The sequence below is a fragment of the Pseudomonas sp. Gutcm_11s genome (assembly GCF_028649395.1).
Taxonomy (GTDB): domain Bacteria; phylum Pseudomonadota; class Gammaproteobacteria; order Pseudomonadales; family Pseudomonadaceae; genus Aquipseudomonas.
This window is the reverse complement of the sequence record NZ_JAQSUW010000015.1, coordinates 109,716-163,858: the sequence shown is the minus strand read 5'-3', so window position 1 is coordinate 163,858 and position 54,143 is coordinate 109,716. Positions and strand designations below refer to the sequence as shown.

58 protein-coding genes and 1 riboswitch (1 of these 59 only partly in view) are annotated in these 54,143 nt (G+C 66.6%); of the genes, 30 read left to right on the top strand and 28 right to left on the bottom strand.

What is annotated here, in order from left to right:
• The first annotated feature begins 119 nt into the window (after window positions 1-119).
• Window positions 120-692: a flavin reductase family protein gene (locus PTT45_RS15745; RefSeq protein WP_273814494.1), complete on the top strand. Its 573-nt coding sequence runs from the start codon at window positions 120-122 to the stop codon at window positions 690-692.
• Between the two features lie 4 nt (window positions 693-696).
• On the opposite strand, the gene cobJ is transcribed toward PTT45_RS15745, so the two are convergent.
• The 4 genes from cobJ to cobG are packed head-to-tail and all read right to left on the bottom strand — an operon-like array spanning window position 697 to window position 5,027.
• Entirely contained in the window at window positions 697-2,364 is a 1,668-nt protein-coding gene (cobJ, locus tag PTT45_RS15740; RefSeq protein WP_443218199.1) for a precorrin-3B C(17)-methyltransferase, read from the bottom strand.
• Window positions 2,357-3,100 (bottom strand): precorrin-2 C(20)-methyltransferase, encoded by a 744-nt coding sequence (locus PTT45_RS15735; protein ID WP_273814493.1) that lies wholly within the window; start codon window positions 3,098-3,100, stop codon window positions 2,357-2,359. The genes cobJ and PTT45_RS15735 overlap by 8 nt, the downstream gene beginning before the upstream one ends.
• A complete protein-coding gene (locus PTT45_RS15730; protein ID WP_273814491.1) occupies window positions 3,100-3,726 on the bottom strand; it encodes a precorrin-8X methylmutase in 627 nt (208 codons plus the stop codon). Before PTT45_RS15730 ends, PTT45_RS15735 begins: the two co-directional genes overlap by 1 nt.
• On the bottom strand, window positions 3,723-5,027 hold the full coding sequence (gene cobG, locus PTT45_RS15725; RefSeq protein WP_443218198.1) for a precorrin-3B synthase: 1,305 nt from the start codon (window positions 5,025-5,027) through the stop codon (window positions 3,723-3,725). Before cobG ends, PTT45_RS15730 begins: the two co-directional genes overlap by 4 nt.
• Before the next feature lie 91 nt (window positions 5,028-5,118).
• Window positions 5,119-5,314: riboswitch (cobalamin riboswitch) on the bottom strand.
• Window positions 5,315-5,376: 62 nt separating this feature from the next.
• Here cobG and cbiE point away from each other — a divergent pair.
• From cbiE to PTT45_RS15710, 3 genes are read left to right on the top strand one after another with little or no spacing between them, the layout of a single operon-like run.
• Window positions 5,377-6,579, top strand: a complete 1,203-nt coding sequence (gene cbiE / locus PTT45_RS15720; protein ID WP_273814488.1) for a precorrin-6y C5,15-methyltransferase (decarboxylating) subunit CbiE — start codon at window positions 5,377-5,379, stop codon at window positions 6,577-6,579.
• Window positions 6,576-7,298: a cobalt-precorrin-6A reductase gene (locus PTT45_RS15715; protein ID WP_273814487.1), complete on the top strand. Its 723-nt coding sequence runs from the start codon at window positions 6,576-6,578 to the stop codon at window positions 7,296-7,298. Before cbiE ends, PTT45_RS15715 begins: the two co-directional genes overlap by 4 nt.
• Before the next feature lie 8 nt (window positions 7,299-7,306).
• A complete protein-coding gene (locus PTT45_RS15710) occupies window positions 7,307-8,020 on the top strand; it encodes a (2Fe-2S) ferredoxin domain-containing protein (RefSeq protein WP_273814486.1) in 714 nt (237 codons plus the stop codon).
• Between the two features lie 37 nt (window positions 8,021-8,057).
• Here PTT45_RS15710 and ttcA read toward each other — a convergent pair whose 3' ends face one another.
• Entirely contained in the window at window positions 8,058-8,885 is an 828-nt protein-coding gene (gene ttcA / locus PTT45_RS15705) for a tRNA 2-thiocytidine(32) synthetase TtcA (RefSeq protein WP_273814485.1), read from the bottom strand.
• An 87-nt stretch (window positions 8,886-8,972) separates the two neighbouring features.
• Between ttcA and PTT45_RS15700 the strand changes: the two genes are divergently transcribed.
• The 4 genes from PTT45_RS15700 to PTT45_RS15685 all read left to right on the top strand — a co-directional run bounded on the left by PTT45_RS15700 (window position 8,973) and on the right by PTT45_RS15685 (window position 11,686).
• Window positions 8,973-9,566 carry a DNA-J related domain-containing protein gene (locus tag PTT45_RS15700; RefSeq protein ID WP_273814484.1) on the top strand — a complete coding sequence of 198 codons (594 nt, stop codon included), beginning with the start codon at window positions 8,973-8,975 and terminating at the stop codon, window positions 9,564-9,566.
• A 165-nt stretch (window positions 9,567-9,731) separates the two neighbouring features.
• Entirely contained in the window at window positions 9,732-10,331 is a 600-nt protein-coding gene (locus PTT45_RS15695) for a Yip1 family protein (protein ID WP_273814483.1), read from the top strand.
• Window positions 10,332-10,468: 137 nt separating this feature from the next.
• Window positions 10,469-11,140 (top strand): Yip1 family protein, encoded by a 672-nt coding sequence (locus tag PTT45_RS15690; RefSeq protein WP_273814482.1) that lies wholly within the window; start codon window positions 10,469-10,471, stop codon window positions 11,138-11,140.
• A 51-nt stretch (window positions 11,141-11,191) separates the two neighbouring features.
• Window positions 11,192-11,686, top strand: a complete 495-nt coding sequence (locus tag PTT45_RS15685; RefSeq protein ID WP_273814480.1) for a SprT family zinc-dependent metalloprotease — start codon at window positions 11,192-11,194, stop codon at window positions 11,684-11,686.
• 3 nt (window positions 11,687-11,689) lie between these two features.
• Here PTT45_RS15685 and PTT45_RS15680 read toward each other — a convergent pair whose 3' ends face one another.
• From PTT45_RS15680 to PTT45_RS15670, 3 genes are all read right to left on the bottom strand, one after another.
• Window positions 11,690-12,865, bottom strand: a complete 1,176-nt coding sequence (locus tag PTT45_RS15680; RefSeq protein ID WP_273814479.1) for a CaiB/BaiF CoA transferase family protein — start codon at window positions 12,863-12,865, stop codon at window positions 11,690-11,692.
• A gap of 2 nt (window positions 12,866-12,867) precedes the next feature.
• Window positions 12,868-14,508, bottom strand: a complete 1,641-nt coding sequence (locus tag PTT45_RS15675) for an AMP-binding protein (RefSeq protein WP_273814477.1) — start codon at window positions 14,506-14,508, stop codon at window positions 12,868-12,870.
• 189 nt (window positions 14,509-14,697) lie between these two features.
• Window positions 14,698-15,621 (bottom strand): LysR family transcriptional regulator, encoded by a 924-nt coding sequence (locus PTT45_RS15670; protein ID WP_273814475.1) that lies wholly within the window; start codon window positions 15,619-15,621, stop codon window positions 14,698-14,700.
• A 148-nt stretch (window positions 15,622-15,769) separates the two neighbouring features.
• Here PTT45_RS15670 and PTT45_RS15665 point away from each other — a divergent pair, with 148 nt between their 5' ends.
• The 3 genes from PTT45_RS15665 to PTT45_RS15655 all read left to right on the top strand — a co-directional run bounded on the left by PTT45_RS15665 (window position 15,770) and on the right by PTT45_RS15655 (window position 19,326).
• Window positions 15,770-17,461 (top strand): amidohydrolase, encoded by a 1,692-nt coding sequence (locus tag PTT45_RS15665; protein WP_273814473.1) that lies wholly within the window; start codon window positions 15,770-15,772, stop codon window positions 17,459-17,461.
• Window positions 17,462-17,560: 99 nt separating this feature from the next.
• Entirely contained in the window at window positions 17,561-18,301 is a 741-nt protein-coding gene (locus PTT45_RS15660; RefSeq protein ID WP_273814472.1) for a TorF family putative porin, read from the top strand.
• 122 nt (window positions 18,302-18,423) lie between these two features.
• A complete protein-coding gene (locus PTT45_RS15655; protein WP_273814471.1) occupies window positions 18,424-19,326 on the top strand; it encodes a DMT family transporter in 903 nt (300 codons plus the stop codon).
• A gap of 53 nt (window positions 19,327-19,379) precedes the next feature.
• On the opposite strand, the gene cysK is transcribed toward PTT45_RS15655, so the two are convergent.
• The gene (cysK, locus tag PTT45_RS15650; RefSeq protein ID WP_273814470.1) at window positions 19,380-20,354 is read right to left on the bottom strand and encodes a cysteine synthase A; all 975 of its coding nucleotides are present in this window, start codon (window positions 20,352-20,354) and stop codon (window positions 19,380-19,382) included.
• A 132-nt stretch (window positions 20,355-20,486) separates the two neighbouring features.
• Here cysK and PTT45_RS15645 point away from each other — a divergent pair, with 132 nt between their 5' ends.
• Window positions 20,487-21,560 carry a DUF748 domain-containing protein gene (locus tag PTT45_RS15645; protein WP_273814469.1) on the top strand — a complete coding sequence of 358 codons (1,074 nt, stop codon included), beginning with the start codon at window positions 20,487-20,489 and terminating at the stop codon, window positions 21,558-21,560.
• Here the strand turns inward: PTT45_RS15645 and PTT45_RS15640 are convergent.
• Window positions 21,550-21,750, bottom strand: coding sequence for a helix-turn-helix transcriptional regulator (locus tag PTT45_RS15640; protein WP_273814468.1), 201 nt, complete (start codon window positions 21,748-21,750; stop codon window positions 21,550-21,552). The genes PTT45_RS15645 and PTT45_RS15640 overlap by 11 nt on opposite strands.
• A gap of 9 nt (window positions 21,751-21,759) precedes the next feature.
• On the bottom strand, window positions 21,760-22,149 hold the full coding sequence (locus PTT45_RS15635; RefSeq protein WP_273814466.1) for a hypothetical protein: 390 nt from the start codon (window positions 22,147-22,149) through the stop codon (window positions 21,760-21,762).
• 230 nt (window positions 22,150-22,379) lie between these two features.
• Here PTT45_RS15635 and PTT45_RS15630 point away from each other — a divergent pair, with 230 nt between their 5' ends.
• From PTT45_RS15630 to PTT45_RS15620, 3 genes are all read left to right on the top strand, one after another.
• Window positions 22,380-23,225: an AAA family ATPase gene (locus PTT45_RS15630; RefSeq protein ID WP_043311651.1), complete on the top strand. Its 846-nt coding sequence runs from the start codon at window positions 22,380-22,382 to the stop codon at window positions 23,223-23,225.
• A 71-nt stretch (window positions 23,226-23,296) separates the two neighbouring features.
• Window positions 23,297-24,475, top strand: coding sequence for a vWA domain-containing protein (locus tag PTT45_RS15625; protein ID WP_273814463.1), 1,179 nt, complete (start codon window positions 23,297-23,299; stop codon window positions 24,473-24,475).
• An 82-nt stretch (window positions 24,476-24,557) separates the two neighbouring features.
• Window positions 24,558-25,052 (top strand): PaaI family thioesterase, encoded by a 495-nt coding sequence (locus PTT45_RS15620; RefSeq protein ID WP_273814461.1) that lies wholly within the window; start codon window positions 24,558-24,560, stop codon window positions 25,050-25,052.
• Window positions 25,053-25,093: 41 nt separating this feature from the next.
• On the opposite strand, the gene PTT45_RS15615 is transcribed toward PTT45_RS15620, so the two are convergent.
• Genes PTT45_RS15615 through PTT45_RS15600 form a run of 4 tightly spaced genes read right to left on the bottom strand, consistent with a single transcriptional unit; the run spans window position 25,094 to window position 27,390 of the window.
• Complete coding sequence (locus PTT45_RS15615; protein WP_273814460.1) at window positions 25,094-25,627, bottom strand: DUF2937 family protein; 534 nt, start codon at window positions 25,625-25,627, stop codon at window positions 25,094-25,096.
• Between the two features lie 2 nt (window positions 25,628-25,629).
• Window positions 25,630-26,409, bottom strand: coding sequence for a class II glutamine amidotransferase (locus PTT45_RS15610; RefSeq protein ID WP_273814459.1), 780 nt, complete (start codon window positions 26,407-26,409; stop codon window positions 25,630-25,632).
• A gap of 3 nt (window positions 26,410-26,412) precedes the next feature.
• Window positions 26,413-26,856 carry an HIT family protein gene (locus PTT45_RS15605; RefSeq protein ID WP_273814458.1) on the bottom strand — a complete coding sequence of 148 codons (444 nt, stop codon included), beginning with the start codon at window positions 26,854-26,856 and terminating at the stop codon, window positions 26,413-26,415.
• Window positions 26,857-26,910: 54 nt separating this feature from the next.
• The gene (locus tag PTT45_RS15600; RefSeq protein ID WP_273814457.1) at window positions 26,911-27,390 is read right to left on the bottom strand and encodes an MFS transporter; all 480 of its coding nucleotides are present in this window, start codon (window positions 27,388-27,390) and stop codon (window positions 26,911-26,913) included.
• Window positions 27,391-27,481: 91 nt separating this feature from the next.
• On the opposite strand from PTT45_RS15600, the gene PTT45_RS15595 reads away from it, so the two are divergent.
• Entirely contained in the window at window positions 27,482-29,518 is a 2,037-nt protein-coding gene (locus PTT45_RS15595; RefSeq protein ID WP_273814456.1) for a S9 family peptidase, read from the top strand.
• Window positions 29,518-29,943, top strand: coding sequence for a hypothetical protein (locus PTT45_RS15590; RefSeq protein ID WP_273814455.1), 426 nt, complete (start codon window positions 29,518-29,520; stop codon window positions 29,941-29,943). The genes PTT45_RS15595 and PTT45_RS15590 overlap by 1 nt, the downstream gene beginning before the upstream one ends.
• Here the strand turns inward: PTT45_RS15590 and PTT45_RS15585 are convergent.
• Entirely contained in the window at window positions 29,927-30,217 is a 291-nt protein-coding gene (locus PTT45_RS15585; RefSeq protein ID WP_273814454.1) for a hypothetical protein, read from the bottom strand. The genes PTT45_RS15590 and PTT45_RS15585 overlap by 17 nt on opposite strands.
• Window positions 30,218-30,300: 83 nt before the next feature.
• On the opposite strand from PTT45_RS15585, the gene PTT45_RS15580 reads away from it, so the two are divergent.
• A complete protein-coding gene (locus PTT45_RS15580) occupies window positions 30,301-30,654 on the top strand; it encodes a YajD family HNH nuclease (protein ID WP_273814453.1) in 354 nt (117 codons plus the stop codon).
• A gap of 48 nt (window positions 30,655-30,702) precedes the next feature.
• Here PTT45_RS15580 and PTT45_RS15575 read toward each other — a convergent pair whose 3' ends face one another.
• From PTT45_RS15575 to PTT45_RS15545, 7 genes are all read right to left on the bottom strand, one after another.
• Window positions 30,703-31,245 carry a hypothetical protein gene (locus PTT45_RS15575; protein WP_273814452.1) on the bottom strand — a complete coding sequence of 181 codons (543 nt, stop codon included), beginning with the start codon at window positions 31,243-31,245 and terminating at the stop codon, window positions 30,703-30,705.
• Between the two features lie 95 nt (window positions 31,246-31,340).
• A complete protein-coding gene (locus tag PTT45_RS15570) occupies window positions 31,341-32,561 on the bottom strand; it encodes a hypothetical protein (RefSeq protein WP_273814451.1) in 1,221 nt (406 codons plus the stop codon).
• 59 nt (window positions 32,562-32,620) lie between these two features.
• On the bottom strand, window positions 32,621-33,070 hold the full coding sequence (locus PTT45_RS15565; protein ID WP_273814450.1) for a YcgN family cysteine cluster protein: 450 nt from the start codon (window positions 33,068-33,070) through the stop codon (window positions 32,621-32,623).
• A 69-nt stretch (window positions 33,071-33,139) separates the two neighbouring features.
• Window positions 33,140-34,048, bottom strand: coding sequence for a D-2-hydroxyacid dehydrogenase (locus PTT45_RS15560; RefSeq protein WP_273814449.1), 909 nt, complete (start codon window positions 34,046-34,048; stop codon window positions 33,140-33,142).
• Window positions 34,048-34,341 carry a YcgL domain-containing protein gene (locus tag PTT45_RS15555; protein WP_273814448.1) on the bottom strand — a complete coding sequence of 98 codons (294 nt, stop codon included), beginning with the start codon at window positions 34,339-34,341 and terminating at the stop codon, window positions 34,048-34,050. The genes PTT45_RS15560 and PTT45_RS15555 overlap by 1 nt, the downstream gene beginning before the upstream one ends.
• The gene (gene rnd / locus PTT45_RS15550; RefSeq protein WP_273814447.1) at window positions 34,338-35,453 is read right to left on the bottom strand and encodes a ribonuclease D; all 1,116 of its coding nucleotides are present in this window, start codon (window positions 35,451-35,453) and stop codon (window positions 34,338-34,340) included. Before rnd ends, PTT45_RS15555 begins: the two co-directional genes overlap by 4 nt.
• Before the next feature lie 94 nt (window positions 35,454-35,547).
• Window positions 35,548-36,291: an SDR family oxidoreductase gene (locus tag PTT45_RS15545; protein WP_273814446.1), complete on the bottom strand. Its 744-nt coding sequence runs from the start codon at window positions 36,289-36,291 to the stop codon at window positions 35,548-35,550.
• Window positions 36,292-36,425: 134 nt separating this feature from the next.
• Here PTT45_RS15545 and PTT45_RS15540 point away from each other — a divergent pair, with 134 nt between their 5' ends.
• Both PTT45_RS15540 and PTT45_RS15535 read left to right on the top strand, forming a co-directional pair.
• Complete coding sequence (locus tag PTT45_RS15540) at window positions 36,426-37,331, top strand: LysR family transcriptional regulator (protein WP_273814445.1); 906 nt, start codon at window positions 36,426-36,428, stop codon at window positions 37,329-37,331.
• A 42-nt stretch (window positions 37,332-37,373) separates the two neighbouring features.
• Complete coding sequence (locus PTT45_RS15535; RefSeq protein WP_273814444.1) at window positions 37,374-38,432, top strand: SMP-30/gluconolactonase/LRE family protein; 1,059 nt, start codon at window positions 37,374-37,376, stop codon at window positions 38,430-38,432.
• 46 nt (window positions 38,433-38,478) lie between these two features.
• Here the strand turns inward: PTT45_RS15535 and PTT45_RS15530 are convergent, their stop codons facing one another.
• The gene (locus PTT45_RS15530; protein ID WP_273814443.1) at window positions 38,479-39,270 is read right to left on the bottom strand and encodes a lysophospholipid acyltransferase family protein; all 792 of its coding nucleotides are present in this window, start codon (window positions 39,268-39,270) and stop codon (window positions 38,479-38,481) included.
• 118 nt (window positions 39,271-39,388) lie between these two features.
• Between PTT45_RS15530 and PTT45_RS15525 the strand changes: the two genes are divergently transcribed.
• Window positions 39,389-40,243: a sulfurtransferase gene (locus PTT45_RS15525; RefSeq protein ID WP_273814442.1), complete on the top strand. Its 855-nt coding sequence runs from the start codon at window positions 39,389-39,391 to the stop codon at window positions 40,241-40,243.
• Between the two features lie 3 nt (window positions 40,244-40,246).
• Here PTT45_RS15525 and PTT45_RS15520 read toward each other — a convergent pair whose 3' ends face one another.
• Entirely contained in the window at window positions 40,247-40,999 is a 753-nt protein-coding gene (locus PTT45_RS15520) for a helix-turn-helix transcriptional regulator (protein WP_273814441.1), read from the bottom strand.
• 173 nt (window positions 41,000-41,172) lie between these two features.
• On the opposite strand from PTT45_RS15520, the gene lon reads away from it, so the two are divergent.
• From lon to PTT45_RS15505, 3 genes are all read left to right on the top strand, one after another.
• Window positions 41,173-43,563, top strand: a complete 2,391-nt coding sequence (lon, locus tag PTT45_RS15515) for an endopeptidase La (RefSeq protein WP_273814440.1) — start codon at window positions 41,173-41,175, stop codon at window positions 43,561-43,563.
• Window positions 43,564-43,612: 49 nt separating this feature from the next.
• Complete coding sequence (locus PTT45_RS15510) at window positions 43,613-44,014, top strand: protease inhibitor I42 family protein (protein WP_273814439.1); 402 nt, start codon at window positions 43,613-43,615, stop codon at window positions 44,012-44,014.
• 379 nt (window positions 44,015-44,393) lie between these two features.
• Complete coding sequence (locus PTT45_RS15505; protein ID WP_273814438.1) at window positions 44,394-45,080, top strand: lysoplasmalogenase; 687 nt, start codon at window positions 44,394-44,396, stop codon at window positions 45,078-45,080.
• On the opposite strand, the gene PTT45_RS15500 is transcribed toward PTT45_RS15505, so the two are convergent.
• Window positions 45,035-46,726 (bottom strand): diguanylate cyclase, encoded by a 1,692-nt coding sequence (locus PTT45_RS15500; protein ID WP_273814437.1) that lies wholly within the window; start codon window positions 46,724-46,726, stop codon window positions 45,035-45,037. The two genes, PTT45_RS15505 and PTT45_RS15500, sit on opposite strands and share 46 nt — an antisense overlap.
• A gap of 177 nt (window positions 46,727-46,903) precedes the next feature.
• Between PTT45_RS15500 and PTT45_RS15495 the strand changes: the two genes are divergently transcribed.
• From PTT45_RS15495 to cmoB, 3 genes are all read left to right on the top strand, one after another.
• On the top strand, window positions 46,904-47,473 hold the full coding sequence (locus PTT45_RS15495) for a hypothetical protein (RefSeq protein ID WP_273814436.1): 570 nt from the start codon (window positions 46,904-46,906) through the stop codon (window positions 47,471-47,473).
• Window positions 47,474-47,538: 65 nt separating this feature from the next.
• Window positions 47,539-48,282 carry a carboxy-S-adenosyl-L-methionine synthase CmoA gene (gene cmoA / locus PTT45_RS15490; protein ID WP_273814434.1) on the top strand — a complete coding sequence of 248 codons (744 nt, stop codon included), beginning with the start codon at window positions 47,539-47,541 and terminating at the stop codon, window positions 48,280-48,282.
• On the top strand, window positions 48,279-49,250 hold the full coding sequence (gene cmoB / locus PTT45_RS15485; protein WP_273814432.1) for a tRNA 5-methoxyuridine(34)/uridine 5-oxyacetic acid(34) synthase CmoB: 972 nt from the start codon (window positions 48,279-48,281) through the stop codon (window positions 49,248-49,250). Before cmoA ends, cmoB begins: the two co-directional genes overlap by 4 nt.
• A gap of 3 nt (window positions 49,251-49,253) precedes the next feature.
• Here the strand turns inward: cmoB and PTT45_RS15480 are convergent, their stop codons facing one another.
• Window positions 49,254-50,222: a GlxA family transcriptional regulator gene (locus tag PTT45_RS15480; RefSeq protein WP_273814431.1), complete on the bottom strand. Its 969-nt coding sequence runs from the start codon at window positions 50,220-50,222 to the stop codon at window positions 49,254-49,256.
• Between the two features lie 107 nt (window positions 50,223-50,329).
• Here PTT45_RS15480 and PTT45_RS15475 point away from each other — a divergent pair, with 107 nt between their 5' ends.
• Both PTT45_RS15475 and PTT45_RS15470 read left to right on the top strand, forming a co-directional pair.
• Complete coding sequence (locus PTT45_RS15475) at window positions 50,330-50,716, top strand: PaaI family thioesterase (protein ID WP_273814430.1); 387 nt, start codon at window positions 50,330-50,332, stop codon at window positions 50,714-50,716.
• Window positions 50,713-51,486, top strand: coding sequence for an alpha/beta fold hydrolase (locus tag PTT45_RS15470; protein ID WP_273814429.1), 774 nt, complete (start codon window positions 50,713-50,715; stop codon window positions 51,484-51,486). Before PTT45_RS15475 ends, PTT45_RS15470 begins: the two co-directional genes overlap by 4 nt.
• Before the next feature lie 5 nt (window positions 51,487-51,491).
• On the opposite strand, the gene PTT45_RS15465 is transcribed toward PTT45_RS15470, so the two are convergent.
• On the bottom strand, window positions 51,492-52,325 hold the full coding sequence (locus PTT45_RS15465) for a CvfB family protein (RefSeq protein ID WP_273814428.1): 834 nt from the start codon (window positions 52,323-52,325) through the stop codon (window positions 51,492-51,494).
• 448 nt (window positions 52,326-52,773) lie between these two features.
• On the opposite strand from PTT45_RS15465, the gene PTT45_RS15460 reads away from it, so the two are divergent.
• Window positions 52,774-54,143 carry the 5' portion of an LTA synthase family protein gene (locus PTT45_RS15460; protein WP_273814426.1) on the top strand. It continues 835 nt past the right edge of the window, so 1,370 of the gene's 2,205 nt are visible here — the first part of the coding sequence; its start codon is at window positions 52,774-52,776; its stop codon lies off the right edge, out of view.

Below are 54,143 nucleotides of genomic sequence, written 5' to 3'. Positions count from 1 at the left end.
CGCGACTGGAAAAAGTGACCCGCCGTACAAGGCGGAACCTGTAGTCTCAGCCGAGGAAAGCGCTGATTCTCAGCAACCATATCGACGCCAACACCCCGCTGTCAGGAAACGCCACACAAATGAATCCCCACCAAAAGCAGGTAGACCTCGCCAAGGCCTACCGCCTCCTCAACCACGGCCCAACCGTCCTGGTCTCCGCCCGCCACGAAGGCGTCGACAACGTCATGGCCGCCGCCTGGTGCTGCGCCTTGGACTTCTCCCCACCCAAACTCACCGTGGTACTCGACAAAGCCACCCGCACCCGCGAACTGATCGAACGCAGCGGCCGCTTCGTCATCCAGATCCCCACCGCCGCCCAGTTGCAGCTGACCAACCAGGTCGGCAACCACAGCCTCAAAGACGCCCCGGACAAGCTGGCCAAGGCCGGCGTCGAACTGTTCAACATACCCGGCCACGACCTGCCCTTCGTGCAAGGCTGTTCGGCCTGGCTGGCCTGCGAGCTGATCGCCGAGCCACACAACCAGCAGGCCTACGACCTGTTCATCGGCGAAGTGGTCGGCGCCTGGGCCGACGACCGCGTGTTCCGCGACGGCCACTGGCACTTCGAGGACGCCGACCCGGCCTGGTGCAGCCTGCACCATGTGGCCGGCGGGCACTTCTATGCCATCGGTGACGCACTGAAGGCCGAGTAGGCCTTCAGTCCTGCGGATACCAGCGCGGCGTGTAGACCCACTCGCCGCCGCCCTGGCGCGAGAAGCGCCGGGTCTGGCTGGAGCCGATGATCACCAGGGTACGCATGTCTACCAGCTCTGGGGTCAGCTCGCCGAGGGTGAGCACGCGCAGGGCCTCGGCCGGACGGCCGATGTCGCGACCGAGCACCACCAGGGTCTGCGGCTCGCGGTGCTGGCGCAGCAGGTCGAGGGCGCGGCCGAGTTGCCAGGGGCGCGCCCTGGAGATCGGGTTGTAGAAGGCCATGGCCAGGTCGGCGGCAGCGGCGTGCTGCAGGCGCTTCTCGATCATCGCCCAGGGCTTGAGGTTGTCGGACAGGGAGATCAGGCAGAAGTCGTGGCCCAGCGGCGCCCCGGCCTTGGCGGCGGCGGCCAGGGCGGCGGAGATGCCGGGTAGCACTTCCAGCTCCACGCCTTGCCAGCGTGCATCACTGGAAGCCTCCAGCGCCTCCATCACCGCGGCGGCCATGGCGAACACGCCCGGGTCGCCGGACGACACCATCACTACGCGTCGACCCTGCGCGGCCAGCTCGAAGGCATGGGCGGCGCGCTGCAACTCTTCGCGATTGTCGCTGGCGTGCAGGCACTGGTTGGCGCGGTAGGGGCCGGCCATGGTCACGTAGGTCTCGTAGCCGAGCACGTCCTCGGCCTCATCCAGCGCGCGGCGCACTGCCGGGGCTAGCAGCTCGGCGCAGCCGGGGCCGATGCCGACCACGCTGAGGCGGCCACGCGGGCGGCCGATGGTGGCAGCGGTCTGCGGGCTGTCAGCCAGATACAGGCTCAGCCCCGGCGCCTCGTAGCAGGCCGGCGGCAGCGCCGTGTTCGACTCGATGAAACGCAATGGCACCTTCAGCTCAGCAGCCGCCTGCTCGGCAAACGGCAATGCACGTCCTTCGCCTTCGACCAGCAGCGCCGCCAGGGCCTCCTCGGCCAGACCTTTCTCGGCTAGCGCGGCGCGCAAACGAGCAGCCAGCTCGGCAGAGAATTCGGTGCAACGCACCAGCAGCCGGCGCGGATGGATCAACAGTGCATCGTCGCCGCTGGCGGCGGCCACATCGATACGCAGGCAGCGCTCGCCCTCGGCATGCAGCGGCAGGTTGGCCTGTTGCAGCCACGGAGCCTCGCCTTCGACGCGCAAACGAGCACCGCCGAGCAGGTCGCTGACCAGGCGCTTGCCCTGCTCCAGATCGGCCAGGGCGTAGCCCTCGGGCGGGTCGAGCAGGCAGGTGCCGAAGCGCAGCTCGCCGCTGGTAGTGATGGCCGGCGCCACCGCCAGCCAGTCGCCCAGCTCGCGGGCCAGGCGGTTGACCCCGGCCAGGCCGCCGAGCAGCGGCACCACGGCGCTGCCGTCCTCGGCCAGGGCCAGTACCGGTGGTTCGGCGCCCTTCTCCACCAATGCTGAAGCCAGGCTGCGGATGACGATGCCGGCGGCGCACAGGGCGATGATCGGCGTACCGGCGCGGTACAGGCCGCGCAGGTGTTCGGCGAATTCGCGGTAGCTCTCGTCGACCTCGTCCACCCGTCCGGCCAGGCCGTGGATGCGTGCCTGCGGATAGCGCTCGCGCACGCGGCGTGCGGTGGCCAGCGCCGAGGCGCCGAGGATGACGATGGCGGGTGCTCGATCCAACTCAGCCACGCCACTTCTCCCCCGGCACCAGGATCATGGAGAAGTACGGCGAGGCCAGCGGATCCACCTCGTCCAACGGCACGATGTGCTGGTTGTCCATGGTGGCGCGCTCCACATAGTGCGCGCGCTCGGCCAGGCCGAGGCGTTGCAGCACGCGGCGCACCTTGTCGAAGTTTCGACCGAGCTTCATCACCACCGCGGCCTCGGCAGTGCGCAGGCGCTGCTCCAGCTCCTCTTCCGGCAGCACGCCGGAGAGCACGCTCAAGCTCTGGTTGCGATAGACCAGCGGCGTACCCAGTACTGAGGCGCAGCCGAGCATCGAGCACACGCCGGGCACCACCTCGGCATCAAAACGCTCGGCCAGGCGGTCGTGGAGGTACATGTAGGAGCCGTAGAAGAACGGGTCGCCCTCGCAGATCACCGCCACGTCGCGACCGGCGTCCAGCTCGGCGGCGATCTGCACAGCGCAGGTGTCGTAGAAGTCGGCAATCACATCCTCGTAGGTCAGCGGCGGTTCCAGCTTCTCGGTGGTCACCGGATAGACCAGCGGCAGGCGGCGCTGCGCCTCGCTGAGGTGCTGTTCGATGATGCCGAAGGCGTTGCCGCCCTGGCCCTTGTTCGCCTTGGCCTTGGCCACGAAGTAGCCCACCACCGGCGCGGACTGCAGCAGGCGCAGGGCCTTGAGGGTAATCAGCTCCGGATCGCCGGGGCCGACGCCGAGGCCGAGCAGACGTCCCTTGCGCATCACTCCACCTCCGTGGCCAGAGCGTTGACCGCGGCGGCGGCCATGGCGCTGCCACCGCGGCGACCGTGCACGATGACGTAGGGCACGCCGCGGCTGTCGGCGGCGAGCATTTCCTTGGATTCGGCGGCGCCGATAAAGCCCACCGGCATGCCGAGGATCAGCGCCGGTTTGGGTGCGCCAGCGTCGAGCATTTCCAGCAGGTAGAACAGCGCGGTGGGCGCGTTGCCGATCACCACCACGCTGCCCTCCAGGTGCTCGCGCCAGTGCTCCAGCGCCGCCGCCGAGCGGGTGTTGCCGAGATCACGGGCCAGCTGCGGCACGTCCGCCTCGTTCAGGGTGCAGATCACCGGGTTGTTGGCCGGCAGGCGCGCGCGGGTGATGCCCTCGGCGACCATGCGGGCGTCGCAGAGGATCGGCGCGCCTTGGGCTAATGCCGCGCGGCCGGCGGCGCCGGCACCGGGCGAGAAGCGCAGGTCCTGCACCACGTCGACCATGCCGCAGGCGTGGATCAGGCGTACGGCGAGTTTCTCCAGGTCGGCCGGGATGGCGCTGAGGTCGGCCTCGGCACGGATGGTGGCGAAGGATTGGCGATAGATCTCCTGACCATCGCGGATGTATTCGATCATTCGGGTGTTCCTGCGGCGAGGTGCTCGCCGGCTTGGTCGATATCGAGGGACGCCGCCAGCAGGCGGCCGAATCCGGCCTGGCCCTGCTCGCGGCGATAGAGGTCGTAACGGCCACCGGGCTGGGCCAGCAGCGTGTAAGGGGCGATGTGGGCGGCGGCGCAGCTGCGAGGGCAACCGCACAGGTGCACCTGCGCCGGGCCGTGCGGGCCCAGATGATCGGCCAGACGCAGGGCATCGGCCTTGGTGTCCGCCGCACCCTTGGCGCAGCCGGCGGTGCCGCTGCAGGCGAGCATGCGGGCCAGCGGCGCGCAGGCATCCAGCAGCAGACCGATGTCGCTCACGGCTTGCGCCACGATGGACTGGCGATCAGTGGCGACATCCGGCAGCAGCACGCCCTGCCAGGGCGTGAGGCGCAGCTCGCCGCTGCCTTCGGCATCCGCCAGATCGGCCAGGGCCTGCAGCTGCTCGGCGTACAACCGCCCGAGCGGCGCCCCCGCTAGCAGCATCACCTGCCCTGGCTGACCCTGGGCATGCATACCTAGCGGCGTGCCTTCCAGCGCTGGGCTGGCGAAGCAAGGCGTCTCAGGCTGGAAGTCGAATGGCAGGCGGGCGAGGAAGGCTTGCGCCGGTAGCTCGGCCAACAGCTGGCGCAGGCGCGAATGCTCGCCGGCCAAGTCGAGGAACAGGTGCAACAGCGCTTCTACCAACTGCACTGCCTGATCCACCGCGACCACGCCCAGCGCACCGCCACGCGGGCAGCCGGCCAGGCCGAAAGCCATCTGCGTACCGCCGGGCAAGGCGCTGAGCCAGATATCGTGCGGATGCTCGAGCATCGCCAGGGATTCACCGCCATCCAGCTGCACGGCGAACTTGGGCGACAGGTCGCGGAACGCAGGCACATCCTGCAGCAGCGCCAGCAGTCGTTCGGCCAGCGGGCGGGTATCGAGATGGGCCGCCGGATCACGGCCGGCGGCGGGGCTGATCAGCACATTGCGCACATCGTCGGCATCGGCGTGACGCGGGCCGAGGCCGGCGTCGAGCAGCTGCTGCACCAGCGCGCCTTGGCACTCCTCGCGCACACCGCGAATCTGCAGGTTGCTGCGGTTGGTCAGCTCCAGCACACCACTGGCATGGGTTCGCGCAGTCGCGACCACGGCGCGGGCCTGAGCGCTGGTGAGCAGGCCGCCGGGCAGTTTTACCCGGCAGATGCCGCCATCTTTCGCCGGCACGACGCGCCACAGCCCCGGGCAGGCAGACGGCCGGGGAACATGTGCAGCAGCAATAGAGGGATCGGGCTTCAAACGGTCACCGACAACGAACGACGCGGCGACCGAACCAGTGAAATCCGCACAGGGATTTCTTGGCATCGGTACACCCCGCCCGATGTTGGCACTCGCGACTGCGTCGTCGGCAGGTCTCCTGGCTGACAGGTCCTCATCGCTGCACGGCCTTCCCGATTGCTCAGTGGCATGTGTGTGAAGCGACTCGCTGCTTACAGTTGCGGGGGCAGCCACGGCTTGTACCGTGTTCCCTCTTAGGCCCGCTGGCTCCCCTGGAGGGGCCGGGCACCGACGAAGGCGCTATTATGCCCGCTTTTAGCGGCACCGGGCCAAGCCCGCGCGTCGCCCGCAAGGCATCGAGGAGACACAGATGACGGCCTGGCTGACGGTAGTGGGCATCGGCGAAGACGGTTATGCCGGCCTGGGCAAGACGGCGCGTCGCGCGCTGCTGGCGGCCGAGTGCATCGTCGGTGCGCCGCGCCAGCTCGACCTGCTGCCGCCGTGCATCCGCGCCCCACGCCAGAACTGGCCGAGCCCCTTCAGCCTGGAGCCGGTGCTACAGCGACGCGGCACACCGACCTGCGTGCTGGCCAGCGGTGACCCTATGCTGTTTAGTGTCGGCGCCAGCCTGGCGCGCCAGGTGAGCGAAGGCGAAATGCTGGTGCTGCCGGCGCCCTCCTCCTATTCCCTGGCCGCCGCGCGCCTGGGCTGGCCGCTGCAGGACGTGACCCTGCTGTCGGTGGTGGCGCGTCCTCTGCCCACCGTCGCCCGCCATCTGCATGACGGCCAGCGCCTGCTGATCCTGTGCAACGACGGCGATAGCCCCGCCGCCATCGCCGCCCTGCTGCGCGAGCGTGGCTTTGGCGCCAGCCGCCTGAGCGTGCTGGAGCACCTGGGCGGCCCACTGGAGCGGCGTATCGATGGCCTGGCCGCGAGCTGGAATGTGGAAGCAGTCGCCGCGCTGAATCTGCTGGCCGTGGAATGCCAGGCCGACACTGGTGTGCAAGCGCTGCCGCTGACCATCGGCCTGCCCGACGACGCCTACCGCCACGACGGCCAGCTGACCAAACGCGACGTACGCGCCATCACCCTAGCCCGCCTGGCGCCACGCCCCGGCGAGCTGCTGTGGGATGTCGGCGCCGGCTGCGGTTCGATCGGCATCGAGTGGCTGCGCAGCCACCCGAGTTGCCGCGCCATCGCCATCGAGGCCAACGCGGATCGCCAGCAACTGATCGCGCATAACCGCGACGCCCTCGGCGTGCCGCAGCTGCAGCTAGTGGCTGGCGAAGCGCCGGACGCGCTAGCCGGCCTCGACTTCCCCGACGCCATCTTTATCGGTGGCGGCGTCACCGTGCCCGGCGTGCTGGAGCTGTGCTGGCAGGCGCTGAAACCCGGCGGCCGGCTGATCGCCAATGCCGTGACCCTGCAGAGCGAGGCCATGCTGGTGGCCTTCCGCGAACAGCACGGTGGCGAGCTGACCCGCATCGCCGTGGCCCAGGCCCAGCCGCTGGGCGATTTCGACACCTGGCGCAGCGCCCTGCCGATTACCCTGCTGCAAGTACACAAGCCGTGACCCGAGTTCTGCTGCTCGGCGGTGTCGGCGACGCACTGCGTCTGGCCCGTCGTCTGGGGCCCGAGCACCTGTACAGCCTGGCCGGGCTGGGCAAGGTGCCGGAGGACCTGAACTGCCAGGTGCGCGTCGGCGGCTTCGGCGGTGCCGAGGGCCTGGCCGACTTTATCCGCGCCGAGGGCTTCGACCTGCTGCTGGACGTCACCCACCCCTACGCCGCCCGGATCAGCGCCAATGCCGCCGCGGCCGCGCGCCTGGCCGGCGTGCCCTGCTGGGCGCTGCGGCGTCCCGGCTGGCAGCCACAAGCCGGTGACGACTGGCGCGAGGTGGCCGACTGGACCGCACTGGTCTCGGCGCTGGAACCCTTCGGCAAACCCTTCTTCACCCTCGGCCGCGAGCCGCTGGCGCATCTCGACGAGATTCCCGCGCATCAGTACTGGACCCTGCGCCTGCTCGATGCCCAGCCCGAACATCCACGTGCACGCTGCATCGCCGCGCGCGGCCCTTTCACCCTCGAAGATGAACGCACGCTATTCGCCGCTGAGGGCTTCGATGTGCTGGTGAGCAAGAACAGTGGCGGCAATGCCACCGAGGCCAAACTGCAGGTCGCCCGCGAGCGCGGTCTGCCGGTATTGCTGCTGCAACGCCCGCAACTGCCCGAGGTGGAGCGCAGCTTCGCCAACCCCGATGACCTGTGGCAGGCGCTGCAGCCGCTGCTTTGAGAACTCCGATGAAGACCGAAACCTACGCCCGCGTGCTGTTCGCCGGCCCCGATCTCGACCATGGCAGCTTCGCCGAACTGACCCGCCGCCAGCTCACCGAACAGTTCGGCGCCACGGTGCTGGGCGATCTGTTCGATACCGGCGCCGGTTATGACGCGCTCTGGGAGCAGGTACGTGACTGCCTGAGCAGCGCAGAGCTGCCGCTATTGATCGTCGATCTCGACCCACTCGGCGATAGCCCGCAGCTGGACTGGCTGCGCGGCGAACTGCAGGCACTGGCCGGCGAACGCGCCGACCGGCTGCTCGTCGGTGCCGGCAATGCCGAGGATGTGGCGGCCCTGGCCGAGCTGATCCAGCAGCCGGACAAGCACCTGGGCTGCGTGGACGTACCGCAGCTGCCGGAGTCTCACTCTTGGTCGTGCATCCCGCCGCACCGCTATCGCGTGCTGCTGTGCAACGGCCCGCGCTGCACCCGGCGTGGCGCCCTGCCCTTGTGGAAACTGTTGCGCGAGGAGCTGAAAGCGGCCGGCCGACTGGAGACCGAGGATGGCGTGCATATCACCCGCACCCAGTGCCAGTTCCCCTGCGACCAGGGCCCGACCCTGAGTGTCTACCCGAGTGGCGAGTGGTACCGCATACGCGACGCGGCCGAGGTGAAGCGCCTGGTGCAGGAGCGCTTCGTCGAGGAACGCGCGGTGCCCGAACTGATCATGCGCGGCTAGATAGCAAACCGGCCGCTCTGGGCGGCCGGTCGGGGAATCACAGGTTCATCACATCGAGGAAGCGCGGCGTGGCGCTGTCATCGATCTTCAGGGTCTTGAAGTCGAACAGCTCGCGGTCGGCCAGCTGCGAGGGCACCACGTTCTGCAGCGCGCGGAACATGATCTCGGTACGGCCGGGGCTCTTGCGCTCCCAGTCCACCAGCATTTCCTTGACCACCTGGCGCTGCAGGTTCTCCTGCGAACCGCACAGGTTGCACGGGATGATCGGGAATTCCTTCATCACCGAGTAGGCCTCGATGTCCTTCTCGTTGCAGTAGGCCAGCGGGCGGATCACCACGTTGCGGCCGTCGTCGGACAGCAGCTTGGGCGGCATGGCCTTCAGCGTGCCGCCGTAGAACATGTTGAGGAAGAAGGTCTCGAGGATGTCGTCGCGGTGGTGACCGAGGGCCATCTTGGTCGCGCCGATTTCGTCGGCGTAGGTGTACAGGGTGCCGCGACGCAGGCGCGAGCACAGCGAGCAGGTGGTCTTGCCCTCCGGGATCTTCTCCTTCACCACCGAGTAGGTGTCCTTCTCGATGATGTGGTACGGCACGCCGATGGATTCCAGGTAGGCCGGCAGCACGTGCTCGGGGAAGCCGGGCTGCTTCTGGTCCATGTTCACCGCGACGATCTCGAACTTGATCGGCGCCACCTTCTGCAGGTACAGCAGCACGTCGAGCATGGTGTAGCTGTCCTTGCCGCCGGACAGGCAGACCATCACCTTGTCGCCATCCTCGATCATGTTGAAATCGGCGATGGCCTCGCCGACCTGGCGACGCAGGCGCTTCTGCAGTTTGTTCTGGTTGACCGAAATGGTGCTGGGCATGGTGCGGGAGAATCCGGGGGTGAAGGCGAAAAGCTGGCTATTTTACGCACAAAGCTCGGCCGCGACAGCCCGTGTTAGGCTCGCCCGATGAACAACGACCTCGACCCGACCCTCGACCTGCCCGAACAGCTGCAGCAGTTGCTCCGCGCCGTACCCGCCGGAATCAGTGAATTCCAGCTGATCCAGCAGCTCAAGGCCCGCCGTTCCACGCATATCCCGCACCTGGGGCTGGCGGACCGGCTGGTGCTGTTTCGCACCCACTTCCTGCTGTTCAACGCCCTCTATTCGCTGCGCGAGCGCCTATGGGGCAAGCGCGAGGCGCATCTGCAGATCAGCCCGCTGTGCGTGCAGCTGCAACCCTGGCACCCGGGCAGCGCGGAGCTGGCCGAACACGACCCGCTGCGTGACTACTATCTCAATCTGCAAAATTTGCGCGATACCACCGAAGACGATGTGGAGAAGCTGCTGGCCAGCTTCTGGACCCGCATGCAGGGCGGCGAAGAGAAGCAGGCGGCCCTCAAGCTGTTCGAGCTGGATGCCACGCAACCGCTCAATCTCGCGCAGATCAAGCAGCGCTACCGCCAGTTGGTGAGCCTGCACCATCCGGACCGGGGCGGCAGCACCAGCCGCCTGCAGTCGATCAACCTGGCCATGGAAATACTTGAGCGCTATTACGGCTGACTCATAGAGAGCAATTCGCTCTAAAGCCACGGATTACGCGGGATACAGCCTTTCCTATACTGCGGCATACGGTCGCACTTAATTCGGCCTGCACCCGGCGCCGCTGTTCACGCACGCCGGGCGTTACGCTCGGGGCGATCGACAATAAAAAGAGGAGGTGTCTGCATGATCCACCATGTTTGGGGGCTCTTCACCCATCCCGACCAAGAGTGGCAGGAAATCCGTGGCGAAGAGGAAAGCGTCAGCCACATGTACCTGACCCATGTCCTGATTCTCGCTGCCATCCCCGCGCTCTGCGCCTATTTCGGTACCACCGAGGTGGGTTGGCGCATCGGCGATGGCGAGGCGGTCAAGCTCACGGCGGCCAGCGCCATGCAGATGACCATCATGTCCTACCTGGCAATGCTCGCTGGCGTGGCCGTCATGGGGGCCTTCATCCACTGGATGGCGCGCACCTACGACTCCAACCCGACCCTGACCCAATGCATCGTGTTCGCCGCCTATTGCGCGACCCCGCTGTTCGTCGGCGGTGTCGCGGCGCTCTATCCGAGCCTGTGGCTGGGCATGCTGATCGGCACGGCGGCGGTCTGCTACACGGTGTACCTGCTGTACTCCGGCATCCCCACCTTCATGGGCATCCCCCAGGACGAGGGCTTCATGTTCTCCAGCTCGGTACTGGCCGTGGGCCTGGTGGTGCTGGTGGCGATGATCGCCTGCTCGGTGATCCTCTGGGGCTTCGGCGTAGGGCCGGTCTACACCAACTGAGTCTGTATCGTCTGCACCAGGCCGCCTACGGGCGGCCTTTTCATTGCACGCACGTTCCTTCCAGCCGGAAAGTTGAACCCTGGCGACACCTGCGCAGTTCTAAGCCGTTATGGCCAACCCTGCAGAGGAACGCGCCCATGACGCCGCACTTCGTCAACCTGTTTACCCACCCGGACGCCGCCTGGCACGAGATCCGCCAGGAAGAGGAACAGCATCCCGCGCACTACCTGGGCCACCTGCTGCTGCTCGCGATGATTCCCGCCGTGAGCCTGTTCGTCGGTACCAGCGAGGTGGGTTGGAGCCTGGTCGAGGATGAGCGCGTGCGGCTCGCCGAGGGCAGCGCCCTGCTGCTGGCCCTCAACGTCTACCTCACCGCACTGGTCGGCACCCTGATCATGGGCGGCTTCATCCGCTGGATGTCGCGGACCTTCGATGCACGCCCCAGCCTGAACCAGTGCATCGGCTTCGCCGCCTACACCGCCACGCCGTTCTTCCTCGCCGGGCTCGTGGCCATCTACCCGAGCCGCTGGATCGCGGTACTGGCGCTGGGCCTGGCCTGTGCCTATTCGACCTTCCTGCTGTTCGTCGGCCTGCCCACCTTCATGCGCCTGCGCCAGCAGCAGGGCATGGTCTACGCCGGCTCGGTCTGGGCGGTCGCGGTGCTGGCGGTGGTGACGCTGCTGGTCTCGGCCATCCTGCACTGGCACTACTACATGGACCCGGTCTACGAGCGCACCGCGCCGGAACAGGGCTACTCGACCCGCGAGGAAAGGCCGACGGTGCAGGAGCAGCAACACAGCAACGACTGACTCGACCAGCGGTCGGTTTAGCTACGCGGGGCGATGCGGCATAATCGCCCCATGCCCGAACTGCTCCATGCCCGCGTCGAAGCCTGCTACCTGCAGGCCGAAGGCTTCTTCAAGCGCTCGTTCCCCCGTCCCGAGGTCAGCTTCAAGCTGCGCGGCCAAAAGGCCGGCGTAGCGCACCTGCACGAGAACCTGCTGCGCTTCAATCCCAAGCTGTACGCGGAGAACCGCGAGCACTTCCTCAAACAGACGGTGGCCCACGAGGTCGCCCACCTGGTGGCGCACCAGCTGTTCGGCGGGCGCATCCAGCCGCATGGCGAGGAGTGGCAGCTGATCATGCGTGGTGTCTACGAGCTGCCGCCGGATCGCTGCCACAACTACGACATCGGCCGGCGCAAGGTCACCCGCTACCTCTATCTGTGCCAGTGCCCGGAAGGCGAGTTCCCCTTCTCCGGCCAACGCCACCGCCTGGTCGCCCAGGGGCGGCGCTACTTCTGCCGGCGCTGCCGGGCGACCCTGGTATTCAGCGGCGAGCAGCGGGTCGAGTAATCCTCAGCCCAGCGCCTTGCTCGCCCTGAGCGCGGCAATCTCATCCTCGCCATAACCCAGCTCGCGCAGCACCTCGTTGCTGTGCGCGCCGACCGCTGCGCCGATATGCCGTGGTGGCTGCAGCCCCTGCGAGAAACGAATCGGGCAGGCGATCTGCCGCTGTGCGGCCTTGCCCTCGCGCGGGACCTCGGTGACCACGCCACGCGCCTTGAGCTGCGGATGCTCGACCGCTTCGGAGAGCTTCAGCACCGGTTCGACGCAGGCGTCCACCTCGGCGAAGCGATGCTGCCACTCGGCCAGGTCGTGTTTCTCCACCTCAATGGCGATCTCCTCCTTGAGGCGCTGCTGGTCCTTGGGCGACAACCCCAGAGCGGCCAGTTCCGGGCGGCCGAGAGCGGCGCAGAACTGCTGCATGAACTGCGGTTCCAGGCTGCCCACCGACAGCCAGCGACCATCGCGGGTGCGGTAGTAGTCGTAGAAGCTGCCGCCGTTGAGCACTTGGTTCTGCATGTCCGGCTCCACGCCGCCGGCCAGGTAGCCGGCGCCGGCCATGGCATGCAGGCTGAAGGCGCAGTCGGTCATGCTGATGTCCACGTGCTGACCGATGCCGCTGCTCTGCCGGGCGATCACTGCGGCAAGCAGACCGATCACCCCGTGCAGCGAGCCGCCAGCGATGTCCGCCACCTGCACGCCGAGCGGCAGCGGGCCGCTGTCGCTGCGTCCGGTGTAGCTGGCCAGGCCACTCAGGGCCAGGTAGTTGAGGTCATGGCCGGCGCGATCCTTGTACGGCCCGCTCTGCCCGTAGCCGGTGATCGAGACGTAGATCAGCCGCGGGTTGATCGCCTTGAGCGCCTCGTAGCCGAGGCCGAGCTTGTCCATCACGCCTGGGCGGAACTGCTCCAGCACGATGTCGTACTCGGCCACCAGGCGCCGCACCACCTCCAGCGCCTCGGGCTTCTTCAGGTCCAGCGCCAGGCAGCGCTTGTTGCGGTTGAGGTAGGCGTGGCTGGTGGAGACGCCATCCACATGCGGCGGCAGCACGCGCACCAGGTCGACACGGCTGGGCGACTCGACGCGCAGCACCTCGGCGCCCATATCGGCGAGCAGCAGCGAGGCGAACGGCCCCGGCAGCAGGGTGGAGAAGTCGAGGACTTTCAGCGAGGACAACGGGCCTTTCATGTTCAGTTTTCCCAGTGCAGAGAGGGTTCGGCCGGCAGCTCGGCGACCAGGTCGGCATACCGGGTCTCCAGCACGTTGCGGCGGATTTTCATGGTCGGGGTCATGCAGCCGTTGTCCACGGTCCAGCTGTCGCGCACCAGCAGCAGGTGGCTAAGGCGCTCGTGGGGCTGCAGTTCGGCGTTCAGGCCGTGCAGGGTCGCCTGCAGGTCGGCGGCGATGCGCTCGCGCGGCTCGGCGCGGGCGGCTGGCGACAGCTCGATCAGGGCCAGCGGCTGGTCGCGGTTGCTGCCCATCAGGCAGACCTGCTCGACCCAGGTGTTGCGGGCGATCTGCCCCTCGATGGGCGCCGGCGCCACGTACTTGCCCTTGCTGGTCTTGAAGATGTCCTTCACCCGGCCGGTGATGCGCAGGTAGCCGTCGGCATCCACCTCGCCCTTGTCGCCGGTGTGCAGCCAGCCACCGGCCAGCGCCTCGGCGCTCAGGGCCGGTTCACGGTAGTAGCCCTGCATCAGGGTCGGGCTGCGGAACTGCACCTCGCCGTTCTCCGCCAGGCGCATTTCGAGGAACGGCATGGGCCGGCCGACGCTGCCCAGGCGCACCTGGCCCGGACGGTTGAAGCAGCCGTAGGCAAAGTTCTCGGTCATGCCGTAGCCCTCGCAGAGGGTCATGCCCAGGCGTCGGTACCAGTCCAGCAGCGCCGGCGAGATCGAGGCCGCGCCCGAGACCAGGATGCGCGCCTTGCCCAGGCCGAGGCCCTGGCGGATCTTGCGTGCCACCAGCGTGCCGATGAAGGGCAGGCGCAACAGTCGGTCGAGGCGTTGTGCCGGCAGGCGCTCCAGCACGCCCTGCTGGAAGCGCGTCCATAGCCGCGGCACGGAGAAGAATACGGTCGGCCGCACCTGGCGCAGGTCGCTGGCGAAGGTCTCCAGGGATTCGACGAAGGCCACGCTGGCGCCGCTGTACAGGCTGTTCATCTGCACCAGGAAGCGCTCGGCGGCGTGCGACAGCGGCAGGTAGGAGAAGAAGCGGTCGTGCTGGCCGATCTTCATCTCCAGCACCGAGTTGGTCGCAGCGAAGGCCATGGCCCGCGCCGAGAGCATGGCGCCCTTGGGCTGGCCGGTGGTGCCGGAGGTATAGAGGATGCTCAGCAGCTCGTCGCCCTGCTGCTCGTGTGCCTGCTGCAGCGGCTCGTGCGCGGCCAGCAGCGCGTGCCACTGGTAATCGGCGCGCAGGGTCGGATAGGGCATGGCGATGCGCACCACCTGCGGGCCGATGCCGGTTTCCAGCTTTTCCGGCTCGTCCAGCTTGCCGAGGATGATCGCCTTGCAGCCGGCATGTTCCAGCACATAGGCCACGCTCTCGGCGGACTGCAGCGGGTACAGCGGCACGCTGACCAGCCCGGCGAACATGATCGCCAGGTCACTGACGAACCACTCCGCGCAGTTCTTCGCCAGCAGCGCCACGCGGTCGCCCGGCTGGCAACCCAGGGCCTGCAGTGCACTGGCCAGGCGCCGGGCCTGGTCGTCGACCTGGCGCCAGGTGACGTCGTGCCACACGCCGTCCACCGGCTGGCGCAGCCAGACCCGCTCGGGCGCCACCTCCAACCAGTGCTGGAATCGTTGCAGCGGCAGTTGTTCGGTCATGTCAGGTCCCTTGTTCTTGTTCTTGTCGAAGCGCGCGATGCCGGATCAGGCGTGCAAACACGCCAGTTCGCGTGCAGGAGCCTAGCCCTGCTTCGCGCGTCCGGCGCCCCTCATTCCCCAGGGGATCGACGCAGGTTAGGTCTGCCCTCCACTTCCTCTCAATGACCCAAGCGCTCGGTGCGATTGACCCTATCGGTCAACTTCCATGGTGCGGGCCAGGTAACCCTGCAGGTAATCGATGAAGGCCAGCACCTTGCCGCTGGCCCGTCGGTGGCTGGGATAGACGGCGAGGATGTTGTCGCCGAAGGCATCCGGGTCGATGCGGTAATCGGTCATCAGGCGTACCAGCCGGCCTTCATCCAGCAGGTCCATGGCGCTCCACTGCGGGGTGTGCAGCACACCGTGGCCGGCCAGGGCATTGGCCAGCAGCAGGTGGTAGTTGTCGCTCTCCATGCGTACCCGCTTGGGGTGCGGCAGGCGGATGCGCAGGTTGTCGCGGTCCACCCACCAGCCATCGCGGCCCAGGGCCGGGTGGGTGTACATCAGCCAGTCGTGCTCCTCGATGGTCTGCGGTGTCAGCGGCTGCGGGTTGCGCGCGACGTACTCGGGGCTGGCGCAGAGGAAGATGCGGTTGCGTCCGATAACCCTGGCGATCAGCCCGGGCAGGTCGCTGGGCCCCTCGCGCAGGGCCAGGTCATAGCCGGCCTCGACCAGGTCGACGAAGTCGTCGCTCAGGTCCACGTGCAGGCGAATCTGCGGGTATTCGGCGAGGAAGCCGGCACACACCCGCTCGAGAAAGGCCGGGCCGAAGGCCAGCGCCGCGGTCAGGCGCAGGCTGCCCTGCAGGCCGTTCTGCAGCTGGTCGATCTCCTCGCCGGCGTCGCGCAGGCGCTGCAGTACCTGGCGCGCGGTATCCAGGTACAGGCGCCCGGCCTCGGTCAGCACGATGCGCCGCGTGCTGCGCTCGAACAGCGCCGCGCCCAGCTCGCGCTCCAGATGGCCGACCGCCTTGGTCAGCGCCGAGGGCGTCTTGCCCAGCAACTCGGCGGCGCGGCTGAAACTGCCCTGCTCGGCGGCGGCGACGAACATGCTGAGGGCGCTGAACTTGTCCATGGTCTTTTTCCAATCAGGCAAAAGGTTTTTGCGCAAACAGGCCGTTCTGCCCATTCGCCTTGCTCGCTAGTCTCCCTGCCAACTCAATAAAAACAAGGGGTCTGCTGTGAAAAGAGCGTTGCTTGCAAGTGCATTGGCTTTTTCCTCGATGGAAGCCATGGCCGCCGCCGATCTGGTGCTGTTCAACGGCAAGGTGTTCACCGCCAACCAGGCCCAGCCACAGGTACAGGCCATCGCCGTGGAAGACGGCAAGATCCTGCGCGCCGGTAGCGACGCCGAGATCAAGGCCCTGGCCGATGCCTCCACCCTGCTCGTCGACCTCGCAGGCAAGACCCTGGTGCCCGGCCTGATCGACACCCACTCGCACGCCGTGTTCGGCGGCCTGGAGCTGGCCGCCGCCAACATGGAAGACGAGCTGGTCAGCGTCGACGAACTGGAGAAGCGCCTGCGCGGCTGGCAGGCCGACGGCCGAGCGGTGCACGGCGACGTGCTGCAGGTCGGCGGCATGAACTCCGGCGTCTGGTCCCAGGCCGAGGCCATGGGCCAGCGCTTCAACCATGGCGAGTGGGAAAAGCTGCCCATCGTCTTCGTCGGCAGCGACCACCACACCGCCTGGGCCAACGCCGCCATGCTCAAACGCGCCGGCATCGACAAGGCGCTGGTGGCCCGTCTGCCCAAGGGCGAGCGCGACACCATCGGCCTGCTGAAGAACGGCGAGCCCAGCGGCTTCCTGGTCGACGCCGGCTGGGATCGGGTCGCCAGCGTGCTGCCGGCCGTGAGCCCGGACGAGCTGCTGCGCGGCGCCGAAGCCGCGGTGCAACTGAACAACAGCCTGGGCATCACCGCCTGGATGGACCCGGCGTCCAACGCCGCGCCGGGCGAGGCGGTGTTCGACCTCAAGCCCACCGAGAAGAGCGTCGGCGTGCTGCCGGCCTACAAGGCCCTGGCCGAGAAAGGCGGCCTGAATGCCCACGTCGCCGCCCTGCTGGTGGCCAACCCCAAGAGCCGCCCGGCCGATCTGGAAGTGCTGGACAAGGTGCGTCAGCAGTTCGCCAACGTGCCCAACCTGAGCCTGCCGGGGATCAAGGTGTTCGCCGACGGCGTGCTGGAGTTCCCGGCGCAGAGCGCGGCGCTGATCGACCCGTACAGCAACTCGCTCAAGCAGGGCGAACTGCTGATCGACCCGGCGCACTTCGGCGAGCTGGTCAGCGCCGCCGACGCCCGCGGCTGGCTGGTGCACATCCACGCCATCGGCGACCGCGCCGTGCGTGAGTCGCTCAACGGCATCGAGCAGGCGCGCAAGGACCGGCAGAGTGGCGTGACCCACTCGATAACCCACCTGCAGCTGGTCAATCCCAAGGAGTTCGCGCGCTTCAAGCCGCTGGGCGTGATCGCCTCGATGCAGCTGCTGTGGGCCGCCGGTGACGAATACACTCTGGACCTGGTCAAGCCCTACGTCAGCGCCTTCGCCTTCCGCTACCAGTACCCGGCGCACTCGCTGCTGGCCAATGGTGCGACCATCGCCGGCGCCAGCGACTGGCCGGTGTCCACGCCCAACCCCTGGCTGGCCATCGCCCAGGCGTCGACCCGCGAGGGTGACAAGGGCGTGCTCAACGCCGACGAGCGCCTGGACCGCGAGACAATGTTCTACGCCTACACCATCAACGCCGCGCGAACCATCGGCCTGGAGCAGAGCATCGGCTCGCTGGAAGCCGGCAAGCAGGCCGACTTCGTGGTGGTCGACCGCGACGTGTTCAGCGTCGACGACAAGGCCCTCGGCGACACCCAGGTGCTGCAAACCTGGTTCGCCGGTCGCCAGGTCTACGCCCCCGCCCAATAACAACCAGTTCCACCGCTTCGCCCACTCCCGGCTTCGCCGGGGGCTGGCGAAGCCTTGCCGCCTATCTGCCAAAACAACCACAACATCGAGATAGCACCCATGAAACGCTCTACCGCCCTCCTCCTCGCCGGCCTGGCCCTGACACCCCTGAGCAGCCAGGCCGTGCCGATCAACGACGACTTCTTCGTCGACATCGACCTCACCCTGGCCAGCGACTACCGCACCCGCGGCATCTCGCAGACCCAGGGCGACCCCGCGCTGCAGGCCGGCGCCACCCTGGGCCACAGCAGCGGCCTGTATGCCGGCGTGTGGACCTCCAACGTCGACTTCGGCTACGGCCTCAAGACCCGCCAGGAAGTGGACTACTACGCCGGCTGGTACTGGCAGGCGACCGAGGCGGTCAGCCTCGACCTCGGCTACATCAAGTACGCCTACCCCAAGGAGAGCCAGTTCAACCAGAGCGAGGCCTACGCCATCCTCAACGCCTATGGCTTCAAGGCCGCGGCCTACTACTCCCGCGACCTGGGCAACTTCATCGGCGAGGATCAGGACACCCTCTACACCTGGGTCGGCTACGAGACCCAGCTGCCGCTGGAGATCGGCCTGGACCTGCGCTACGGGCGCATGGACCTGAAGGACCCGCTGTTCTGGTCGAACAGCGGCCAGTCCAGGGATTCCTACCGCGAGTGGGAGGTGAAACTGACCCGTGACTTCTTCGACGTCACCTGGGGCCTGAGCTACGTCGACACTGACCTGTCGGAAGCCGAGTGCTTCAGCAACTACGGCTTCACCGACGCCTGCACCGCCACCGTGGTGGCCAGCGTGAGCAAGACCTTCTGAGGTAATGCTGATCACTGTACCGGCCCGCACTCGCGCAACTGTACGGGCGATTTGAAAGCCATCTGCGGATTGCGCCGCCCAGCCGGCGGCGTAATCTGACGGCTCCTGTCTGGAGCCGTTTGATGAGACCCGCCGACCTGCTTCGCCTGCTGCTGCTTGCCGCCATCTGGGGTGCCAGCTTCCTGTTCATGCGCATCGCCGTACCCGTGCTGGGCAGCCTGCCCACCGCCTTCTTCCGCGCCAGCCTCGGCGCCCTCGGCCTGCTGGCCTTCCTCCTGCTGATGCGCCCGGTGTGGAACTACCAGGGCAAGTTCCGCGCCTGCCTGGTGCTGGGGGTGATCAACGCCGGCCTGCCATCGGTGATGTACTGCCTGGCCGCGCTGGTGCTGCCGGCCGGCTACTCGTCGATCTTCAACGCCACCACGCCGCTGATGGGCGTGCTGATCGGTGCGCTGTTCTTCAGCGAGGCGATGACCGCCAGCAAGGCCGCAGGCGTCGCCCTCGGTCTGCTCGGCGTGGCCGTGCTGACCCGCACCGGCCCGATCGACTTCGACCTGCCGCTGTTGCTGGGCGCCGCTGCCTGCCTGGTGGCCACCACCTGCTACGGCTTCGCCGGCTTCCTCACCCGCCGCTGGATCGGCCCGCTGGGCCTGGACAACCGCCTGGTTGCCTTCGCCAGCCTGGTCGGTGCCAGTGTGTTCCAGCTGCCGCTGTTCGCCGGCAGCCTGGTCTGGCAGCCGCCGACCAGCTGGGGCGGGCCCACCTTGTGGCTGTCGCTGGCCGCCCTCGGCCTGGTCTGCACCGCCTTCGCCTATGTCCTGTACTTCCGCCTGCTGGCCGACATCGGCCCGATCAAGGCCAGCACCACCACCTTCCTGATCCCGCCGTTCGGCGTGGTCTGGGGCGCCCTGTTGCTGGGCGAGCCGCTGACCTGGGACTACCTGCCGGGCTGCCTGCTGATCGGCGTGGCGCTGTGGCTGGTGGTGCGACCCAGCGCACCCGCCGCGACACCAGCCAAGGCCTGAAGCCAGAAACGAAAAAGCCGCCCGAGGGCGGCTTTTTCATGGGCGGCAGCTCGTTACTGCTGCAGCTCCTGATCACTGAACAGATCACTGAACAGCATGCTGGAGAGATAGCGCTCACCCGAGTCCGGCAGGATGACCACGATGGTCTTGCCCTGCATCTCCGGCTTCTCGGCCAGGCGCACGGCGGCCACCATGGCCGCGCCACAGGAGATGCCGCAGAGGATGCCCTCTTCCTGCATCAGACGCAGGGCCATGGCCTTGGACTCATCGTCGCCGACCTGCTCGACGCGGTCGACGATGGACAGATCGAGGTTCTTCGGCACGAAGCCGGCGCCGATGCCCTGGATCTTGTGCGGGCTGGGCTTGATCTCCTCGCCGGCCAGCGCCTGGCTGATCACCGGCGAGGCGATCGGCTCGACGGCCACCGAGAGGATCGGCTTGTGCCGGGTGTTCTTGATGTAGCGCGACACGCCGGTGATGGTGCCGCCGGTGCCGACCCCCGCCACCAGCACGTCGACCGCGCCGTCGGTGTCGTTCCAGATCTCCGGGCCGGTGGTCTTCTCGTGGATCGCCGGGTTGGCCGGATTGTCGAACTGCGCCGGCATGAAGTACTTGGCCGGGTCGGAAGCGAGAATCTCGCCAGCCTTCTCGATGGCGCCCTTCATGCCCTTGGCCGGCTCGGTCAGCACCAGTTCGGCGCCCAGGGCCTTGAGCACCTTGCGTCGCTCCAGGCTCATGGAGGCCGGCATGGTCAGCACCAGCTTGTAGCCGCGGGCGGCGGCGACGAAGGCCAGGCCGATGCCGGTGTTGCCCGAGGTCGGCTCGACCAGGGTCATGCCCGGCTTGAGTACGCCACGCGACTCGGCATCCCAGATCATGTTGGCGCCGATGCGGCACTTGACCGAATAGCCGGGGTTGCGCCCCTCGATCTTCGCCAGGATGGTCACGCCCTTGGGACCGAGGCGATTGATCTGCACCAGCGGCGTGTTACCGATGGACTGGGCATTGTCTGCAAAGATGCGGCTCATGATGGGGTGTCCTTGTCGATTCGCGAGCCAGACAGCCTACGGCCGCGTGCCGGGATCGTCCAGAGCACGCCGGTCGAACTCCGCGGGCCACCGGGCAGTCCATCGAAAACACCCGTTGCGACGAGCGCCCGCATGAAACGCCGCTACAGCCTGCCCTTTTCCATCCTGCTCGGCCTGGCCGTGTTGCTGGTCACGCTGCACCTGCTGCTGCCCTACCTGATCCGCGATTACCTCAACGACAAGCTGGCCGACATGGGCGACTACCGCGGCCAGATCAGCGACGTCGACCTGGCCTGGTGGCGCGGTGCCTACCGCATCAACGGCCTGCAGATCGTCAAGGCCGACGGCGAGGTGCCCGTGCCGCTGCTCGATGCGCCGTCGATCGACCTCGCCGTGAGCTGGCACTCGCTGTGGTACAGCCATGGTGTGGTGGCCCGGGTGATCTTCGAGCGCCCCGAGCTGAACTTCGTCGACGGCGGCGAGCGCGACGAAGACAGCCAGACCGGTGCCGGCGTCGACTGGCGCGCGCAGCTGGAGAAGCTGCTGCCGATCACCCTCGATGAAGTTCGCGTGGTCGACGGGCGCATCAGCTTCCGCAACTTCACCTCGCAGCCGCCGGTGGACCTGCAGGCCGACGATGTCGATGCCAGCCTGTACAACCTGACCAACGTCGCCGATGACAACGGCCAGCGCGTCGCGCGCTTCGAGGGCCACGCCCTGCTACTCGGCCACGCGCCACTGGAGGCCACGGCGGTGTTCGACCCGTTCGAGAACTTCCAGGACTTCGAATTCCGCGTGCGTGCCACCGATATCGAGCTGCGCCGGCTCAACGACTTCTCCTCGGCGTACGGCAAGTTCGACTTCAACGCCGGCAGCGGCGATGTGGTGATCGAGGCCAACGCCGAGAACGGCCAGCTGGATGGTTACATCAAGCCCTTGTTGCGCGACGTCGACGTGTTCAATTGGCAGCAGGACGTGGCGCGCGAGGACAAGAGCTTCTTCCGCTCGATCTGGGAAGCGCTGGTCGGCGGTAGCGAGACAGTGCTGAAGAACCAGCAGAAGAACCAGTTCGCCACCCGCGTGGAGCTATCGGGCAGCGTGCGCGACCAGGACGTCAGCCCCTTCCAGGCCTTCCTCGCCATCTTGCGCAACGGCTTCGTCCAGGCCTTCAACGCACGCTACGAGAACTCCCCGCCTAGCTCGTGAGCTGGTCGCTGAAGATGGCCTCGATGGGCAGTTCGAACAGCCGGCCGATGCGGAAGGCCAATGGCAGGCTGGGGTCGTACTTGCCGGTCTCGATGGCGTTGACGCTCTGCCGCGACACTTCCAGACGCTGCGCCAGCTCCGACTGGCTCCAGCCGCGCTCGCCACGCAACTCCTTCAGACGATTGTGCATGGCGACTCCTCAGGCGTAGCGCCAGCGCACCAGGGTCGAGGTCAGGGCATAGGCGGCCCAGAATGCCGGGAAGGCCATGATCAGCGGGAAGCGCGGCCAGCCGGCGTACTGCTCGAGGAAGCCCCAGGCACTGAGCAGGCCGACCACCACGCCGCCGGCCAGCAGCGCCGCGCGCGACATCAGGAAGCGCAGAAATTCGTCCGGCTCGCTGCGCATGTAGCGGTCGAACACGTACAGCGAGGCCAGCAACGGAATGGCCGGCGACGCGGCGGCGATCACCCGCAGGGCGTAGGGCAGGTTCTGCAGGTCCACGCCCCAGCTGATCAGGCAGACCAGCGCGGCATACACCAACATCAGCGAGGAACAGGAAATCACGTAGCGACGGGCGGCGGCGTTCATGGCGGGCTCCAAATCAATGTCAAGCAAACTTAACATTCGCCCGCGAAAAATGTAAAGCTCGCTTGTCACACAATCTGCATTCGCAACCGCCACCACCATGACCCGCCATTCAGTGACTGAATGCCGCGTCTGCGTTCACAGTTCACCGCCCCGCGCGTTATAGTCGGTCTCTACGTCACCCACCGAACCAGCCGGGAACGCTACTCGCGCGCCCGTTCGAGGATTTCCAGATGAAGTTCGAAGGCACCCAGTCCTACGTCGCCACCGCCGACCTCAAGCTCGCGGTCAACGCCGCCATCACCCTGCAGCGTCCACTGCTGGTCAAGGGCGAGCCAGGCACCGGCAAGACCATGCTGGCCGAGCAACTGTCCGCCGCCTTCGGCGCTAAGCTGATCACCTGGCACATCAAATCCACCACCAAGGCCCACCAGGGCCTGTACGAGTACGACGCGGTCAGCCGCCTGCGCGACTCGCAGCTGGATTCCGACAAGGTCCACGACGTTCGCAACTACATCAAGAAAGGCAAGCTGTGGGAGGCGTTCGAGTCCGAGGAGCGTGTGATCCTGCTGATCGACGAGATAGACAAGGCCGACATCGAGTTCCCCAACGACCTGCTGCAAGAACTCGACAAGATGGAGTTCTACGTTTACGAGACCGACGAGACGATCAAGGCCAAACAGCGCCCGATCATCATCATCACCTCGAACAACGAGAAGGAACTGCCGGACGCCTTCCTGCGCCGCTGCTTCTTCCACTACATCGCCTTCCCGGACCGCGACACCCTGAAGAAGATCGTCGACGTGCACTACCCGAACATCAGCGGCGAGCTGGTGGCCGAGGCGCTGGACGTGTTCTTCGACGTGCGCAAGGTGCCGGGCCTGAAGAAGAAGCCCTCCACCAGCGAACTGGTCGACTGGCTGAAGCTGCTGATGGCCGACAACATCGGCGAAGCCGTGCTGCGCGAGCGCGATCCGACCAAGGCCATCCCGCCGCTGGCCGGTGCCCTGGTGAAGAACGAGCAGGACGTACAGCTGCTCGAGCGCCTGGCCTTCATGGCGCGCCGCGCTTCGCGCTGATCACGCCGGTATAGGGCGGGTGCAGGCCAAGTGGCCGCCCCGCCCATCGATTCACCTGAGGGGCGCACATCATGCTGCTCAACCTGTTCAATGAAATGCGCGCGGCCAAGGTGCCGGTGTCGGTGCGCGAGCTGCTCGACCTGATCAACGCGCTCAAGCACAACGTCGTGTTCGCCGACATGGACGAGTTCTATTTCCTGTCGCGGGCGATCCTGGTCAAGGACGAGCGTCACTTCGACAAGTTCGACCGCGCCTTCGGGGCCTACTTCAAGGGCCTGGAAAACCTCAACGAGCACATCGAGGCGCTGATCCCCGAGGACTGGCTGCGCAAGGAATTCGAGCGCCACCTGACCGACGAGGAGCGCGCGCAGATCCAGTCCCTCGGCGGCCTGGACAAGCTGATCGAGGAGTTCAAGAAGCGCCTCGAGGAGCAGAAGGAACGCCACGAGGGCGGCAACAAGTGGATCGGCACCGGCGGCACCAGCCCGTTCGGCTCCGGCGGTTACAACCCCGAGGGCATCCGCGTCGGCGACGCCGGCAAGCGCCAGGGCAAGGCAGCCAAGGTCTGGGACCAGCGCGAGTACAAGAACCTCGACGACCAGGTCGAGCTGGGCACGCGCAACATCAAGGTAGCCCTGCGCCGCCTGCGCAAGTTCGCCCGCGAAGGCGCCGCCGAGGAATTCGACCTCTCCGGCACCATCGACCACACCGCCAAGGACGCCGGCCTGCTCAACATCCAGATGCGCCCGGAACGGCGCAACACGGTGAAGCTGCTCCTGCTGTTCGACATCGGCGGCTCGATGGACGCCCACGTCAAGGTGTGCGAAGAGCTGTTCTCCGCGTGCAAGACCGAGTTCAAGCACCTGGAGTACTTCTACTTCCACAACTTCGTCTACGAGAGCGTGTGGAAGAACAACCTGCGCCGCACCAGCGAGCGCTTCTCCACCAACGACCTGCTGCACAAGTACGGTCCGGACTGGAAGATCATCTTCGTCGGCGACGCCGCCATGGCGCCCTACGAGATCACCCAGGCCGGCGGCAGCGTCGAACACTGGAACGAGGAAGCCGGCTACATCTGGATGAAACGCTTCATGGAGAAGTACAAGAAGCTCATCTGGATCAACCCCTACCCCAAGGACGCCTGGAACTACACGGCCTCCACCAACATCGTCCGCGAGCTGATCAACGATCAGATGCACCCGCTGACGCTGCGCGGGCTGGAAGAAGGGATGAGGTTCCTCTCCAAGTGACACACGGACGGGCCCATCGGGCCCGTTCTGCTTTGTGGCGAAAGCCGCTAGGCTTGGCCGGTCTCATTCGGAACCGACCGTCATGCAAGACCTTCCCCTACAGGACGCCGCCGCACCGGACGGCGTCTGCTACGGCTGCGGCAGCCGCAACCCGCACGGCCTGCACGTCAAGAGCCGCTGGCACGAAGACGGCATCCACGTCGTCGCCGAACACCTGCCCGATCCCATGCACTGCGGCTGGCCAGAACTGGTCTATGGCGGGCTGATCGCCATGCTGGTGGACTGCCATTCCAACTGGACCGCCATGGCCTATCACTATCGCGCCGAGAGCCGCGAACCCGGCAGCCTGCCGCGCATCGAGTGCGTCACCGGCAGCCTCGGCATCAAGTTCATCAAGCCGACACCGATGGGCGTACCGCTGCAGCTGCGCGCGCGGGTCGAGGGTGACGTCGGACGCAAGACCCAGGTGATCTGCGAGGTCTACGCCGGCGAGGTGCTGACCGCCATCGGCGACTCGGTCTTCGTGCGCGTGGACACCGGCCAACTGGCGACCCAGGCCCACGCCAAGCCGGCCTGATCGGCGCCCAAGAAAAAGGCCCCTCGCGGGGCCTTTTTTCATCAGCGCCAGTGGCGCTTCTCGTAGGCAATGGTCTTGTGCTTGCGGCCGATACCGACGGTCCAGCCGACGCCCAGCGCCAGTAGTTCCGCGAGCCAGGCCAGCACCAGCCCCACACCAAGACCCCAGAAGATCGCCTGGGGCGCCAGCAGCACCTGGTAGGTGTAGGCGTCGTAGGTTTCCTGCAGCAGGGCCTGGTCGGCGTCGGTGCTCAGGTGCCAGATCTGCGCATACCAGGGACCCTGCATGGCCAGCCATTCGGCTTCCAGCAGCGTGTAGCGGCTCACCAGGTGCTCGACGCTGTCGGCGTCGCTGCGCATCACCTCGTCGGTACTGGCGCGATAGTGAGCCACCAGCGCGTTGAGGTCGCCATTGAAGAATTTCGCCGCGGTCTCGCGGAAGCCCAGCAGGCTCTGCTCCGACTCGGCGCGGTGGGCATCCACGCGCTTGGCGTAGTCAGCCACGAAGCCCGGCACCTGTACGCCGACCAGCAGGCCGAAGGCAAACACCAGCAGACGCAAGTAACCCCTGAACATCCTCATCCCCCCATCTGCCCGTGGGCCACGCGCTCGCCGCGCCGCCACAGGCTCCATTCGCCCGGCTGGAACAGGTTCCAGCGTTCGTTATCGGTCAGCGGCTCGGTGGCGATCACCGTGACCACGTCGTTCGGCGTGGTCTCCGACTGGAAGTCCACCGTCAGGTCCGCATCCTTCAACCGCGCCGGGCCGAAGGGCGCACGACGGGTGATCTGCGCCAGCTTGGTCGAGCAGAAGCAGAACAGCCAGTCGCCGTCGCTGAGCAGGCAATTGAACACGCCCTTGCCGCGATAGTCCTGGGCCGCCTGGATCAGCACCGGCAACAACACCTCAACCGGCACCGGCTCCGGGAAAGCACCGCGCACGCGGTTGAGCAGATCGCAGAAGGCCGCCTCGCTGTCGGTATCACCGACCGGACGGTAGAAGTCGAAGGTCGGTGCAAAGCCGGCCAGCTGGCCATTGTGGGCGAAGCACCAGTTGCGCCCCCACAGCTCGCGCACGAACGGGTGGGTGTTTGCCAGGCACACCCGGCCGACGTTGGCCTGGCGAATATGGCCGATCACCGTCTCGCTCTTGATCGGGTAGCGCTGCACCAGCTTGGCCACTTCCGAGCCGACGCTGGCTGCCGGGTCCTGGAACAGGCGCAGGCCGCGACCCTCGTAGAAGGCGATACCCCAGCCGTCACGGTGCGGGCCGGTGCCGCCGCCGCGCTGCATCAGGCCGGTGAAGCTGAAGACGATATCAGTGGGGACGTTGGCGCTCATGCCGAGTAGTTCGCACATGCCTCAGACCTCCGCCAGTGCCGCGCGCAGGCGCTCGGCCTCACGCTGCAGACGCGCTTCGATGCGCGCACGGCCGAAGGGCAGGAAGCGCGTTAGGATGCGCCAGCACAGCGCCGGCAGGTCCCCGCTACGACGCGGAATCAGGTGCAGATGCAGGTGCGGCACATGCTGGTTAGCTGCAGGGCCGTCGTTGAGCAGCAAGTTGATGCCCAGCACCGATGGATCGCTGCGATACAGCGCCTTGGCCATGCGCTCGGCCAGCGCCATCAGGGCATCGCGGGGCGCCGCCGGCAGGTCGGCGAGAAACGGCGCGTGGCCACGGGCGACCACCAGCAGGTGACTCGGCCGCAGCGGGAAGATATCCAGCAGCACCAGGAAATGCTCGTCTTCATGAATGATGTGCGACGGCAGCTGGCCGTCGGCAATGGCGCAGAACACGCAGTTCATCGGCACTCCTTGTCCCATTGCGGCCATGCTAACGCAGGACGCCGAGCGTGCAAGCTACAGACGCGGCTCGATGCGCAGACGGCGATCGCCGCGATCGTCCAGGCGGGTGTCGGCGTCGAAGCGCTCTTCGCGGTCCATCAGCTCGCGCAGGGTCGGTTCGTCTTCCTCGGCGACTGCTGTGGCCGGAGCCTGACGCCCGGCCCACCAGCGCTCGACCGGCCAGCGCAGGGCGGCGAAGGCCAGCCATACGCCGAGGGCGATCAGGCCGTAGATGGCCAGGTCGGCCACCGCGCGCCAGGCGTTGTTGCCGACCTTGAACAGCAGGTCCAGGGCGGTGATGGCAATGGCCGGGGCAAACAGTTCCTTGGCCGGATCGACGATGGTCGGGCTGAGCAGAAGCACCGCGACGATGACCCGCAGCGGCTCGCGCAGGAAGCGCCACATCCAGCCGGTCATGCGGAACCACACCAGCAGGCAGCCCAGGGCGGAGACCCCATACAGGGCCCAGGCGAGCAGATAGTCTTGTTCGGTCATGGTGTGTCGTGGCTTGGCCGGCAAAGGGGCGCTTATGATAGCGGCTTTTGCGGCCCCCGACCTCCCTGCGGTCGCCCGAACGAGAACGACCATGACCGACGCCCCTATCGCCCGCCGCGACGCCGGCTCCGACCCTTACCACTGGCTGGAACAGCGCGACACCGACGCAGTGCTCGACCACCTCAAGGCCGAGAACGCCTACCTGGAGGCACAGCTGGCCGACCGGGGCGAACTGCGCGAGGCGCTGTTCCAGGAGATCAAGGGGCGCATCCGCGAGACCGACCTGTCGCTGCCGGTGCCCTGGGGCCCATGGCTGTACTACCAGCGCACCACGGCCGGTGACGAATACCCGCGCCACTACCGCTGCCCGCGCCCGGCCGATGGCTCGCTGAGCGTGGACGAGAGCGCCGAACAACTGCTGCTCGACCCCAACGCCCTGGCCGGCGACGGCTACCTGTCGCTCGGCGCCTTCACCATCAGCCAGGACCACCGTCTGCTCGGTTACAGCCTGGATACCGCCGGCGACGAGATCTACCGCCTGTTCGTCAAGGACCTGGACAGCGGCAGCGTGAGCGAGCTGCCGTTCGACGACTGCGACGGCCAGATGACCTGGGCCAACGAGAACCGGACCCTGTTCTTCGTCACCCTCGACGACACCCACCGCCCCTGGCGCCTGTATCGCCACGCGCTCGGCGACGAAAGCGCCGACCTGGTGTTCGAGGAGGCCGACGGGCGCTTCTTCCTCAGCTGCTATCGCTCAAGCTCCGAGCGCCAGCTGATCCTCAGCCTCGGCAGCAAGACCACCAGCGAGGCCTGGGTGCTCGACGCCGACAAGCCACGCGGCGAGTTCGCCTGCGTGGCGCCGCGCCAGGAAGACCATGAGTACGACGTCGACCATGGCCTGCTGGACGGCCAATGGACCTGGTTCGTGCGCAGCAACCAGACCGGCATCAACTTCGCCCTGTATGTCGCAGACGAGGTGCAACCGGGCCGCCAGCACTGGCGCCAGCTGATCGCCCATGACGAGAAGCGCATGCTCGAAGGCGTCACCCTCAACCGTGACGCCTTCACCCTCAGCCTGCGCGAGGGCGGCCTGCCGATCATCGAGGTGCATCCGCAGGCCGCCGCGCCCTACCCCGTACAGCTGCCGGACGCCGCCTACAGCCTCTACGTGCAGGACAGCCTGGAGTTCCACAGCCCGGCGATCCGCCTGCGCTACGAAGCGCTCAACCGCCCGGCCCAGGTGCGCCAGCTGGAGCTGGCCAGCGGCGAGCAACAGGTGCTCAAGCAGACTCCCGTGGAAGGTCCGTTCGACGCCGATGCCTACGAGAGTCGGCGTGTCTGGGCGACGGCCGCCGATGGCACCCAGGTGCCGATCAGCCTGGTCGCGCGCAAGGACGTGCTCGCCGCAGGCACCCCTGCCCCACTCTATCTCTATGGCTACGGCGCCTACGGCGAGAGCCTCGACCCCTGGTTCAGTCACGCGCGCCTGTCGCTACTGGAGCGTGGCTTCGTCTTCGCCATCGCCCATGTGCGCGGCGGCGGTGAGCTGGGCGAAGCCTGGTACCGCGCCGGCAAGCTGGAGCACAAACAGAACACCTTCGGCGACTTCATCGCCTGCGCCGAGCGGCTGATCGCCGACGGCCTGACCACGTCCGCGCAGCTGGCCATCAGCGGCGGCAGCGCCGGCGGCCTGCTGATCGGCGCCGTGCTCAACCAGCGCCCGGAGCTGTTCGCCGCGGCCATCGCCGAGGTGCCCTTCGTCGACGTGCTCAACACCATGCAGAACCCCGACCTGCCGCTGACGGTGACCGAGTACGACGAATGGGGCGACCCGAACCAGCCCGAAGTCTTCGAGCGCATCAAGGGCTACGCGCCCTACGAGAACATCAGCGCCCAGGCCTATCCGGCGATCCTCGCCGTCGCCGGCTACAACGACAGCCGCGTGCAGTACTGGGAAGCCGCCAAGTGGGTGGCCAAGCTGCGCGCCACCCGCAGCGACAACAACCTGCTGCTGCTCAAGACCGACCTCGGCGCCGGCCACGGCGGCATGAGCGGCCGCTACCAGGCGCTGAAGGACGTGGCGCTGGAGTACGCCTTCCTGTTCAAGGTGCTGGGAGTAGCCTGATGCAGAACCTGCTCTACCGCTGGCTGTTGTTGGTCGGCTTGGGCCATGTGGTGCTCGGCGTGGTCCTGGCCTTCGCCGCCCACCTGCCGATCACCGACGCGTACTTCGACTACCTGTACGCCAGCGTCTCCAGCCTGCCACCGAGCGCCGAACTCCAGGGGCTGCTGCGCACCATGGTCGGCCTGTTCGGCCCGACCGTGGCCAGTTGGGGTCTGTTGTTCTGCGCCTTGGTAATGCTCTACCGGCAGCATGGCCATCGCCTGATCAAGCAGGCGCTGTTCGCTGCGCTGCTGGTCTGGTGCGTGCTGGACAGCGCCATTTCCAGCCATTTCGGCCTGATGCTGCACTTCTACCTCAATACCCTGGCAGCGCTGTCCATCGCCCTGCCGCTGCTGGCCCTGCGCCCGCTCAAGGCTTATCGATAGACTCGGCGGGATGTTTCTCCTGGCTACGGCGCTGAGTTTCCAGGGACGGCAGCGGCTGATCCCTGGGCACCGGCCGTGGGCTCGACAGCGGCATGCGCTGCTGCGGCTGCGCGGGGTTGACCAGCAGTGGCGGACTGTTGCGCGGCACAGGGGTGATGCTGCGCACCTGAGGTTGGCCGTAGGGTTGTGGCGTAGAAGTACCAGGCAGGCCCGAGGGCTGAGCCTGGGCAAGTGCGCTCAGGGCCAGGATCAACAACAGCGATAGACGACGCATAGGGCACTCCAGCGACGGCGGCTTTCGTCTTATTCTGGCAGTGTCGCCATTCGGCATCGCTCCAGCCGACCACAGGTATCTTCATGAACAAGCTCGACCAGATCCTCGCCGAAGCCCAGCGTCGGCGTGAAACCAGCTACCGCGAAAAAGCGCTGAGGATGTATCCGCACATCTGCGGGCGCTGCGGCCGTGAGTTCAGCGGCAAGCGCCTGAGCGAGCTGACCGTGCACCACCGCGACCACAACCATGACAACAACCCGGAAGACGGCTCCAACTGGGAGCTGCTGTGCCTGTACTGCCACGACAACGAGCACCAGCGCCAGGTCGACCTGCACTACCAGAAGGAAGAGGCCGCCGTCGCCGGCTCCGGCAGCAAGGTCACACACAAGGCGCTGGCCGGGCTGGAGGCTCTGCTCAAGGGCAAGTCCGAGGACTGAAAACACAAACGCCCGCTAAAGAGCGGGCGCCTGGTACAGCTTCCGGGATCAGAGGCTGTGATTCTTCTTGAACTGCGCGATGGTCGACTCGGGACGACCTTCTTCCTTCTGCAGGCCGTAGGTCACGGTCATGCCGTCCGGACCGCCACCGATGTCGGTGTAGCGGAAGATCGGCTCGCCCAGCTTGAGCATGTCCTGCATGTCGCCATAGCGCTTGAACACATAGACGCTACCGTCCTGACGCACTTCGCCATAGAACGGATGGCCCGGTACCTGGGCGACCTTGAAGAAGCGGTAGGCGGAAATCTTGTCCAGCGACTTGCCCTGGTCCTCGGCGCGCAGGGCGAGAATGACTTCCTGGCCGCCGGCCGGGTCTTTCTCTTCCAGAGTGCGCATGCTCGGCGCCTTGCCGGTGGCGACGTAGTCCTTGAACACCTGCAGGTCGTCGAACAGGATGACCTGGGTCTCGCTACGGACCTGGTACCAGTCCTCGTTGTTCAGCGGCTCCGGCTTGGAGGCCGACTGGGGAGCGGCGCAGGCCGCGAGAGTTGCGGCCATCAAGGCAGCGGACAAGGGTTTGAGTAGGGACATGGCGACTCCGTGTTGGCTGTTGTAATGGCCGAGCACGTTGCCGCAGTCCCATGACGCCGCGATGAATGCTGCGTGTCAGTTGCGTGACACTCGAATTAGCGCAGCAGTTTGCTGTCCAGCACTTCCGAATCGCGCCCCATGACGTTCTCGCTGATCTCGATGAAGTCCTTGGTGCTGGCCTTGTCCAGGCGCATCAGGCCGCGGGTGACGTCGTCCAGCGAGCGCTGGTTGTCGGTGTTCTTGCGGATCTCGCGATCCAGCTCCTGCAGCAGCAACACGGCGCGAGCGGTGACCGGGCCGGTGGAGTTCTCGGTGCGCAGGCTGCCGACCTTCTTGCTCCAGTTCATCAGCTTCTTGCGCACGGCCTGATAGCGGTCCTCGCTCATGCCACCGGCACGACGCATCAGCTCGATGGCGTAGTACTCGGCCAGGCCCTCGCTGATCCAGTCGCTCTTGTCGGTGTCGCGGATGCGGCTGAACACGTGGACCAGTTCGTGCACCAGCGAACTGGTGCCGTTCTCGCTGACCAGGGGACGGTCGGAGTGGAAAAAGATCGAGTTGGGCGCCGACAGGCCGCCGCGCCACATGGGATCGCCGGCGCCGACGATGAGCAGCTTGGCCGGGTCGCGCGGGAACACCGCCTGGGCCTCGGGCCAGATGAAGGTCAGCAGGGTGAGGATGTCCATGCGGCGCATGCCCTCACCCACCGGCGCCGACACGGTGACGTCGGTGTCGCCGAGCTGGGCGCGGCGGCTGCCGAGCTTGCCGGCTAGCATCCAGCCGGTGGGGCGGTCGAACTGGCGCGACGGGTTGTCGATGCGGAACTTGTTCTTGTCCACGCGCGGCCAGCCGGTCTCGACGCTCTTCCAGCCCTGCGGCAGCTCGAACTGCAGGCGAGCGACCAGCTCGACCTTGTCGTCCTTGTCCAGGCGCGCGCTGGGCACCAGGTCGTCGCCGCGCAGCAGGGCCCAGTCCTCGGTCATGCGTGCGTCGAACTTGCCGTTGTCGCGCGGGTGGTTGATGCGCACCTTGTAGCTCAGGGTGCTCTTGCCCTTGGCCGGCTTCCAGGTGCCGCGCTGCTCGCCGCCCGCTTCCCAGCTGCCATTGGTCTTGAAGTCGCTGTAGTAGCCTTTGTCGCCGAGGTTGAAGTCGAAGCTGCGGACCACCTCGCCCTTCTCCAGGGTCAGGCTGACTTCGGCCTGGTCGTCGCCGGGCACGAAGCGCACGAGGTAATCCAGGTCGACACGCTTGGCCGCCCACAGCGGCGAGCTAAGGCCAAGCAGAAGGGTTGCGGTCAGCAGCTTGCGGGCAGGCATCGAAAAGCTCCATGCAGATGGCTATGAATCGGGTTGGACACACGCCGAGGAGCAAACGCTCAACCGGCGCGGAAGATCAGATGATCCTCCCAGTCTTCCTCGGCCACGCTGCCTTCGGCGAGCATGCGCCCGGACTGGGAAATGCGTTCGTGATGCACGGCATCCGGGTCACCGCAGACCAGATGATGCCAGAGCGGCAGGTCCTTGCCCTCGCTGACCAGGCGGTAGCCACAGGTCGGGGGCAGCCACTTGAATTCGTCGGCCTGCGCCGGTGTGAGCTGGACGCAGTCCGGCACCTGGGCGCGGCGATTGGCGTAGTCGCTGCAGCGGCAGGTCTTCAGGTCCAGCAATTTGCAGGCGATGCGCGTGTAGTAGACGCTGCCGTCGTCCTCGTCTTCCAGCTTCTGCAGGCAGCACAGGCCGCAGCCGTCGCACAGCGACTCCCACTCGTCCTGGTCGAGTTGGGCGAGTGTCTTGCGTTTCCAGAAGGGTTGAACGAGCGCGGCCATGATGGAGAGTACAGCGGGTAAAGGCGCGGCAGTCTAGCCGCAGACGCCTCCGCGGCCAAGGGCTGCCCGTCAGTAGCCGCGAGCGAAGTCCACCTCGCCCCGCAACGGTTGACCATCGCGATAGCGCTGCAGGTTATCGAGGAACAACTCGGCCATCAGCGCCGGATCGGTAGGCGCCGAGCTGTGCCCGGTGAGCAACAGGCGCGGCGCATCCCAGAATGGATGGCCCGCTGGCAGCGGCTCCTCGCGGCACACATCGATCACCGCGCCGGCCAGGTGCCCGGCGCGCAACGCGTCGACCAGATCGGCCTCGACCACCGCCACCCCGCGACCGCAGTTGATGAACAGAGCGTCGGGGCGCATGCGCGCGAACAGCGCGGCATCGTAGAGGTCATGGGTCGCCGGCGTGTTGGGCAGCACGTTGACCAGGCAATCGGCCCAGGCCGCCTGCTCGGCCAATGCTTCCAGGCCATGTACCTCGGCGAAGTGGGCGATCGGCCGGGGCTGGCGGGCGATGCCACGCAGCTCCACGCCGAACGGCGCCAGCAGACGCGCGATGTCACTGCCGATATCGCCGGCGCCAACAACCAATACCTTGCAGCCGCGCAGGCTCGGCGGCGGCTGGTTGTCCCAGCGCTGCTCGACCTGGCTGGCCAGGCGCGCCAGCACCCGGCGGCGCTGACCCAGCAGGTAGGTCAGCACGTACTCGGCCATCGGCTGGCCGAAGATGCCGACCGCCCGGCTCAGGCGGTAATCGCGTGGCAGGTCGTTCGCCAGCAGCGGCGTGATGCCGGCCCAGGTGGACTGCAGCCAGTCGGGACGCAGCCCCTGACGCAACAACGGCGCCGCCAGGTCGGGCTCGCCCAGCCACACCGGGCAGCTCGCGGCCTGCGCCGGGTCCGTGCAGAGCTCGAGGTCAGCCGCCTGCAGCAGCGCGGCGTAGCGATCCTGGTCGTGTTCCAGCAGGAAGATGCGCATCACACCGGGTCGTTGCGGCGCAGCAGTTCTTCCGGCAGGTGCTCGATGTAGTCGTCCTCGGGTGGCGGCATCTGCAGGTGGTAGCCCTGCTTGTCGAGGTTCTCCAGCACCTGGGCGATGTCCTCGCGGGCCAGCTTCTTCTCCGGGGTGAGGATCATCTCGAAGCACAGCTGCGGCGCGCCGAATGCGGCCAGCAGGCCCTCAGGCACGCGCTTGAGGGCATCGGCCTTGAGCACGTAGAGGTACATCTCGTTCTTGCGCGGGCTCTTGTAGATGGAGCAGATCTTCTTCATTGCAATTCGTCCAGCAGGGCTTGGCCCATGAGTTCTCGGCGCCATCCGCGCAGGTTGTCCGGCAGCGTCCATGGACCATCGGGGAAGCCGCTCTTGAGCAGGGCTTCGAGGGATTTCTTGCGCAGCATCAGCTCGGGCGCCATCTGCAGGCGCTCGGCCTCGCGCTGGCCCACCGCACGCAGCTGTTTGATCAGCGCACCGGCCTCGATCGGCAGCGGCGCCGGCAGCGGCTCGGGCCACTGTTCCGGCGGCAAGGCGGCAGCCTCGCGGATCATGCGCAGGATGGTCTCGCCATCCTGGCGCACGGTGCGCGGGTGCATGTCTTCGATGCGCGCCAGGGCCACGGTGTTATCCGGCTGGAAACGCGCCAGCGGCCACAGCGAATGCTCGCGCAGGATGCGGTTGCGCGGCTGGTTGCGCGCCCGCGCCTGGCGTTCGCGCCAGGCACAGAGCACGCGCAGCACGGAGAGTTGCTGGCGCGACAGTTTCCAGCCGAGCTTGGAGTCCTGGTAGGCCTCGTCCGGGTCGATTTCGCGGCGCAGGTTGCTGACCAGTTCGGCGCCGTCCTCGAGAATCCAGGCCAGCTTGTCCGCCGACAGCTTCGGCAGCAGCGCCTGATACAGCTCGGCCAGATGCACGGCATCCTCGGCGGCGTAGCTGACCTGGGTCTCCGACAGCGGCCGCTGCAGCCAGTCGGAACGGGTCTCGCCCTTGGGCAGCTCGATGCCGAGCACTTCCTGCACCAGGCGCGAATAGCCCATGGAGAAGCCGATATTGAGGTAGCCGCCGGCCAGCTGGGTATCGAACAGCGGCGCAGGCAGCGCGCCGGTCAGGCGCAGGAAGACTTCCAGGTCCTCGCTGCAGGAGTGCAGCACCTTGGTCACGGCGCGGTCTTCCAGCAGCTCGGCGAACGGCGCCCAGTCCTTCACTTCCAGGGGGTCGATCAGGTAGGCCCGCTGGCCATCACCCACCTGCAGCAGGCCGGCGATGGGATAGAAGGTGTCGACCCGCATGAATTCGGTATCGAGGGCGACGTAGGGCAACTGCCGCCACTCGGCGCAATGACGCGCCAGACTGGCGTCGTCGAGGATCCATTGAATATCGATGGCCACGCGGCACTCCTTTGATAGTGCCGCGCAGTATATATGCCCGGCACGCTGGCCGGGCACTCGAGCGACCGGAGCAGGCCCGGTCGCTCGCAGCCAATCAGAACTCCTGCTGGGTCGGACGCAGCACCACTTCGCTGATGTCCACGTCTGCCGGCTGCTCGATGGCATAGGCGATGGCGCGGGCCACCGACTCGGCCGGGATGGCCTGCTTGTAGAACTCGTTGACGTTGCGCGACGAGGCCTCGTCGGAGCTGCCGTGCTTGAGTTCGGAATCCACCGCGCCGGGGGAGATGACGGTAACGCGGATGCTGCCACCAACCTCATGGCGCAGGCCTTCGCTGATCGCACGCACGGCGAACTTGGTACCGCTGTAGACGGTGCCACCCGGCGAGAACACCTTGATCCCGGCTACCGAGGCGATGTTGATGATCTGCCCGCTGGCCTGCTTCTGCATCTGCGGCAGCACGGCGGCGATGCCGTAGAGCACGCCCTTGATGTTGATGTCGATCATCCGATCCCACTCGTCGGTGCGGCCCTGCTCCATCGGCGCGATGGCCATCAGGCCCGAGTTGTTGACCATCACGTCGATGCGGCCGTATTGGGCGATGGCCGCATCGGCCAGGGCCTGGACCTGTTGCTGCACGGTCACGTCGGTGGTCACGGCGATGGCGTCGCCACCGGCTGCGCGGAGTTCCGCGACGATGCTTTCCAGGCGTTCGGTACGGCGCGCCGCCAGCACCACCTTGGCGCCGCGAGCGGCCAGGTGGCGTGCGGTGCTTTCGCCCAGGCCACTGCTGGCGCCAGTGATCACTACCACTTTGTCGCTGATGTTGTTGCTCATGTTCGGCACTCCCGATTCAGGTTCGAATTTGGCAGAAGGCTTCTGCGTGGCGGCGAGTATGGAAAAGCGCTTTAGTGAAGAGAATGGAATAGATAGGATTTAGAAATTCCAAAAACAGGAACAAAGGAGCCACCATGCTCAACCGCATGGAGCTATTGCGCATCTTCTGCTGCGCCGCCGAATCCGCCAGCTTCCGCGAGGCGGCCAGCCGCCTGGGCATCTCGCCGCAGGCCGTGACCCGCGCGGTGCAGGATTTGGAAAGCCAGTTCGGCGAGCAGCTGTTCCACCGCAGCACCCGCCAGGTGCGCATCACCGGCTTCGGCGAACGCCTGGCCAGCGAGGCACGCCCGGCGCTCGGCGGCGTCGACCAGCTGTTCCAGCGCCACAGCCGCGAACAGCGCCAGGACCTGGCCGGCACGGTACGCATCACCGCGCCGCATTCGATCGGCCGCGACATCCTGCTGCCGCTGCTGGCGCCGCTACTGCACGAGCATCCGCAGATCGAACTGGACCTGCGCCTGAGCGAGCTGATCGCCGATACGGTGGACGAGCGCATCGACATCGGCGTGCGCATCGGCTTCGTCCGCGACCGCAGCTACATCGCCCGGGTCATCGCGCCGATCCACCTGCAGGTGGTGGCAGCACCTGCCCTGCTGCAACGCTGCGGCGTGCCGAACGATGTGCAGGCGCTACAGGAGCTGCCGCTGTCCGCGCTGGTCGACCAGAACACCGGACGCATCTGGCCCTGGTATTTCGCCGGCCAGCAGCAATTCGTGCCCAGTCGCCCGGCCTTCACCACCGACGATCAACAGAGCGAGTGCGCCGCCGCCCTCGCCGGCCTGTGCATCGCCCAGCTGCCGGGCTACCTGATCGACCAGCATCTGGCCAGCGGCCGCCTGCAGGCACTGATGCCCGACATCGCGCCGGAGCCTTTCGAGCTGTTCATCTACCGCCCCCAACGCGGTCCGGTGGCGGCACGGGTGCGCCTGGTTTATGACCACCTATTCCAGCACTTGGGTGCTGCGCTATCGCCCCGCTGAACCGCTACACTGCGCCCACTTCTTCCACAGGGAATAACAAAAATGAAGAAACTCCTCGGCCTGCTGGTCCTGCTATTGGCCGGCGCCGCCAGCTACCTGGCCCTCACCCCAAGCCCCATCGAACCGCTGGCCTGGCAGCCGCAACAGGCGCCGCAGATGACCGGCGTGCTGGAGCCCAACGACACCCTGATGAAGGCCGAGCTGATGGGCCAGGGGCAGATCCACGGCCCGGAAGACACCGCGGTGGACGCCCAGGGCCGGGTCTATGCAGGCCTGCATGATGGCCGGGTAATCCGCATCACCGACGGCAAGGTCGAGACCTTCACCGCCACCGGCGGCCGCCCGCTGGGCATGGACTTCGACGCCAAGGGCAACCTGATCGTCGCCGACGCCTACAAGGGCCTGCTGCGCATCGACCCGACCGGCAAGATCGAGGTGCTGACCACCGCCGCCGATGGCGTGCCGTTCGCCTTCACCGACGACCTGGATATCGCCAGTGACGGGCGCATCTACTTCACCGACGCCTCCAGCAAGTTCCAGCAGCCAGACTACCTGCTCGACCTGCTCGAAGGCCGCCCCTATGGCCGCCTGATGGTCTTCGACCCGGCCAGCGGCAAGACCGAGGTGCTGCTCAAGGACCTGTACTTCGGCAACGGCGTGGCCCTGTCGCAGAACGAGGACTTCGTCCTGGTCAACGAGACCTATCGCTACCGCATCCAGCGCTACTGGCTGAAGGGTGACAAGGCCGGTACCCACGAGATCTTCGCCGACAACCTGCCGGGCATGCCGGACAACCTACAGGGCGACCGCGCCGGCACCTTCTGGGTGGCCCTGCCGACACCGCGCAAGAGCGACGCCGACTTTCTGCAGAACCAGCCGTGGATCAAGGCCCAGCTGGCCAAGCTGCCGCGCGCGCTGTGGCCGAAGCCGGCTTCCTACGGCCTGGCCATCGCCCTCAACGAACAGGGTGAGATCGTGCAGAGCCTGCACGACACCAGCGGCACCCATCTGCGCATGGTCACCTCGGTGAAGCCGGTGGGCGACTACCTGTATCTGGGTAGCCTGGACAATGACCGCATCGGCAAGCTGCAAATCCGTTGATAGCGGCCCCATGAAAAAGCCCGCCATTCGGCGGGCCTTTTTCGTTTCAGACCGGCTGTTCGGCCAACCTCACCGGCACCACACTCGGGGTTGGCGCCCCCAGCAGTTCCTGCATGCTCAAGCGGGTCTGCGCCATCAGCTCCGGCAACTGCTCGGGGCTATAGCGACTGGCGTCGATCGGCGCACCGATGTGCAATTGCACCGGCAAGCCCAGGTTGAAGCGCCAGGTACGCGCCGGCAGCACCTCGGAGATGCCGCGGAAGGCGATCGGGATGATGATCGCGTTGGTGCCCAGGGCCAGGTGGAAGCAGCCCTTCTTGAACGGCAGCAGCTGGCCATCCCTGGAGCGGGTGCCCTCCGGCGCCGCCCACAGGACGATGCCGCTCTCCATCATGCCGCGCGCCTTCTCCAGGTCCTTCACTGCCTGGTGGCGGTTGTGCCGGTCCACCGAGGGAAACTCGGCGGCGCGGATCGCCGAACCGAACACCGGAATGCCGAACAGCTCCTTCTTCGCCAGCATGCGGATCGAACCTGGCAGGGCGACGAAACTGGCCGGAATGTCGTAGTGGCTGGCATGGGTACTGAGCAGGATGTAGCGGCGGCCGTCATTGAAGTCCGGCATCACGCCATGCACGCTGAGGTTCATCCGTACCAGCCGCAGCAGCAGCCCCGACCAGCGCCGGGTGTAGCGATCCACGTCGGCACGACGCAAACGCCCGCACACACCGCGCAGCAGAATCAGGACGCAGTAATACAGGGTGACCAGCGCGGATCCGAGAACGACACCGACACGGCGGGCCAGGTTGGCACTCTCGATGGCAGGTTGCAGGCTGAGCATGGGGCTACCTCAAATGGCGAACCGCTGTATGAGCCGAAAAAGACGCTCGGGTTCGCTTCTGGTTATTCGTGGCTGTCCTTAAGATGCGCCTAGTCATGAATTCGACACAGGAGGTCCCATGCCCCTCGCCCAGCTGATCACCGCCGAACGCCTGCACACCAGTCTGGATCAGGCCAACCTGGTGATTCTCGATTGCCGCTTCGCCCTCGACGATCCGACCCACGGCACGCGCAGCTATGCCGAGGGGCATATTCCCGGCGCCCGCTTCGCCGACCTGGAGCACGACCTGTCGTCCGCCAAGATCAAGGGCGTGACCGGCCGTCATCCGCTGCCGCAACCCGACGCACTGATCGCCAGGCTGCGCGCCTGGGGCGTCGACAACGACTCCGACGTGGTGCTGTATGACGACGGCCCCGGCGCCTTCGCCGCCCGCGCCTGGTGGCTGCTGACCTGGCTGGGCAAGCGCGACGGCGTATGCATCCTCGACGGCGGCTTCAAGGCCTGGAAGGAAGCTGGCCTGCCACTGACCGATCAGCTGCCCGCCAACCAGCCCGGCGACTTCACTGGCCAGGCGGACACCGCGCTGCTGCTCAGCGCCGCACAACTGCAGCAACGCCTTGGCCGTGCCGAGATGACCCTGCTCGACGCCCGCGCCCTGCCGCGCTTCCGCGGCGAAGTGGAGCCGCTGGACCCGGTGGCCGGGCATATCCCGGGCGCCCAGTGCGCGGTGTTCACCGACAACCTCGGTGGCGACGGCCGCTTCCTGCCAGCCGAGCTGCTGCGCGCGCGCTTCGACGCCCTGCGCGGCGCGCGCCCGGTAGAGGAACTGGTGGCCTATTGCGGCTCGGGCGTCACCGCCTGCCACAACCTGTTCGCCATGAGCCTGGCCGGCTATCCGCTGGCGCCGCTGTACGCGGGCTCCTGGAGCGAATGGATCACCGACCCGGCACGCCCGGTGGCGACCGGCGACTGAGGCTTACTGCAGCCCGCGCAGGCGTTTGGGCGTGAGGCCCATGTAGCGACGCATCGCCGTGGTCAGCGCGCTCTGGCTGGAGAAGCCGCACTCCTCGGCGATCCGCACCAGCGGCAGCGGGCTTTCGCGCAGCATGCGCGCGGCGTTGTCGAGGCGGGTCTTGAGCAGGTACTGGTGCGGGGTCAGGCCCAGGCTGTCCTTGAACTGGGCGTGGAAATGGCTGGGGCTGAGGCAGGCCACCTGGGCCAGTTCGATCACCGTGATGCGCCGCGCCAGGTGCTCGCCGATGTAGGCATCCAGCCGTGCGATATCCAGGCCGGCCACCAGCTGCCGGCGACCTTCACCGAACAGGCGCAGGTGCAAGGCTCGCAGCAGCACCCCGCCGAGGGCACGAGCCAGGTGCTGGTCGCTGCCATAGCGGGCCAGCTCGGCGCCGGCATAGCTCAGCAGGTTCTGGAAATCGGCGTCCAGCGCCGGATAGCGCGGGCTCTCAAACAACTGGGCGAGCAATTCCAGGTCCTGCGGCGAGGTGTCCTGTTCGTCCAGATCGAGGATCAGCATGCGGTTGTCGCCCATGCCGGCGAACTCGTGCCCGGCATCGCCCGGCACCAGGCAGGCACGCATGCGGCAGACCTCGCCGCCACAGCCACTGACCTCGAATTCAGCGCGGCCCGACAACGACATCACCAGTTGATGGTGGTCATGAGCGTGGGCATGGGCCTGATCGTCGAGGCGGGCGAGACGGGCGTTGAGCATGATCCGGAGCTGCTGTCGGAAAGGGTTGCACTTTACCGGGTTGCACCCAATTTCGGCAGTATCACCGACAAACGGGAAAAGGTTGCACCTGTAGTCGTCAGGACAAATCGTTGAAATGCCGTCGGGGTCACCCCATCTAACTGCCTACCACCGATTGCCCTGCAAGGACCGTCATGAGCGACAGTTCCGACTACATCGAAGCCGAGATCACCCCGCAAGCCACTAGCCTGGCCCTCCCCGGGCAGTCGCTGCCGGACAAGCTGTACGTCCTGCCCATTCACAACCGTCCGTTCTTCCCGGCGCAGGTGCTACCGGTGATCGTCAGCGAAGAGCACTGGGCCGAGACCCTGGAGCTGGTGGCCAACACCGAACACAAGTGCATGGCGCTGTTCTACGTCGACCAGCCGGTGAGCGACCCGCGCCACTTCGACACCGATTCGCTCCCCGAACACGGCACCCTGGTGAAGATTCACCAGGCCAGCCGGGTGGACGGCAAGCTGCAATTCGTCGCCCAGGGCTTGGGACGGGTCAAGGTGCGCGGCTGGCTCAAGCGCCATCGCCCGCCCTACCTGGCCGAGGTGGAATATCCGCCGAGCGCCAACGACCAGCGCGACGAGGTCAAGGCCTATGGCATGGCGCTGATCAACGCGATCAAGGAGCTGCTGCCGCTCAACCCGCTGTACAGCGAGGAGCTGAAGAACTACCTGAATCGCTTCAGCCCCAACGACCCGTCGCCGCTGACCGATTTCGCCGCTGCCCTGACCACTGCCCCCGCCAGTGTGCTGCAGGAAGTGCTGGATACCGTGCCGATCCTCAAGCGCATGGAGAAGGTGCTGCCGCTGCTGCGCAAGGAAGTGGAAGTCGCACGCCTGCAGAACGAGCTGTCCGCCGAGGTCGACCGCAAGATCGGCGAGCACCAGCGCGAGTTCTTCCTCAAGGAACAGCTCAAGGTGATCCAGCAGGAGCTGGGCATCACCAAGGACGACCGTAGCGCCGACGCCGACGAATTCCACGCCCGCCTGGAGGGCAAGACCCTGCCACCGCAGGCGAAGAAACGCATCGACGAGGAGCTGGGCAAGCTGGCCATCCTCGAGACCGGCTCGCCCGAATACGCGGTGACCCGCAACTACCTGGACTGGGCGACCGCCCTGCCCTGGGGCGTGTTCGGCCAGGACAAGCTCGACCTCGGCCACGCCCGCCAGGTGCTCGACAAGCACCACGCCGGCATGGAGGACATCAAGGCGCGCATTACCGAGTTCCTCGCCGTCGGCGCCTTCAAGGGCGAGATCTCCGGCAGCATCGTATTGCTGGTCGGCCCGCCCGGCGTGGGCAAGACCAGCATCGGCAAGTCCATCGCCGAGTCCCTCGACCGGCCGTTCTACCGTTTCAGCGTGGGCGGCATGCGCGACGAGGCGGAGATCAAGGGCCACCGCCGCACCTACATCGGCGCCATGCCCGGCAAGCTGGTGCAGGCGCTCAAGGAAGCCGAGGTGATGAACCCGGTGATCATGCTCGACGAGATCGACAAAATGGGAGCCAGCTACCAGGGCGACCCGGCCTCGGCGCTGCTGGAGACCCTCGATCCGGAGCAGAACGTCGAGTTCCTCGACCATTACCTGGACCTGCGCCTGGACCTGTCCAAGGTGCTGTTCGTGTGCACCGCCAACACCCTCGACTCCATCCCCGGCCCGCTGCTCGACCGCATGGAGGTGATCCGCCTGTCCGGCTACATCGCCGAGGAGAAGCTGGCCATCGCCAAGCGCCACCTGTGGCCGCGCCAGCTGGACAAGGCCGGGGTGAAGAAAACTCAGCTGAGCATCAGCGATACCGCGCTCAAGGCGGTGATCGAGGGCTACGCCCGCGAGGCCGGCGTGCGCCAGCTGGAGAAACAGCTGGGCAAGCTGGTGCGCAAGGCGGTGGTCAAGCTGCTCGACGAACCCGGCACGCCGGTGAAGATCGGCCCCAAGGACCTGGAAGGCTACCTCGGCATGCCGCTGTTCCGTGGCGAGCAGGTGCTCTCCGGCACCGGCATCATCACCGGCCTGGCCTGGACCAGCATGGGCGGCGCCACCCTGCCGATCGAGGCCACGCGCATCCACACGCTCAACCGCGGCTTCAAACTCACCGGCCAGCTCGGCGAGGTGATGAAGGAGTCGGCGGAGATCGCCTACAGCTACGTCACCGCCAACCTGAAGAAGTACGGCGGCGATCCGGCCTTCTTCGACCAGGCCTTCGTCCACCTGCATGTACCGGATGGCGCCACGCCCAAGGACGGCCCCAGTGCCGGCATCAGCATGGCCAGCGCCCTGCTCTCCCTGGCGCGCAAGCAGGCACCGAAAAAAGGTGTGGCGATGACTGGCGAGCTGTCGTTGACCGGTCAGGTGATGCCGATCGGCGGCGTGCGTGAAAAGGTGATCGCCGCGCGGCGACAGAAGATCTTCGAGCTGATCCTGCCAGAGGCCAACCGAGGCGACTTCGCCGAGCTGCCGGACTACCTGAAAGCGGGAATCACCGTGCACTTCGCCAAACGCTACGCCGACGTGGCCAAGGTGCTGTTCGGCTGATCCGGCCGCCCGCTATGCTGTGCAGGTTTTCGATCGACAGGAGTCCGCCATGAACCGTGCCCACCGCCTGCTGCTGCCCTGCGGCCTCGCCCTGCTGGCCGCCTGCACCTCGCAGCCCAAGCCCAGCGTCAGCGTGGAGGAGAAGCAGCTGGGCAAATGCCCGATGCAGCTGCACGCCGGCCAGACCCTGACCGTGACGCTGCCAAGCAACCCCACCACCGGCTTCCGCTGGGTGGTGGCCGACGCTGCTCCCGGCGTGCTGCGCAGCCTCGGCCCGGAGGTCTACGTGACGCCGGAAGACGCCGGCCTGGTCGGCGCTGGCGGCCAGTCCAGCTGGCGCTACCAGGCCTTCCAGCCTGGCGAAGGGCGCCTGCTGATGCAGTACCGCCGCCCCTGGGAAGTCGAAGTGGCGCCGGCCAAGATTATTGACTGCAAGATCCAGGTACGCTGATCGGCATGCCAGGCCAGTTCATCCAGAGGCAACGGCTGCGCTTTTCTAACTGGTGGCATTCGCCCATCCGCAGACGAGATCGCGCGCTAGGAGCCGTGATCGGCGCTCTGGCTGGCTTCTGGATAGCCGGCCTAGGTTGCCTGGCGCTCGCCACACTACCCGCCTCGCTGGGCCAGCTCGCACTCTGGGCACTGGGCGGCCTAATGCTCGGCGCCACCTTCGGCTCCCGCTACCCTCGACTGGCAACCTGCCTGCTCCTGCCCTTCAGCCTCTTCGGCGTCAGCTCCTGACGCGATAAGCCAACCCGGCTGGCATACCTCGTACTGGCCTCGGCCAGCGCGATGACAATAATGGGCGCAAACAACAAGAGAGCTTTGCCATGCGCCCATTGCTTCTACTCGTCGCCCTCGCTGGCGTCGTCCTGTTCCTGCTCGGCCACCAACTCGAACTGCCCTGGCTGCGCCTGCTGAGCAAGCCGCTGCCGGTGATCTGCCTGCTGATCTGGCTGCATGAGGCGCCCGCAGGTGCCTATCGGCGCTGGATCGGCATAGGTCTGGTTCTCTCTCTGCTCGGTGACATGCTGCTGGAATGGCCGGCTGACCTATTCGTGTTCGGCCTGGGCGCCTTCCTGCTCGCCCACCTCGCCTACCTCGTGGCCTACCTGGGCGACACCCGGCGCCTGGCGCCCTTCGACCTGCTGATTGCCGCAGCGGCGGCTGGCGGCATGTTCTTCGTGCTGGCGAGTAGCGGGCTCGGCCAACTGCTGCTGCCGGTGGCGCTCTACAGCCTGGCCATCGGCGCCATGCTCTGGCGCGCCCTGGCGCGTGTCGGCCAGGTCGCCAGTCGCTCGGCCTGGCTGGCTGCTGCCGGCGCGGCGCTGTTCGTGCTGTCGGACAGCCTGATCGGCATCAACCGCTTCGTCGCGCCGTTCGACGGCGCACGCTACGCCATCATCCTCAGCTACTGGCTGGGCCAGTTCGGTATCGCCGCCTCGGCGGTGGTACTGGCCTCACGCGCACGTCAGGAAGAAGGTGCCTCCTCGGCACCATCCATCTCGCGGCTGTAGATGCACAGGCGGTTACGCCCAGTGCGTTTGGCCTGGTACAGCGCGGTATCGGCGGCGTGCAGCAGGCGATCCATCTCGCTGCCGTCTTCCGGGAACCAGGCCAGGCCCAGCGAGATGTTGATCGGCCCCAGCGGCTGGCCGCCATAGCGCACCTGCAGGCGGCTGACCGCCACGCGCAGCGCCTCGCAGCGGTCGATGGCGTCCTCGCGACCGATCTCCGGCATCACCAGGCAGAACTCCTCACCGCCGTAGCGGCAGGCCAGGTCGCTGGTGCGCACGTTGCGTTTCATCTCCAGCGCCAGGCTGCGCAGCACCATGTCCCCAGCCTCGTGACCGAAGGTGTCGTTGAAGCGCTTGAAGTGGTCGACATCGAGCAGCACCACCGCCACCGGCGACTGCTTGCGCGAGGCGCGTAGCAGTTCGCGACGCAGGGTCTCGTCGAGGAAGCGGCGGTTGTGCAGACCGGTCAGCGCATCCACCAGCGACTGCTGGCGCAAGCTCTCGCGCAGCGACAGGTTGGAGACGCCCAGCGACACCTGCTCGGCGAACGCCTCGGCCAGCTCGAGATCGGCCGAGCGTTCGCCGGCCAGGGTCAGCACGCCGAGCGGCTCGCCCTGCGCCATCAGCGGCACGCAGACGTAGCCGTGCGCGGCCATCGGCGTCCCCTCCAGATGCGGGCACAACAGGTCCCTGGCCGGGTCTGCCACCTGGTGGCTCTGGCCCCGGCGGATCGCCCAGCAGGAATGCGGCTCGAACAGCTCAGCGCCCTGCGCCCAGCCGCCCCAGTGGGCAACGTCCTCCAGGACGTCTCGCGAGGGATGGTAGAGGGTCAGGCTGCCGGTGTTCTGCGGAAAGAGCTGCTCGGCGAAGCGCCCGACGATGCTGTAGCACTCGTCGAAGCGGGTGATCGAGTGCAGTGCTCCGGCCATGCGGCTGAGCAGGGAAATCTCGCGATTACGCAGCTCCAGACGCTGCATGCCGGTGGACAGCTGCTCGCTGAGCAGACGCAGGTTCTCCCGCGCCTTCTTCCCTTCCCTGAGGGTGCGGAAGGTGAAGTGGAACAACAAGGCGATCACCGCCAGGTCGAGTATGGCGATCAATACCAGCAGCCCCATCACGATCTGCTGCTGCCACTCGCGACGCGACTCCAGCACCGACATGCGGCTCTTCAGCTCGCCCTGCATGTGGTCGACCTGCATGCGGATGCTGTCCATCAGGCGCTTGCCGCGGCCCTGGCTGATCAGCTCGCTGGCGGCCTGCATGCCCTGCTCGCGGCGCAGGCTGATGACACCGTCGAAATAGGTACGCTGCTCGGCCAGCACCGGCCGCAACGCCTCGAGCTGCCCCAATAGCTTCGGGTCATCGGCCAGGAGGATCTGCAATTCCTGCAGCAGCTCGTCGACCTCGGCATAGCCCTGGTAGAGCGGAGAGAGGAAATCCTCGCGACCGCTGATGACGAAGCCACGCTGGCCGGTCTCGCCATCCACCAGCGCCGACAGCAGCAGCTCGCTGCGCTCCAGCAGGTCTTCATCGCGCTCGTAGAGGGCGCTCGTTGCATCCATCCAGCGCCCGCCCATCAATGGCAGCAGCAGGTTGAGGCTGAGCATGAAGAGCGCCAGCAGGAAGCCGGCCTGAAGTCGCGTCACCGTTCGCATGTTCCAGCAATCCCTCTGTACTTCTCGTTCAATAAGAGTAACCGCTGCGCCGGGGTTAGCCACGATTTTCCAGCCATCGCCGACAACGACCATCTGTCTCATCCATGAGACGGCAGCCACTCGGCAAATCGTCTATAGAGAAAGGCGGGTCCATTGAAGGAGGCTGCCATGCAAGGCAATTCGTGGGTGCTGTTGACGCTATCCCTGCTCCTGCTTCCCGGCTGCGGCAGCCTGTTGCCCAGCGAGCGCGCCGAAGTGGCATCGCCCTTCAGTGACTACCTGGATGCGGAAATCCGCTACTCCCAGGCACAGCCCGGCAAGACCACCCGCTCAGAACTGTTCGCCCTGGGCTTCGACCCGCTGGCCGAGGGCAACGGCAAGATGCTCTCGTTCATCGATATCCGCCTGATGTTCGTCCAGCCCAACGTGCCCATCGCCTACCTGCCGGACGGCCTGGTGCAGTGCCTGGAAGCCAAGGACCGCTGCGTCGGCTATGCCTTCGACTTCAACAAGACCGACACCCAGCGCGTGGGCAGCTTCTGGGCCGACGTGTTCAACTTCCGCAAGCAGCGCGAGCTGCAGGGCTGGGCCTTCCGCGCCGTGTTCGTGATGGTCGACGACACCCTGGTGCACAAGGTCAGCAACGGCGAACCGAACATCCGACGCTACGAGGTCAAGCGCAATCCGCTGGGCCCGCTGCAGGGCGCCGGTGAGTTCTTTTCCGACCAGCTGAAGTGATGACGGTTGGGCCGCGGCGCTCTCTTGGCTAGAATGCCGGCCTTTTCCGCAGCCGACCGATCACCGTGAAACAGCAGCCCGACCGCCTCTTCGCCCAGCCCCTGGACCAGGTGCCGGACTTCGTCTTCAACGAGGACGTGGCCAAGGTCTTCCCGGACATGATCAAGCGTTCGGTGCCGGGCTACCCGACCATCGTCGAGAACCTCGGCGTGCTGGCCGCGCAGTTCGCCCAGCCGCACAGCGCCCTGTATGACCTGGGCTGCTCCCTCGGCGCCGTGACCCAGGCCCTGCGCCGCCACGTGAAGACCGACGACTGCCGGGTGATCGCCGTGGACAACTCGCATGCCATGGTCGAGCGCTGCTCGGAGTACCTGCACGCCCAGGACGCCATGTTCCAGGAGCTGCTGCCGGTCGAGGTGATCGAGGCCGACATCCTCGCCCTGGACTTCCAGCCCGCCTCGCTGGTGGCGCTGAACTTCACGCTGCAGTTCGTTGCCCCGGAGCAACGCCAGGAGTTGCTGGCCCGCATCCGCCAGGCCCTGCTGCCGGGCGGCGCGCTGATCCTCTCGGAGAAACTGCGTTTCGAGGACGACGCCGAGCACGCCCTGCTCGGCGAGCTGCACCTGGCGTTCAAGCGTGCCAATGGCTACAGCGAGCTGGAAATCGCGCAGAAGCGCAGCGCCATCGAGAACGTGATGAAACCGGACAGCCTGGAGCAGCACCGCGAGCGCCTGCTCGCCGCGGGCTTCAGCAAGGTCGTGCCCTGGTTCCAGTGCCTCAACTTCGCCTCGCTGATCGCCCTGCCATGATCTTCCGCCGCCTCGACCTCGACGCCCTGCAACAGCAACTGGCCGGCTCTCCGCTACAGGATTGGGCTGCCGGCCTGCCCGGCCAGCTCGATGCCAAGCTCGCCGCCGGCCATGGTGACCTGGAACGCTGGTATGCCGCCGTGGAGGCGCTGCCGAAGCTCACACCTGCGCATGCCGAACTGAAAGACGCCCTGCGCCTGGAGGCCGCCTGCGACGAGGCTACCCAGGCCACACTGAAGACCGCACTGCAGGGCCTGATTCCCTGGCGCAAAGGCCCCTTCGACCTGTTCGGCGTGCATATCGACACCGAATGGCGCTCGGACTGGAAGTGGACGCGGGTCGCACCGCACCTCGACCTGGCCGGAAAGCGCATCCTCGATGTCGGCTGTGGCAACGGCTACTACATGTGGCGCATGCTCGGCGCCGGCGCCGACAGCGTGGTCGGCGTCGACCCCAACTGGCTGTTCCTCAACCAGTTCCTCGCCGTGAAGAACTACCTGCCCGACGCCCCGGCCTGGCACCTGCCGCTGGCCCTGGAAGAGCTACCGGCCAAGCTGGAAGGCTTCGACACCGTGTTTTCCATGGGCGTGCTCTACCACCGCCGCTCGCCCATCGACCACCTGCTCGACCTCAAGGACAAGCTGGTGCGCGGCGGCGAACTGGTGCTGGAGACCCTGGTGGTCGAGGGAGACGCCCAGCAGGTGCTGGTGCCCGAAGACCGCTACGCGCAGATGCGCAACGTCTGGTTCCTGCCCTCGGTGCTGGCGCTGGAGTTGTGGCTGCGCCGCGCCGGCTTCGTCGACGTGCGCTGCGTGGACGTCTCCACCACCAGCGTGGAAGAGCAACGTGCCACCGACTGGATGCGCTTCCAGTCGCTGCCCGACTTCCTCGACCCAGCCGACCACAGCCGCACCATCGAGAACCTGCCGGCGCCGACCCGTGCCGTGCTGCTGGCGCGCAAACCCTGAGTTCTAGATAAGCGGCAGGCGCCCGGCCTGCCGCCACTGGGCCGGCGTGCTGCCAAGCTCGCGCTTGAACAGGCGCACGAAGAAGCTGGTGTTCTCGTAACCCACCTCGTAGGCAATCTCCTTGACGCTCAGGCGCGTGGCGATCAGCAGTTTCTTCGCCTTGTCGATGCGCACCCGCTGCAGATACAGATTGGGCGAGATGCACGTGGCGACCTGGAAGCGCCGCTTCAGGTTGCGCTCGCTGAAGCCGAAGCGCCGCGCCAGCTCCTCGATACGCAGCGGCTCCGCATGCCGCGCCTCGATCCACTCCTGCACCCGCAGCACCGCCTCGTCTTGGTGATTGCGATGCCCCGGCAGCAGCGGCTGCAGGTGACGCGGCTCGGATACCAACAGATGAGCCGCGCAGAGCTGGGCGAACTGGTCGCCACGGTCGGCGGCCAACAGCGCCAGCAACGCGTCGAGGCCACCGTTGAGCGAACCGGCACTGTAGACGGCGCCGACCTGTACATAGGACTCGTGAGCGGTGAAGCGGCAACGTGGGAACACGGCCTGCAGACGGCGCAGGTAAGCCCAGTGGGTCGCCAGCAGCACCCCATCGACCAACCCGGTGGCGGCCAGCAGGCAGCTGCCCGTGGTCAGTGCCAACACCGGTGCACCACGGCGCAGGTGCTCACCCAGCCAGGCGACCATGTTCTCCGCGCCCTTCAGCAGCCCGTCGATACGCGGCCCCTCCAGCGCCGGAACGATGACCAGGTCGTACACCTGCCCCGCCGCCATGCGAGCGTCCGCCGGTACCTGCGGCCCGCTGGCGCTGGCCACCGGTGCGCCGTCCTCGGTGAGTATCTCCACCGCATAGCCCTGGCCCAGGCCGACATGCGCCTCGAGCAACGCGACGATGCGAAAGAAGTCCCTGGCCGAGTACAGGCTCATGGCCCAGCAACCTGGGAAGGCGAGGATGGCGATGCGCTTCATGGCGTCTCTCATGGCCCGATCGGACTACAGATTAACCCGATCGGCGATGCTCCTGCTGCTGGCGTATCACTAGGATTGGCGACACCAGCAGCACGGACAGCAACGACATGCAGACATCCTCTTACGCCAAAAACGACCACTTCGCCCAATGGCTGGAGGTGGAGCATCTGGACAGCAGCTTCAGCGGCGCCCGCTGCCGCCTGCGCATCCTTCCGCAGCACCGCAACGGCCTGGGCACACCCCACGGCGCGGTGATCTTCGCCCTGGCCGACATCGTCTTCGCCTGTGCCTGCAATGCCAGCGAAGCCAGCTACATCGGCCTGCAGGCCGACATCCGCTACCTCAACCGCGCCAGCGGCGACGAACTGATCGCGCACGCCGAACTGGTCGGCGCCTCGGGCCGCCTCGCCCATTACCAGATCAGCGTCAACGATGCGCCGGGCAACCGGGTCGCTCTGATCAGCGCCTCGGCCTACCGGTTGCCGCAACCATGAGCGAGGACAGCTGGATCGACAGCCCTGGCGGCCGCCTGTTCGCCCGCCGCTGGCAGCCCGAAGGCGCGCCACAGAGTGCCCCGCTGATACTGCTGCACGACTCGCTGGGCTGCATTGAGCTATGGAGAGACTTCCCCGAGCGCCTGGCACAAGCCACGAGCCGCACGGTGATCGCCTACGACCGCCTGGGCTTTGGCCGCTCCGGCAGGCACCCTGGGCAACTGGGCTTCGACTTCATTGCCGCCGAGGCGCGGCATGGCTTCGCCGCGGTCTGCCAGCACTTCGCCCTGGAACGCTTCGTCGCCCTCGGCCACAGCGTCGGTGGCGCTATGGCCAGCGAATGCGCAGCCGCCTTGCCGCAACGCTGCCAGGCCCTGATCACGCTGGCGGCGCAAACCCTGGTCGAGCCATGCACCCTGGCGGGGATACGTACCGCCGCTCGGACCTTCGCCCAGCCGGGGCAACTGGAGCGGCTGCAGCGCTATCACGGCGACAAGGCAGCCTGGGTGCTGGATGCCTGGGTCGATACCTGGCTGGCGGACGAGTTTCGTGGCTGGAGCCTGGACGAGACGCTGGCGAAAGTGCGCTGCCCGCTGCTGGCGATCCATGGCGAGCACGACGAGTACGGCTCGCGGCTACACCCCGAACGCTTCGCCGCACTGGCGGCAGGCCCCACGCAAATGCTGATCCTGCCCGGCTGCGGCCATGTTCCGCAGCGCGAGCGCCCGGAACAGGTGCTGCAGGCGGTGGCCCGCTTCCTCAGCCGCTAAAAGACTCAGACCAGCTCGATGCGGTCGTCGTGGATGCGGATCAGGCCCTGCTTGAACAGCCCGCCGATGGCCTTCTTGAAGTTACCCTTGCTGACGCTGAAGATCTTGCTGATGGCCTCGGGCGAGCTCTTGTCGGACAGCGCCAGGCTGCCGCCGGCGTCACGCAGTGCGGTGAGTATCTGCTCGGACAGATCGTCGCGGGCCTGCTGACCAACCTGCTGCAGGCTCAGGCTGATCTTGCCATCGGCGCGCAGCTCCTTGATGAAGCCCTTCTCCTGGGAGCCGCCACGCAGGAACTTGAACACCTCGTTCTTGTGGATCAGGCCCCAGTGCTGGCCGTTGATGATGGCCTTGAAGCCCAGGTCGGTCTGCTCCACCACCAGCAGGTCGACTTCCTGACCGACCTGGTAGTTCGGTGGGGTCTTGTCCAGGTACCGGTCCAGGCGCGCAGTGGCGGTAATGCGCCGGCTGCGGTCGAGGTAGGCGTGCACCACGCAGTAATCGCCGACCTGCAGCGGGCGCTTCTCCTCGGAGTGCGGCATCAGCAGGTCCTTGGACAGGCCCCAGTCGAAGAACAGACCGATGCGATTGATATCCACCACCTTGAGGCTGGCGAAGCCACCGACCTGCAGTTTGGGCTTCTCGGTGGTGGCGATCAGGCGATCCTCGCTGTCCAGGTAGATGAACACGTTGAGCCAGTCGCCCACCTCGCAGGGCTCACCCTTGGGGATGTAGCGCTTGGGTAGGAGAATCTCGCCGTCGGCGCCGCCGTCGAGAAAGAGGCCGAAGTCGGCCAGCTTGGCCACCTGCAGAGAGTTGAAGCGCCCGATCAGAGCCATGGTCATCACCCGAAGCAAAAGTTCGACATTTTAGGGTCTGTTAGCGCTTCGCCGCGACCGCGACGGCGCCTATTTTTGCGCGGAGCTAGGCGCGAGATGCGAAATTTGGCATTCCAAATGAGCCATCGAGTAACAACGCCCCGCACAAAAATGGGCCCGTCCCTGCGGGTTGCGCGGAAAATCTCGCCATGCGTTGTTGTGGGACTTGCCAAGGGAATGACCATTGCCTGCGTCCCACGCCTATCCTGGCGAGATTTTTCGCAGCAACGCGGCTTGCGCCGAAGCGTTAACAGACCCTTACCGCACGTCACCCTCAGCAGCATGCTGATACAGCAGTGGCTAGCGCTTATCACGAGCTTGTTTCAAAATCATGGCAGGCCGCAAAACTTCGGCCCCGCCCATCTGTCTGAATGACACGGACTCTCGCTGCCTTATCTCAGGAGCTCCTGTGCACCGTCCTAGTCGCTGGCTGCCGTATCCTGCCGCGTCCCTTCTGGCCCTCGGCTCGCTGTTCCTCCTGCTGCCCATTGCCTGCCGCTACTGGCTGGGCTGGTCGAGCTGGCCAGGCTATGTCTCAGACCTGGGCATCGGCGGGCTGCTCCTGCTGCTGTGCTATCGCCGCCCCCTGCTGGCCGCGCCGCTGGCCGCCGCCTGGGCGCTGTTGCTGCTGAGCAACGCCGAACTGATCAATGCCGTGGGGCGCATGCCCGAGCCCAGCGACATCAAGTACCTCACCGACCCGCAATTCGTCAGCCAGTCCACCCAGGGCAGTGGCATCCGTTACCCGCTGATGGCCGGCGCGCTGGTCATCGCCGTGCTGGCCTGCCTGCTGCTCGGTCGCCGTCAGGGGCCGAAGATTCCCCGCTACGCCTACGTACTGCCGGTCGCCCTGCTGCTCGGCCATGCTGTCGACCAGTACGTCGAGCCCAGCGAGGAAGACCAGTGGCGCCTGTTCAACCTGCCGCACAAGGTGCTGGCCGAGGGCGTCAGCCGCGCCCGCGTCGCCCTCGAAGACCGCTGGTACGCCAGTGACGAGTCCGGCCTGCCGCCGGATATCGATGGCCTGACCAAGCTGGACCTGTCCGGCACGCCACTGCTGCCCGGCGGCGGCAAGGCGCGCAACGTGCTGATCGTCACCCTGGAAGGCATTCCCGGCGCCTATATCGCCAAGAATCGCCAGCTGATCGGCAGCCATTACGAAGAAGACCTGATGCCGCGCCTGAGCGAATGGGCCGAGCGCAGCATGACCACCCCGGACTATGTGCTGCACAGCCACCAGACCATCCGCGGCCTGTACGCCATGCTCTGTGGCGACTACAGCAAGCTGGATTCCGGCACGCCCAAGGGCGTCGAGCTGCTCAACAGCCAGACCCGCAACCAGCAATGCCTGCCCAACCAGCTGCGCGCCATGGGCTTCCGCACCCACTTCCTGCAGGGCGCCGGGCTGCGCTTCATGGCCAAGGACCAGATCATGCCGCACATGGGCTTCGAGAAGACCAATGGCCGCGACTGGTTCAAGAACAAGCCGTACCTGGAATTCCCCTGGGGCATGGACGACAAGGCCTACTTCGAGGGTGCGCTGAAGTACGTCAAGCAGCTGCGCCAGGACAGGCAGCCGTGGATGCTCACCCTGCTCACCGTCGGTACCCACCAGCCCTACTCCGCGCCCAAGGAATACCTGGAGCGCTACCCCACCGCCAAGCAGGCTGCCATCGGCTACCTGGACGACGCGGTGGCCGACTTCCTCAAGGGCCTGGAAAAACAGGGCGTGCTCAAGGACACCCTGGTGATCGTCACCTCGGATGAATCCCACGGTCT

Bases quoted from the DNA above. Each gene is read 5' to 3' on its own strand.
- PTT45_RS15745 (WP_273814494.1), top strand. From the start codon at position 120: ATGAATCCCCACCAAAAGCAGGTAGACCTCGCCAAGGCCTACCGCCTC.
- PTT45_RS15735 (WP_273814493.1), bottom strand. From the start codon at position 3,100: ATGCGCAAGGGACGTCTGCTCGGCCTCGGCGTCGGCCCCGGCGATCCG.
- PTT45_RS15730 (WP_273814491.1), bottom strand. From the start codon at position 3,726: ATGATCGAATACATCCGCGATGGTCAGGAGATCTATCGCCAATCCTTC.
- cbiE (WP_273814488.1), top strand. From the start codon at position 5,377: ATGACGGCCTGGCTGACGGTAGTGGGCATCGGCGAAGACGGTTATGCC.
- PTT45_RS15710 (WP_273814486.1), top strand. From the start codon at position 7,307: ATGAAGACCGAAACCTACGCCCGCGTGCTGTTCGCCGGCCCCGATCTC.
- ttcA (WP_273814485.1), bottom strand. From the start codon at position 8,885: ATGCCCAGCACCATTTCGGTCAACCAGAACAAACTGCAGAAGCGCCTG.
- PTT45_RS15700 (WP_273814484.1), top strand. From the start codon at position 8,973: ATGAACAACGACCTCGACCCGACCCTCGACCTGCCCGAACAGCTGCAG.
- PTT45_RS15695 (WP_273814483.1), top strand. From the start codon at position 9,732: ATGATCCACCATGTTTGGGGGCTCTTCACCCATCCCGACCAAGAGTGG.
- PTT45_RS15690 (WP_273814482.1), top strand. From the start codon at position 10,469: ATGACGCCGCACTTCGTCAACCTGTTTACCCACCCGGACGCCGCCTGG.
- PTT45_RS15685 (WP_273814480.1), top strand. From the start codon at position 11,192: ATGCCCGAACTGCTCCATGCCCGCGTCGAAGCCTGCTACCTGCAGGCC.
- PTT45_RS15680 (WP_273814479.1), bottom strand. From the start codon at position 12,865: ATGAAAGGCCCGTTGTCCTCGCTGAAAGTCCTCGACTTCTCCACCCTG.
- PTT45_RS15675 (WP_273814477.1), bottom strand. From the start codon at position 14,508: ATGACCGAACAACTGCCGCTGCAACGATTCCAGCACTGGTTGGAGGTG.
- PTT45_RS15670 (WP_273814475.1), bottom strand. From the start codon at position 15,621: ATGGACAAGTTCAGCGCCCTCAGCATGTTCGTCGCCGCCGCCGAGCAG.
- PTT45_RS15665 (WP_273814473.1), top strand. From the start codon at position 15,770: ATGGAAGCCATGGCCGCCGCCGATCTGGTGCTGTTCAACGGCAAGGTG.
- PTT45_RS15660 (WP_273814472.1), top strand. From the start codon at position 17,561: ATGAAACGCTCTACCGCCCTCCTCCTCGCCGGCCTGGCCCTGACACCC.
- PTT45_RS15655 (WP_273814471.1), top strand. From the start codon at position 18,424: ATGAGACCCGCCGACCTGCTTCGCCTGCTGCTGCTTGCCGCCATCTGG.
- cysK (WP_273814470.1), bottom strand. From the start codon at position 20,354: ATGAGCCGCATCTTTGCAGACAATGCCCAGTCCATCGGTAACACGCCG.
- PTT45_RS15645 (WP_273814469.1), top strand. From the start codon at position 20,487: ATGAAACGCCGCTACAGCCTGCCCTTTTCCATCCTGCTCGGCCTGGCC.
- PTT45_RS15640 (WP_273814468.1), bottom strand. From the start codon at position 21,750: ATGCACAATCGTCTGAAGGAGTTGCGTGGCGAGCGCGGCTGGAGCCAG.
- PTT45_RS15635 (WP_273814466.1), bottom strand. From the start codon at position 22,149: ATGAACGCCGCCGCCCGTCGCTACGTGATTTCCTGTTCCTCGCTGATG.
- PTT45_RS15630 (WP_043311651.1), top strand. From the start codon at position 22,380: ATGAAGTTCGAAGGCACCCAGTCCTACGTCGCCACCGCCGACCTCAAG.
- PTT45_RS15625 (WP_273814463.1), top strand. From the start codon at position 23,297: ATGCTGCTCAACCTGTTCAATGAAATGCGCGCGGCCAAGGTGCCGGTG.
- PTT45_RS15620 (WP_273814461.1), top strand. From the start codon at position 24,558: ATGCAAGACCTTCCCCTACAGGACGCCGCCGCACCGGACGGCGTCTGC.
- PTT45_RS15615 (WP_273814460.1), bottom strand. From the start codon at position 25,627: ATGTTCAGGGGTTACTTGCGTCTGCTGGTGTTTGCCTTCGGCCTGCTG.
- PTT45_RS15610 (WP_273814459.1), bottom strand. From the start codon at position 26,409: ATGTGCGAACTACTCGGCATGAGCGCCAACGTCCCCACTGATATCGTC.
- PTT45_RS15605 (WP_273814458.1), bottom strand. From the start codon at position 26,856: ATGAACTGCGTGTTCTGCGCCATTGCCGACGGCCAGCTGCCGTCGCAC.
- PTT45_RS15600 (WP_273814457.1), bottom strand. From the start codon at position 27,390: ATGACCGAACAAGACTATCTGCTCGCCTGGGCCCTGTATGGGGTCTCC.
- PTT45_RS15595 (WP_273814456.1), top strand. From the start codon at position 27,482: ATGACCGACGCCCCTATCGCCCGCCGCGACGCCGGCTCCGACCCTTAC.
- PTT45_RS15590 (WP_273814455.1), top strand. From the start codon at position 29,518: ATGCAGAACCTGCTCTACCGCTGGCTGTTGTTGGTCGGCTTGGGCCAT.
- PTT45_RS15585 (WP_273814454.1), bottom strand. From the start codon at position 30,217: ATGCGTCGTCTATCGCTGTTGTTGATCCTGGCCCTGAGCGCACTTGCC.
- PTT45_RS15580 (WP_273814453.1), top strand. From the start codon at position 30,301: ATGAACAAGCTCGACCAGATCCTCGCCGAAGCCCAGCGTCGGCGTGAA.
- PTT45_RS15575 (WP_273814452.1), bottom strand. From the start codon at position 31,245: ATGTCCCTACTCAAACCCTTGTCCGCTGCCTTGATGGCCGCAACTCTC.
- PTT45_RS15570 (WP_273814451.1), bottom strand. From the start codon at position 32,561: ATGCCTGCCCGCAAGCTGCTGACCGCAACCCTTCTGCTTGGCCTTAGC.
- PTT45_RS15565 (WP_273814450.1), bottom strand. From the start codon at position 33,070: ATGGCCGCGCTCGTTCAACCCTTCTGGAAACGCAAGACACTCGCCCAA.
- PTT45_RS15560 (WP_273814449.1), bottom strand. From the start codon at position 34,048: ATGCGCATCTTCCTGCTGGAACACGACCAGGATCGCTACGCCGCGCTG.
- PTT45_RS15555 (WP_273814448.1), bottom strand. From the start codon at position 34,341: ATGAAGAAGATCTGCTCCATCTACAAGAGCCCGCGCAAGAACGAGATG.
- PTT45_RS15545 (WP_273814446.1), bottom strand. From the start codon at position 36,291: ATGAGCAACAACATCAGCGACAAAGTGGTAGTGATCACTGGCGCCAGC.
- PTT45_RS15540 (WP_273814445.1), top strand. From the start codon at position 36,426: ATGCTCAACCGCATGGAGCTATTGCGCATCTTCTGCTGCGCCGCCGAA.
- PTT45_RS15535 (WP_273814444.1), top strand. From the start codon at position 37,374: ATGAAGAAACTCCTCGGCCTGCTGGTCCTGCTATTGGCCGGCGCCGCC.
- PTT45_RS15530 (WP_273814443.1), bottom strand. From the start codon at position 39,270: ATGCTCAGCCTGCAACCTGCCATCGAGAGTGCCAACCTGGCCCGCCGT.
- PTT45_RS15525 (WP_273814442.1), top strand. From the start codon at position 39,389: ATGCCCCTCGCCCAGCTGATCACCGCCGAACGCCTGCACACCAGTCTG.
- PTT45_RS15520 (WP_273814441.1), bottom strand. From the start codon at position 40,999: ATGCTCAACGCCCGTCTCGCCCGCCTCGACGATCAGGCCCATGCCCAC.
- lon (WP_273814440.1), top strand. From the start codon at position 41,173: ATGAGCGACAGTTCCGACTACATCGAAGCCGAGATCACCCCGCAAGCC.
- PTT45_RS15510 (WP_273814439.1), top strand. From the start codon at position 43,613: ATGAACCGTGCCCACCGCCTGCTGCTGCCCTGCGGCCTCGCCCTGCTG.
- PTT45_RS15505 (WP_273814438.1), top strand. From the start codon at position 44,394: ATGCGCCCATTGCTTCTACTCGTCGCCCTCGCTGGCGTCGTCCTGTTC.
- PTT45_RS15495 (WP_273814436.1), top strand. From the start codon at position 46,904: ATGCAAGGCAATTCGTGGGTGCTGTTGACGCTATCCCTGCTCCTGCTT.
- cmoB (WP_273814432.1), top strand. From the start codon at position 48,279: ATGATCTTCCGCCGCCTCGACCTCGACGCCCTGCAACAGCAACTGGCC.
- PTT45_RS15480 (WP_273814431.1), bottom strand. From the start codon at position 50,222: ATGAAGCGCATCGCCATCCTCGCCTTCCCAGGTTGCTGGGCCATGAGC.
- PTT45_RS15475 (WP_273814430.1), top strand. From the start codon at position 50,330: ATGCAGACATCCTCTTACGCCAAAAACGACCACTTCGCCCAATGGCTG.
- PTT45_RS15470 (WP_273814429.1), top strand. From the start codon at position 50,713: ATGAGCGAGGACAGCTGGATCGACAGCCCTGGCGGCCGCCTGTTCGCC.
- PTT45_RS15465 (WP_273814428.1), bottom strand. From the start codon at position 52,325: ATGGCTCTGATCGGGCGCTTCAACTCTCTGCAGGTGGCCAAGCTGGCC.